Source organism: Herbiconiux sp. 11R-BC (assembly GCF_049472555.1).
GTDB lineage: Bacteria > Actinomycetota > Actinomycetes > Actinomycetales > Microbacteriaceae > Herbiconiux.
The window spans coordinates 337,570-393,856 of record NZ_JBCEBO010000004.1; the positions used below are offsets into that span (position 1 = coordinate 337,570).

At 71.7% G+C, this 56,287-nt stretch carries 50 protein-coding genes (2 of these 50 running past the window's edge); 28 read left to right on the forward strand and 22 right to left on the reverse strand.

The window, feature by feature from the left end; genetic code table 11:
- The 3 genes in view from VD659_RS12475 to VD659_RS12485 are tightly spaced (at most 25 nt apart) and all read right to left on the reverse strand, a layout consistent with a single transcriptional unit that may run on beyond the window.
- Positions 1-619, reverse strand: the start of a protein-coding gene (locus VD659_RS12475) for a bifunctional salicylyl-CoA 5-hydroxylase/oxidoreductase (protein WP_423261387.1). Its footprint begins 1,664 nt before the window's first position; only the first 619 of its 2,283 coding nucleotides appear in the window; the start codon lies at positions 617-619; its stop codon lies beyond the left edge, outside the window.
- A gap of 14 nt (positions 620-633) precedes the next feature.
- The gene (locus tag VD659_RS12480; protein WP_423261388.1) at positions 634-876 is read right to left on the reverse strand and encodes a hypothetical protein; all 243 of its coding nucleotides are present in this window, start codon (positions 874-876) and stop codon (positions 634-636) included.
- A gap of 25 nt (positions 877-901) precedes the next feature.
- Positions 902-2,233, reverse strand: coding sequence for a phenylacetate--CoA ligase family protein (locus VD659_RS12485; RefSeq protein ID WP_423261389.1), 1,332 nt, complete (start codon positions 2,231-2,233; stop codon positions 902-904).
- A gap of 118 nt (positions 2,234-2,351) precedes the next feature.
- Between VD659_RS12485 and VD659_RS12490 the strand changes: the two genes are divergently transcribed.
- The 3 genes from VD659_RS12490 to VD659_RS12500 are packed head-to-tail and all read left to right on the forward strand — an operon-like array spanning position 2,352 to position 4,107.
- A complete protein-coding gene (locus tag VD659_RS12490) occupies positions 2,352-2,804 on the forward strand; it encodes a RidA family protein (RefSeq protein ID WP_423261390.1) in 453 nt (150 codons plus the stop codon).
- A complete protein-coding gene (locus tag VD659_RS12495; RefSeq protein WP_423261391.1) occupies positions 2,805-3,629 on the forward strand; it encodes a fumarylacetoacetate hydrolase family protein in 825 nt (274 codons plus the stop codon).
- 52 nt (positions 3,630-3,681) lie between these two features.
- Complete coding sequence (locus tag VD659_RS12500; protein ID WP_423261392.1) at positions 3,682-4,107, forward strand: cupin domain-containing protein; 426 nt, start codon at positions 3,682-3,684, stop codon at positions 4,105-4,107.
- Here the strand turns inward: VD659_RS12500 and VD659_RS12505 are convergent, their stop codons facing one another.
- The gene (locus VD659_RS12505) at positions 4,108-5,019 is read right to left on the reverse strand and encodes a PaaX family transcriptional regulator C-terminal domain-containing protein (RefSeq protein ID WP_423261393.1); all 912 of its coding nucleotides are present in this window, start codon (positions 5,017-5,019) and stop codon (positions 4,108-4,110) included.
- A gap of 672 nt (positions 5,020-5,691) precedes the next feature.
- Positions 5,692-7,236 (reverse strand): DUF222 domain-containing protein, encoded by a 1,545-nt coding sequence (locus VD659_RS12510; RefSeq protein WP_423261394.1) that lies wholly within the window; start codon positions 7,234-7,236, stop codon positions 5,692-5,694.
- A 255-nt stretch (positions 7,237-7,491) separates the two neighbouring features.
- On the opposite strand from VD659_RS12510, the gene fgd reads away from it, so the two are divergent.
- From fgd to VD659_RS12530, 4 genes are all read left to right on the forward strand, one after another.
- The gene (gene fgd, locus VD659_RS12515) at positions 7,492-8,511 is read left to right on the forward strand and encodes a glucose-6-phosphate dehydrogenase (coenzyme-F420) (protein ID WP_423261395.1); all 1,020 of its coding nucleotides are present in this window, start codon (positions 7,492-7,494) and stop codon (positions 8,509-8,511) included.
- A gap of 33 nt (positions 8,512-8,544) precedes the next feature.
- Positions 8,545-9,786, forward strand: a complete 1,242-nt coding sequence (locus VD659_RS12520) for a winged helix DNA-binding domain-containing protein (protein ID WP_423261396.1) — start codon at positions 8,545-8,547, stop codon at positions 9,784-9,786.
- A gap of 61 nt (positions 9,787-9,847) precedes the next feature.
- Positions 9,848-10,636, forward strand: coding sequence for a spermidine synthase (locus tag VD659_RS12525; RefSeq protein WP_423261397.1), 789 nt, complete (start codon positions 9,848-9,850; stop codon positions 10,634-10,636).
- A gap of 50 nt (positions 10,637-10,686) precedes the next feature.
- A complete protein-coding gene (locus VD659_RS12530; protein WP_423261398.1) occupies positions 10,687-11,397 on the forward strand; it encodes an SOS response-associated peptidase in 711 nt (236 codons plus the stop codon).
- Positions 11,398-11,438: 41 nt separating this feature from the next.
- On the opposite strand, the gene VD659_RS12535 is transcribed toward VD659_RS12530, so the two are convergent.
- Together VD659_RS12535 and VD659_RS12540 are read right to left on the reverse strand one after the other, a co-directional pair.
- Entirely contained in the window at positions 11,439-11,789 is a 351-nt protein-coding gene (locus VD659_RS12535; RefSeq protein WP_423261399.1) for a UBP-type zinc finger domain-containing protein, read from the reverse strand.
- Positions 11,790-11,823: 34 nt separating this feature from the next.
- Positions 11,824-12,858, reverse strand: coding sequence for a LacI family DNA-binding transcriptional regulator (locus tag VD659_RS12540; RefSeq protein WP_423261400.1), 1,035 nt, complete (start codon positions 12,856-12,858; stop codon positions 11,824-11,826).
- A gap of 277 nt (positions 12,859-13,135) precedes the next feature.
- On the opposite strand from VD659_RS12540, the gene VD659_RS12545 reads away from it, so the two are divergent.
- From VD659_RS12545 to VD659_RS12570, 6 genes are all read left to right on the forward strand, one after another.
- On the forward strand, positions 13,136-14,197 hold the full coding sequence (locus VD659_RS12545) for an ABC transporter substrate-binding protein (protein WP_137838335.1): 1,062 nt from the start codon (positions 13,136-13,138) through the stop codon (positions 14,195-14,197).
- Between the two features lie 159 nt (positions 14,198-14,356).
- The gene (locus tag VD659_RS12550) at positions 14,357-15,196 is read left to right on the forward strand and encodes an ABC transporter ATP-binding protein (RefSeq protein WP_423261401.1); all 840 of its coding nucleotides are present in this window, start codon (positions 14,357-14,359) and stop codon (positions 15,194-15,196) included.
- A gap of 2 nt (positions 15,197-15,198) precedes the next feature.
- A complete protein-coding gene (locus tag VD659_RS12555; protein ID WP_423261402.1) occupies positions 15,199-16,893 on the forward strand; it encodes an ABC transporter permease in 1,695 nt (564 codons plus the stop codon).
- 55 nt (positions 16,894-16,948) lie between these two features.
- Positions 16,949-17,647 (forward strand): DeoD-type purine-nucleoside phosphorylase, encoded by a 699-nt coding sequence (locus VD659_RS12560; protein ID WP_423261403.1) that lies wholly within the window; start codon positions 16,949-16,951, stop codon positions 17,645-17,647.
- Entirely contained in the window at positions 17,644-18,828 is a 1,185-nt protein-coding gene (locus tag VD659_RS12565; protein WP_423261404.1) for an adenosine deaminase family protein, read from the forward strand. The genes VD659_RS12560 and VD659_RS12565 overlap by 4 nt, the downstream gene beginning before the upstream one ends.
- A 109-nt stretch (positions 18,829-18,937) precedes the next feature.
- A complete protein-coding gene (locus tag VD659_RS12570) occupies positions 18,938-20,359 on the forward strand; it encodes a M24 family metallopeptidase (protein ID WP_423261405.1) in 1,422 nt (473 codons plus the stop codon).
- Here VD659_RS12570 and VD659_RS12575 read toward each other — a convergent pair.
- The 4 genes from VD659_RS12575 to VD659_RS12590 form a co-directional block, all read right to left on the reverse strand.
- Positions 20,356-21,801: an amidohydrolase gene (locus VD659_RS12575; RefSeq protein WP_423261406.1), complete on the reverse strand. Its 1,446-nt coding sequence runs from the start codon at positions 21,799-21,801 to the stop codon at positions 20,356-20,358. The two genes, VD659_RS12570 and VD659_RS12575, sit on opposite strands and share 4 nt — an antisense overlap.
- On the reverse strand, positions 21,798-22,553 hold the full coding sequence (locus VD659_RS12580) for a glutamine amidotransferase (RefSeq protein ID WP_423261407.1): 756 nt from the start codon (positions 22,551-22,553) through the stop codon (positions 21,798-21,800). The genes VD659_RS12575 and VD659_RS12580 overlap by 4 nt, the downstream gene beginning before the upstream one ends.
- An 84-nt stretch (positions 22,554-22,637) precedes the next feature.
- Positions 22,638-23,636 (reverse strand): LacI family DNA-binding transcriptional regulator, encoded by a 999-nt coding sequence (locus VD659_RS12585; RefSeq protein ID WP_423261408.1) that lies wholly within the window; start codon positions 23,634-23,636, stop codon positions 22,638-22,640.
- A gap of 130 nt (positions 23,637-23,766) precedes the next feature.
- A complete protein-coding gene (locus VD659_RS12590) occupies positions 23,767-24,792 on the reverse strand; it encodes a LacI family DNA-binding transcriptional regulator (RefSeq protein WP_423261409.1) in 1,026 nt (341 codons plus the stop codon).
- Between the two features lie 177 nt (positions 24,793-24,969).
- Between VD659_RS12590 and VD659_RS12595 the strand changes: the two genes are divergently transcribed.
- The 5 genes from VD659_RS12595 to VD659_RS12615 are packed head-to-tail and all read left to right on the forward strand — an operon-like array spanning position 24,970 to position 31,294.
- A complete protein-coding gene (locus VD659_RS12595) occupies positions 24,970-26,010 on the forward strand; it encodes a BMP family lipoprotein (protein ID WP_423261410.1) in 1,041 nt (346 codons plus the stop codon).
- A 31-nt stretch (positions 26,011-26,041) separates the two neighbouring features.
- Positions 26,042-27,610 carry an ABC transporter ATP-binding protein gene (locus tag VD659_RS12600; RefSeq protein ID WP_423261411.1) on the forward strand — a complete coding sequence of 523 codons (1,569 nt, stop codon included), beginning with the start codon at positions 26,042-26,044 and terminating at the stop codon, positions 27,608-27,610.
- Entirely contained in the window at positions 27,607-28,752 is a 1,146-nt protein-coding gene (locus VD659_RS12605) for an ABC transporter permease (RefSeq protein ID WP_423261412.1), read from the forward strand. Before VD659_RS12600 ends, VD659_RS12605 begins: the two co-directional genes overlap by 4 nt.
- Complete coding sequence (locus VD659_RS12610) at positions 28,749-30,038, forward strand: ABC transporter permease (protein WP_423261413.1); 1,290 nt, start codon at positions 28,749-28,751, stop codon at positions 30,036-30,038. The genes VD659_RS12605 and VD659_RS12610 overlap by 4 nt, the downstream gene beginning before the upstream one ends.
- 53 nt (positions 30,039-30,091) lie before the next feature.
- The gene (locus VD659_RS12615) at positions 30,092-31,294 is read left to right on the forward strand and encodes a metal-dependent hydrolase family protein (protein WP_423261414.1); all 1,203 of its coding nucleotides are present in this window, start codon (positions 30,092-30,094) and stop codon (positions 31,292-31,294) included.
- Between the two features lie 17 nt (positions 31,295-31,311).
- Here the strand turns inward: VD659_RS12615 and VD659_RS12620 are convergent, their stop codons facing one another.
- Positions 31,312-32,412 carry a hypothetical protein gene (locus VD659_RS12620; RefSeq protein WP_423261415.1) on the reverse strand — a complete coding sequence of 367 codons (1,101 nt, stop codon included), beginning with the start codon at positions 32,410-32,412 and terminating at the stop codon, positions 31,312-31,314.
- Positions 32,413-32,587: 175 nt separating this feature from the next.
- Here VD659_RS12620 and VD659_RS12625 point away from each other — a divergent pair, with 175 nt between their 5' ends.
- Complete coding sequence (locus VD659_RS12625; protein WP_423261416.1) at positions 32,588-33,433, forward strand: tryptophan-rich sensory protein; 846 nt, start codon at positions 32,588-32,590, stop codon at positions 33,431-33,433.
- Positions 33,430-35,121: an MFS transporter gene (locus tag VD659_RS12630; RefSeq protein WP_423261417.1), complete on the forward strand. Its 1,692-nt coding sequence runs from the start codon at positions 33,430-33,432 to the stop codon at positions 35,119-35,121. The genes VD659_RS12625 and VD659_RS12630 overlap by 4 nt, the downstream gene beginning before the upstream one ends.
- A 137-nt stretch (positions 35,122-35,258) precedes the next feature.
- On the opposite strand, the gene VD659_RS12635 is transcribed toward VD659_RS12630, so the two are convergent.
- Positions 35,259-36,884, reverse strand: coding sequence for a sensor histidine kinase (locus VD659_RS12635; RefSeq protein ID WP_423261418.1), 1,626 nt, complete (start codon positions 36,882-36,884; stop codon positions 35,259-35,261).
- Positions 36,881-37,594: a response regulator transcription factor gene (locus VD659_RS12640; RefSeq protein WP_423261449.1), complete on the reverse strand. Its 714-nt coding sequence runs from the start codon at positions 37,592-37,594 to the stop codon at positions 36,881-36,883. The genes VD659_RS12635 and VD659_RS12640 overlap by 4 nt, the downstream gene beginning before the upstream one ends.
- Before the next feature lie 185 nt (positions 37,595-37,779).
- On the opposite strand from VD659_RS12640, the gene VD659_RS12645 reads away from it, so the two are divergent.
- Positions 37,780-38,607: a GNAT family N-acetyltransferase gene (locus VD659_RS12645; RefSeq protein ID WP_423261419.1), complete on the forward strand. Its 828-nt coding sequence runs from the start codon at positions 37,780-37,782 to the stop codon at positions 38,605-38,607.
- A gap of 105 nt (positions 38,608-38,712) precedes the next feature.
- Here VD659_RS12645 and VD659_RS12650 read toward each other — a convergent pair whose 3' ends face one another.
- Positions 38,713-39,363, reverse strand: a complete 651-nt coding sequence (locus VD659_RS12650; protein WP_423261420.1) for an MBL fold metallo-hydrolase — start codon at positions 39,361-39,363, stop codon at positions 38,713-38,715.
- 53 nt (positions 39,364-39,416) lie between these two features.
- Between VD659_RS12650 and VD659_RS12655 the strand changes: the two genes are divergently transcribed.
- Positions 39,417-39,980 carry a DUF1697 domain-containing protein gene (locus VD659_RS12655; RefSeq protein ID WP_423261422.1) on the forward strand — a complete coding sequence of 188 codons (564 nt, stop codon included), beginning with the start codon at positions 39,417-39,419 and terminating at the stop codon, positions 39,978-39,980.
- Here the strand turns inward: VD659_RS12655 and VD659_RS12660 are convergent.
- Positions 39,977-40,534 (reverse strand): CGNR zinc finger domain-containing protein, encoded by a 558-nt coding sequence (locus VD659_RS12660; protein WP_423261423.1) that lies wholly within the window; start codon positions 40,532-40,534, stop codon positions 39,977-39,979. The genes VD659_RS12655 and VD659_RS12660 overlap by 4 nt on opposite strands.
- A gap of 127 nt (positions 40,535-40,661) precedes the next feature.
- Here VD659_RS12660 and VD659_RS12665 point away from each other — a divergent pair, with 127 nt between their 5' ends.
- Together VD659_RS12665 and VD659_RS12670 are read left to right on the forward strand one after the other, a co-directional pair.
- On the forward strand, positions 40,662-41,711 hold the full coding sequence (locus VD659_RS12665; RefSeq protein WP_423261424.1) for an EamA family transporter: 1,050 nt from the start codon (positions 40,662-40,664) through the stop codon (positions 41,709-41,711).
- 335 nt (positions 41,712-42,046) lie between these two features.
- A complete protein-coding gene (locus VD659_RS12670) occupies positions 42,047-42,403 on the forward strand; it encodes a gamma-glutamylcyclotransferase family protein (RefSeq protein ID WP_423261425.1) in 357 nt (118 codons plus the stop codon).
- A gap of 155 nt (positions 42,404-42,558) precedes the next feature.
- Here the strand turns inward: VD659_RS12670 and VD659_RS12675 are convergent, their stop codons facing one another.
- Both VD659_RS12675 and VD659_RS12680 read right to left on the reverse strand, forming a co-directional pair.
- A complete protein-coding gene (locus tag VD659_RS12675) occupies positions 42,559-43,650 on the reverse strand; it encodes a hypothetical protein (protein ID WP_423261426.1) in 1,092 nt (363 codons plus the stop codon).
- A 254-nt stretch (positions 43,651-43,904) separates the two neighbouring features.
- Positions 43,905-44,549: a helix-turn-helix domain-containing protein gene (locus tag VD659_RS12680; RefSeq protein WP_423261427.1), complete on the reverse strand. Its 645-nt coding sequence runs from the start codon at positions 44,547-44,549 to the stop codon at positions 43,905-43,907.
- 57 nt (positions 44,550-44,606) lie between these two features.
- Between VD659_RS12680 and VD659_RS12685 the strand changes: the two genes are divergently transcribed.
- Entirely contained in the window at positions 44,607-45,581 is a 975-nt protein-coding gene (locus tag VD659_RS12685) for an NAD(P)/FAD-dependent oxidoreductase (RefSeq protein ID WP_423261428.1), read from the forward strand.
- A 94-nt stretch (positions 45,582-45,675) separates the two neighbouring features.
- On the opposite strand, the gene VD659_RS12690 is transcribed toward VD659_RS12685, so the two are convergent.
- A complete protein-coding gene (locus tag VD659_RS12690) occupies positions 45,676-46,497 on the reverse strand; it encodes an SDR family oxidoreductase (protein ID WP_137838291.1) in 822 nt (273 codons plus the stop codon).
- A gap of 120 nt (positions 46,498-46,617) precedes the next feature.
- Here VD659_RS12690 and VD659_RS12695 point away from each other — a divergent pair, with 120 nt between their 5' ends.
- Positions 46,618-47,859 carry a multidrug effflux MFS transporter gene (locus VD659_RS12695; protein ID WP_423261429.1) on the forward strand — a complete coding sequence of 414 codons (1,242 nt, stop codon included), beginning with the start codon at positions 46,618-46,620 and terminating at the stop codon, positions 47,857-47,859.
- A 197-nt stretch (positions 47,860-48,056) separates the two neighbouring features.
- Positions 48,057-50,114, forward strand: a complete 2,058-nt coding sequence (locus VD659_RS12700) for a hypothetical protein (protein ID WP_423261430.1) — start codon at positions 48,057-48,059, stop codon at positions 50,112-50,114.
- A 49-nt stretch (positions 50,115-50,163) separates the two neighbouring features.
- Here VD659_RS12700 and VD659_RS12705 read toward each other — a convergent pair whose 3' ends face one another.
- Together VD659_RS12705 and VD659_RS12710 are read right to left on the reverse strand one after the other, a co-directional pair.
- Positions 50,164-51,369, reverse strand: a complete 1,206-nt coding sequence (locus VD659_RS12705) for a GDSL-type esterase/lipase family protein (protein WP_423261431.1) — start codon at positions 51,367-51,369, stop codon at positions 50,164-50,166.
- Complete coding sequence (locus tag VD659_RS12710; RefSeq protein WP_423261432.1) at positions 51,354-53,891, reverse strand: family 78 glycoside hydrolase catalytic domain; 2,538 nt, start codon at positions 53,889-53,891, stop codon at positions 51,354-51,356. Before VD659_RS12710 ends, VD659_RS12705 begins: the two co-directional genes overlap by 16 nt.
- Positions 53,892-54,012: 121 nt before the next feature.
- On the opposite strand from VD659_RS12710, the gene VD659_RS12715 reads away from it, so the two are divergent.
- The gene (locus tag VD659_RS12715; RefSeq protein WP_423261433.1) at positions 54,013-55,191 is read left to right on the forward strand and encodes a serine hydrolase domain-containing protein; all 1,179 of its coding nucleotides are present in this window, start codon (positions 54,013-54,015) and stop codon (positions 55,189-55,191) included.
- 79 nt (positions 55,192-55,270) lie between these two features.
- Here the strand turns inward: VD659_RS12715 and VD659_RS12720 are convergent, their stop codons facing one another.
- On the reverse strand, positions 55,271-56,287 hold the final stretch of the coding sequence (locus tag VD659_RS12720; RefSeq protein ID WP_423261434.1) for a GH92 family glycosyl hydrolase. 2,172 nt of this gene lie beyond the right edge of the window; only the last 1,017 of its 3,189 coding nucleotides appear in the window; the start codon falls outside the window, past its right edge; it ends in the stop codon at positions 55,271-55,273.

Genomic DNA, 56,287 nt, shown 5'->3' on the forward strand with positions numbered 1-56,287 from the left:
CGGGGTCGGTCTCCACCAGGAAGGTCGAGTGGGTGTCGTCGTAGGGGTAGATGTGCGCCCAGAACATGCCGTAAGGCGTGTCGACGAAGACGAAGGTGAAGCAGTCGACCGGGCGGTCGGTGCCGAACCAGGCGTACTTGAACGGCCGCACCTCCACGGTGGTGCCGAGCGTGTCGGCGAGGGCGCCGCGCACGGCGCTGTTGACGCCGTCGCCGGCGATCACGACGTCGTAGGCGGCCTTCAGCTCCTCGAGCGGCGGCGCCAGGGTCTGGTGCCGCAGATCGACGCCCAGTTCGCGGGCCCGGTCGCTCAGGATGAGCAGCAGCTGCTTGCGCGCGAGCGCGGCGAAGGAGTGCCCGTCGCTGCGCTCCTGGAAGCCCAGGAAGTCGACATCCATCGCCGACCACTTGCGCCAGAGCGCCTCGATGCGCTCATAGGAGACGGGATCGGCCGTGGCCAGGTTGTCGAGGGTCTCCTGCGAGAACACCACTCCGAAACCGAAGGTGTCGTCGGCGGCGTTGCGCTCGAAGACGGTGACCTCGTGGCCCGGATCGGCGAGTGCGAGGAGGATGGCGGAGTAGAGGCCTCCGGGGCCGCCGCCGATGCATGCGATTCTCATGGCTGGAACGGGGCTCAGATTCCTTGATCGAGGAGGTGCTCGAAGTCGAGCGCCAATCCGGTGACGACGATGGAGACGCTCGCGAGGGCGTCGCGCAGGTTGGCGGCGGCGGAGGGCGGCAAGTCCTCGGCCACGAGCTCCTTCAGCTGCTCGTAGACGGCGAGGATCTTCCGCTCGTCGGCGGTGAACTCGTTGTGCAGGAGGTCGGTGGGGAAAGCAGGTGCGCTGGATGCGGCGGCTGCGCTGGATGCGGTCATGGCGGGCTCCTTGCTCGTCGGGCGATCAGGCGGTGCGGAGGTCGGTGAGTCGCTTCGCCTTGAGCTCGAAGCGCGGAAGGGAGTCGGCGGGGGCGCGCTCGATGAGGAAGCGCAGACCCTCGTGACCGTCGGCGAGCTCCTTGCCGAGCGCCGCCTCGAGGCTCGCCCAGTCGGCATCCGTCACCGTGGCGGCGGGCTCGACGATCAGGGTGATCTCGTCGCGGATGCCTTCCCGGCTGATGCGCAGCTGGAACTCCTCGATCACCGGGAAGTTGCGCACGATGCCCTCCACGGCCCGCGGGTAGACGTTGGTGCCGCGCACGAGTTTCATGTCGTCGACGCGGCCGATGATGCCACCCTCGTAGAGGTCCCAGGTGCGGCCGTTCGACGCGAAGGTCGACGGCACCTTCACCACGAGGTCGGCCGTGCGGTAGCGGATGAGCGGCACGATGCTGCGGCCGAACGAGGTGCACACGCGCTCTCCGGCCTCGCCGTAGGGCAGCTCGGCGCCCGTCTCGGGGTAGACGACCTGCTCGATGAAGTGGTCCTCGATGATGTGGCAGCCGCCCGGCTGGTCGGCGGGCTCGAACATGAAGATGGTGGAGACCTCGGTCATGCCCGCGGTGTCGTAGGTCTTGGCTCCCCAGAGCGACTCGATCAGGGCTTTCGTCTCGGGGATGGAGCCCGCCGGTTCGCCCGAGAGCACCACGGTGTGCACAGGGCTGTTCTTGAGGTCGAAGCCGAGAGCTTCGGCCTCCTGCGCCAGGCGCAGCGCGTAGGTGGGGGTGGAGGCGACCACGGTGCATCCGAAGTCCATGATCTGCTTCACGCGCGCCGCGGTGGTCTGGGCACCGCCCGGGATGGTGAGGGCGCCGATCTTCTCGAGGCCGTTGTGCAGCCCCCAGAAGCCGATGAACGAGCCGTAGCCGAAGGCCACGTAGGCGATGTCGGCCGGGCGCACGCCCATGCCCCAGAGGGCGTACGACCACATCTCGCTCGACCACTTCCAGTCGCGGCGGGTGTCGAGCGCGCGCAGCGGGGTCTTGCCCGAGGTGCCGCTCGTGGTGTGCAGGCGGATGGCGGACTCGGCGCCGGCCACCGGCAGCTCGCCGAACGGCGGTACGGCCTCCTGCGAGGCCATCCACTCGTCGCGGGTGAGGAACGGGATGCGGTCGATGTCGGCCCAGCTCTTCAGCTGCTCAGGGGCGAAGCCGGCGCGGGCGAAGGAGGCCTTGTAGAACGGGCTGCGGGCGTCGGCCCAGGCCACGAGGCGCTGGAGCTTCGTCAACTGCAGGGCACGGAGCTGCTCGCGGTCGAGCAATTCGGTCTTGGGGTTCCAAAAGTCCGAGGTGGCCATCGGGTTCGTCCTCCGTGTCATGGGTTCGTGGTCCGAGCTAACCACAGTGTGACGATCGTAAAATTTCAGAAATGTTACAGCTTGGTAAATCGGGCCGATCGCTCGCTATCGTGAGCGCATGTCCCACTACAACGTGAACCCCTCCTCCCTCGCCGCGCCCTCGGGTTTCGCACACGGCACCGTGGCCGGCGGCACCGTCTACCTCGGCGGCCAGACCGCGATGGACGGCACCGGCGCCATCGTCGCGGGCGGCATCGTCGAGCAGTTCACGCAGGCCTTCTCGAACGTGCTCGTGACCCTCGCCGAAGCGGGCGGCACGCCGGGCGACCTCGTGTCGGTCACCATCTACCTCACCGACGTCGAGGACTACCAGCGCCACGGCCGGGAGATCGGGCGCATCTGGCGCGAGATGGCGGGAACCCACTACCCGGCGATGGCGGGCATCGGCGTGACGCGGCTGTGGCAGGCGGAAGCGCTGATCGAGATCCAGGGGGTCGCCGTGATCGGCACGGATGCGGCGGGCGCCGCCGCTGCGGCCGGGGCGCCGGCCGGCGAGGGGAGCGTCGCGTAGATGCGGCTCGCCACCGTCGTCACGGCCGACGGACGCTCCGCGGCGGCCCGGGAGGACGCATCCGGTTTCCTCCTGCTCGACGCACCCGACGTGGGCGCTCTGCTTCGCCGGCCCGACTGGCGTGAATTCGCGGCGGAGGCCGACGGAACCCCGCTCGCTCCGGCCGAGGTCACACTCGCCCCCGTGGTGACCGAGCCGCGCAAGATCCTCTGCGCGGGGCTGAACTACCGCGACCACATCCTCGAGATGGGGCGGCCGCTGCCCGATTTTCCGACGCTGTTCACCAAGTTCGCCGACACCCTCACGGGCGCGCACGACGACATCCCGCTGCCGGCCGTGTCCGATCGCGTCGACTGGGAGGCCGAGCTCGCCGTGATCGTGGGCAGCGAGCTCGTGCGGGCCGACGAGTCCGAGGCCGCGGATGCCGTGGCCGGCTACACGGTGGCGAACGACGTGTCGATGCGCGACTGGCAGAACCGCACCAGCCAGTGGCAGCAGGGCAAGGCCTTCGACCGTACGACGCCGCTCGGGCCGGTGATGGTGACGGCGGATGCGTTCGATCCGGCCGACGGGGCGCGCATCCGCACGCGGGTGAACGGCAGAACCATGCAGGACGACACCCTTGCCGATCTCGTGTTCACCGTGCCGGCGCTGCTGGCCTACATCTCGACCTTCACCCGGCTGCAACCCGGGGACCTCGTGCTCACCGGCACCCCGGGCGGCGTCGGCGCCGGCCGCACCCCGCCGGTCTTCCTCGGGCCGGGCGACCTGCTCGAGACCGAGATCGACGGCATCGGGACGCTGCGCAATCGTCTCGTTTCCTGAACGACCGTCATTCCATCCTGAACAAGAACACCGACCAGAAAGCAGAGCAGCCATGGCCGCAGAAGATGTTCCCGTCGTCACCCGCGCGGGAGAGGAAGACCGGCAGACCGGGCAGTCGGGCGGGGCGGTGCGCATCTCGGGGGTGAGCATCCAGCACACGCCCGCGACGAAGCTCTGGTTCGGTCAGGTGACGAACCGGCCGGGGTACCGCTCTTTTCCGCACCATCACGGCGAGGCCGAGACCGGGGGCTACGTGCTGCGCGGGCACGGCCGGATCTACTTCGGCGAGGGCTACCGGCAGTTCCTCGACATGACCGCGGGCGACTGGGTGTTCGTGCCGCCGTTCATGCCGCACGTGGAGGCGAACATGTCGACCACCGAGGAGCTCGTGTGGCTCACTGCGCGCACGCCGGAGAACATCGTGGTGAACCTCGACGACGTCGACGACTCGACGCTCGAGGGCTTCGTGCGGGTCTGATCAGCCGGCGAGCGCGGCGGGGGCTGCGAGTGCGGATGCAGCGGGCGCGGCGGATGCTGCGGCATCCTGTTGCGGCCAGAAGGCGGCAGCGTGGGCGAGGGCGCGCCCTTCGAGCATGGCCACGAGCCGCTCGAAGAGTGCGCCGGCGGCCGGGGCGGGCCAGTCGGGCGGCAGCACCGCCCGCGGGAGCCCCGGGTCGCGGAAGGGGAGCTTGCGCCAGTGGTCGATGGCGGTGACGTACTGCACGAAGGCCTGCTCGCCGTCGACCACGCCGGACGCCTCGAGGGCATCGGCCTGGGCGCTGTGCAGAGTGAGGAAGTCGCGGTAGCGGCGGTCGATCTCGTCGAGATCCCAGCCGGTGCGGAGCAGGGTCGACATCTCCTGGCCGCCGGCGTGGGCGCCCACGAAGATCGCGGACTGCTCCGTGAGGTCGAGTTCGGCGATGGCCTGCGTGGCGGCCTGGAGCATCCGGGCCGGGGCGATCCACACGCCGGAGCCGATGTTGCCGAAGCCGAGTCCGGCGAGGTGCGAGCGGAGCTTGTGGCGTTGCGAGCGGGCGGACTCGGGCACGGAGAAGTTCACCACGCACCAGCCGTCGTCGAGATTGGCGGGCTGGCGCGCGTGCCACACGATCTCGTCGCCGGCGGCGAGCGCCTCGAGCGCGACGGGGCTCAGCAGGTAGCCCTTGACCCGAGCGCGGGCTTCGGGAACGAGCCAGCCGCGCTGCTTCAGCCGGAAGATGGCGGTGCGCACGCTGGACTCGTCCAGGCCGCACTGGCCCATCAGTTCGACGACGCCGGCAATGGGCATCCAATTGCCCATCTTGCGCACGATCGACCCCAGAAAGCCCACGAGGATCGTTCGCGAGCGCGTGGCCTTGGCGCTCCTCTTAGGGTCTTCTGCGTCGGTCATCCTGACAATCATGCCAGTTCGGCTCGCGGCGGCATGTCGGGGCTGTGACGTTCGTCACGCGGGCGCACACTCCGGTGGCGTGGGCGGGGCGGCCGGCTGCGGCAGAGCGGCGGAGGCACCGGGAGGGCGGGCACCAGGAGGCGGAAGCCTGAAGGGCGGCCATGGCTCACCGTGAGCGCGGCGCGAGGTGGCAACTCCGCGAGGCCGGGCGCGGCAATGCAGAAAGGGCAGGCCCGGTGACACCGGGAGACAGGCTCGGCGACTCCGAGAACGCTGGCTCGGCAAGGGGCACTGTCGGCAAGACAAAGATGGCGGGCTCGGCACCACCGTGCGGCGCGCGCCACCCACCGGGGGTGTCGATGCGGGAGCGAGGGCGGGGCGGGGCGCGGCAACCACGGCAACGCGGGGAGGCGGGCTCGGCAGCATCGTGCGACGCGCGCCACCCACCGGGGGTGTGGATCCGGGAGCGAGGGCAGGGCGCGGTGCGGCAACCCGCTGGGCTGGGCACAGCGGCACCGGGAGGCAGGCTCAGCAGCATCGAAAGGGCGAGCTGGGCCGCACCGCGAGGGGGGAGGGAGTGCGCGGCCCACAGGGGGCGTGAGGCGCGAGCGAGCGCAGGGCGCGGCGCGAGGCGGCAGCGCCGGGAGGGAGGGCGCGGCTTTCGTCGTGGTGTCAGAAGGGTGGGGGTGCGTCGGGTGGGAGGGGGGTTCGAGGCGGGAGGCGCGGGGGCGGTGGGGCGTCGAGGTCGGGTGGGCGCACGCGTGCCGTGGCTCCGGTGGGGCGGGTGAGGTAGCGGGTTCCGCGGGGGCTGGTCCAGAGGAGGTCGCGGGTGTCGGCGGTGGGCGCTTCGGCTCGCCAGCCGCCTTCGTGTTTGAGGTGGTGGTGTCGCGGGCAGAGGTGTGCCAGGTTGCCGGGCGTGGTTTCGCCGCCTTCGGCCCAGGCCCGGGTGTGGTCGAGCTCGCACCGGGAGGCGCGACGACCGCAGCCGGGGAAGCGGCAGGTCTCGTCGTCGATCATGAGCATCGTGCGGAGCTCTGGGCTGGGGCGGTAGCGGCGGCGGGTGACGGACACGATCGTGCCCACCGGAGGTGGGGCGGCGAGGGCGGCGGGCACGGGCGTGCGAACGCTGGGCTCCGGCGAGCTCAGGGCGGGTTCGGCGGGGGCTGCTGGGGCTGGAGCGATGAGCGCTCGGAGGAAGGTGGGGGCGGTCGCGGCGATGGCGCGGGCGGCCTGAGGGTCGATGAGGCCGTAGCCGTGGAGTTCGGCGGGGTCGTCGGCGCAGCCGGCGATGGTGGTGGCGGGGACCGTGACGATCACTGTGGGAACGACGCGAGGGCGCTCGCCACGACCGAGAATGATGTCGGTCAGCACGTCGCAACGCCGTTGCGCGTGCGTGCGGGTGTCGGCGCCGTCGTCGGTGCCGGAGCCCGCGGTGCCGGTGCCGGTGCCAGTGCCGGTGCCGGTGCCGGTGCCGGTGCCGCCGATGGTGGTGCCGGTGTCGTCAGTGGCGGTGCGGAGGGACCGGGCGACGCGGTCGATGAGGTCGTCGATGGCGAGGGCGTCGGTTGCGGGGAGCAGGTGGTGGAGGGTGGCCATGCCGTCCAGGCCCGCTTCGAACCAGACCGCGCGTTCGCGCCGGGCCGTGGCCGCGCGCACGGTCAGCGATTCCGGATGCACCTGCTCGCGCAGGCGGCGTGCCCGGTCGTCGAAGCGGGCGGACGGGAGCTCGCGGGCAAGAGGGAGCGCGGCCTGTTCGAATCCGGAACGCTGAGCGACCGGGAGCGTGACGGCGTGGGCGACCATGATGCGGGCGTGCTGGTAGGAGATGTCGCCGGCCGTCAGCGCGTCGAGGGTGGCGGGGAGACTCTCTAGGAGATGCTCGGCCTCGGTGACCAGGCGGGTGACGGTGGACTCGGAGCGCCGGGTCGCGCATCCGATCTCCGCGGCGAGACGACGACGCGCCCACGCCCGGCCCGGCGCGGTGGCCGCCGTGCCGTCGGCCCGGGCCAGGAGATCGGCCAGCGAGGCCGCCTCGGCCAGGGCTCGCGTGCGGGCAGCCTCGGCGGCCGCGATCCGCTGCTCGGCCACCGCGACCTCGCGGACGACCTCGTCATACCGCGCCGAGAGGGACGGGAGGGCGCGCGGCTCGGCTCGCCTTCGGGCAGGGGGCAGCGACTCGGCGGGGGCCGAGGGGAAGAACGCTGCCGTGCTTGTCATGAGGATAAGTCAACACCGCACCACCGACATCGGGTGATGCGGGGGCGGCGCAGGGGTCGGCACCGAACCGAGGCCCCGGGATCCGGGCAGCCACCGATTCCGCACCGCCGCCGAACCCGCCCACGTCCCAACCGCATCGGCATCACCGCACCCACCGCGTCACCGCACCCACCGCACCCACCGCACCACGGCAGCGTCGGCCCACAGGGATACCATCGGATCATCCCCATTCCGACCCCGCGAAGGACGCCAGCAATGCCACTACGACTCGGATACAAAGCCAGCGCCGAGCAGTTCGACCCGCGTGAGCTCGTGGAGATCGCGGTCGCGGCCGAGGCGCACGGCATGGAGAGCGTCGCGGTGAGCGACCACTTCCAGCCGTGGCGGCACGAGGGCGGCCACGCGCCCTTCTCCCTGACCTGGATGGCGGCGGTCGGCGAGCGCACCTCGACCATCCGCATCGGCACGAGCGTCATGACGCCCACCTTCCGCTACAACCCGGCCGTGCTGGCGCAGGCCTTCGCCTCGATGGCCGTGATGTACCCCGACCGGATCTTCCTCGGCGCGGGCACCGGCGAGGCGCTCAACGAGATCGCCACCGGGTTCCGCGGCGCCGGCGAGCAGACCTGGCCCGAGTTCAAGGAGCGTTTCGCCCGGCTGCGCGAGGCCATCGCGCTGATGCGCCGGCTCTGGACCGAAGACCGCGTCAACTTCGAGGGCGAGTACTACTCCACGCACGACGCCTCGATCTACGACCGCCCGGCCAACCCGGTGCCCGTCTACATCGCCGCCGGCGGTCCCGTGGTGGCCCGCTACGCGGGTCGCGCGGGCGACGGCTTCATCTGCACGTCGGGCAAGGGCATGGAGCTCTACACCGAGAGCCTCATCCCGGCCGTGAAGGAGGGCGCCGAGAAGGCCGAGCGCTCCTTCGACGACATCGACCGGATGATCGAGATCAAGCTCTCCTACGACACCGACTACGACACCGCCCTCGAGAACACCCGCTTCTGGGCCCCGCTCGCGCTCTCGAAGGAGCAGAAGCACGACATCACCGACCCCGTCGAGATGGAGAAGGCGGCGGATGCGCTGCCGATCGAGCAGATCGCCTCGCGCTGGATCGTGGGCTCCGACCCCGACGCTGTGGTGGCCGAGGTGAAGAAGTACACCGACACCGGGCTCAACCACCTGGTGTTCCACGCACCGGGCGCCGACCAGCGCCGCTTCCTCGAGCTGTTCGAGCGCGACCTCGCACCGCGGCTGCGCGCGCTCGCCTGAGCCGAGGTCGTGGGGGGCGGGCATACTGAGCGCATGGCAGGCACGGCTCGCGAAGTGCTCCGGCTCCGGCTGGAGTCGCAGTGGATCGCGCGCGTCCCGTCGAGTGCCGCCGCAGCCCGCCCCGGCGCGGCCGGCATCACGGCCGTCGCCGCGCACCTGCTGGCCACCCAGGCGCAGGACTTCGCACAGGGGGTGTGGGCACTCGGCGTGCGTTCGCCCGGGGCGACGCGCGACGACGTGACCGCCGCACTCGACTCGGCCCAGGTGGTGCGGTCGTGGCCCATGCGAGGCACCCTGCACTTCTGCACCCCCGATGACCTGCGCTGGATGCTCGCCCTCACCGCCGAGCGAACCGTCAGGAGTGCGGCGGCCCGGCACCGCGATCTGCACCTCGACGACGACACCTTCGCGCGCGCCGCCGACATCGCTGCCGGCGAGCTACGAGGGGGCGGGGCCCTCTCGCGCGAGGAGTTCCTGGCGGCCCTCACGGCCGGCGGGGTCGACCCGGCCGGACAGCGCGGCATGCACATCATCTGGCGGCTCGCGCACGACGGCCTGCTCTGCTGGGGGCCGACCAGCGGCACGCAGCAGGCCCTCGTGCTGCTCGACGAGTGGGCGCCGGCCAGGCGCGAGCCGAGTCGCGACGAGGCGCTCGGCGAGTTCGTCCTGCGCTACTTCGGCGGGCACGGACCGGCCACGCTCGACGACTTCTGCTGGTGGTCGAAGTCGACCGTGGCCGATGCCAAGCGCGGATTCGAGCGGGTGCGCGACCGCCTCGACGAACTCGTGATCGACGGCACGAGCTACTGGATGCGCGCCGACGACGGGTGGACCGAGGAGACCGCCGACGCCACGGGCACGGCCGGCATCGCGAGCGAGGCAGGGACCACGAGCGAAGTCGGCAGCACGGGCACGCACCGTGGGCGCGGCGCGGGAGCGAGCCCGATCCGCGGCGGCGTGCACGCCCTACCCGGGTTCGACGAGTACCTTCTCGGCTACCGCGAGCGCTCGCACGCCCTGCCCGCCGAGCACGCCGATCGCATCGTTCCCGGCGGCAACGGGATCTTCTTGCCGATGCTCGTCTCGAAGGGTCGCATCGTGGGCACCTGGCGGCGCTCGGTGAGCACGAAGGCCGTGACGCTGACCCCCGAGTTCTTCGAGGCGCCCACCGCTGCCGAGCTGCGCGGAGTCGAGCGAGCCTTCGCCCGCTACGGCCAGTTCCTCGGCCTGCCGGTGAAGGCGACGCCAACGACCGCCACGGGGGAGGCTCCGTGAGCGCCGCCCTGCGCATCCACCCCTTGCGGGCACCCCGCGAGGCACCCCGCGAGGCAGCCTGATGGCCCGCATCGCGACGACCGTGCTGCATCCGAGCGGCGACGTCGCCGAGATCACCGCGCTCAGCGCCCTGCCCGGGTCGTTCGTGCTCTCGATCGGCGACGTCGCGCAGTCGCACGTGTGGCTGAACGATCCCGCCTCGCTCTTCTACGACTACGTGCGCCGCATCGGCACCGCCATCGACTGCCTCCGCCTGCCCGGCCAGCCCGTCACCGCCGTGCACCTCGGTGCCGGAGCGCTCACCCTCCCCCGCTACGTGCAGGCGACGCGCCCCGACTCCGAGCAGCACGTCGTCGAGCTCGAGGAGAACCTCGTGGCCTTCGTGACCGACCGCCTTCCGCTACCGGCGGGCACCTCGCTGGCCGTGCATCCGGGCGACGCCGCCGAGCGCGTGGAGGCCCTCGCGCCATTCCTCGGCGGGCAGGCCGACCTCGTGGTGAGCGACCTCTACCGCGGCATCACCACGCCCCCGCACCTCACGACCACCGCGTTCTTCCGCGCCGCAGCCCGGCTGCTCGCGCCCGAGGGAGTGCTCGTGATCAACGTGGCCGACGACCCGGGAACCCCAGCACTGCGGGCCCAGCTGGCACAGCTCGCACCCGTGTTCGACCACGTGCTCGTCACCGGCCCCAGCACCGTGCTGCAGGATGCCGAAGCCGGCAACGCCGTGATCGTCGCGTCGTGCACGCCGCGGGTTCTCGAGTGGGCGCCGTCCCTGCGCGCGGCGGGGCCGCATCCGGGGCTCGTGCTGTCGTCGGCCGAGGGCTCGGTTCTCGCCCGACTCGGCTGAGTAGATTCGATGCAGGGCGAGACAGGACAGCCGAGCGAGAGGACGACCCCATGTGCGGACGGTTCACGATGAGTGCGGAGACCGACGAGCTCATCACCGAGTTCATCGCGCGCGGCGGCAAGCTCGAAGACTGGCGGCCGTCGTACAACGTGGCGCCCACCGAGCTCTCACCGATCGTGCGCGAGCGCGTGATCGACGGCGAGCTCGTGCGCGAGATCGACGCCGCGAGCTGGGGGCTCAAGCCCGCCTGGGCGAAGCCGGGCGGCCCCGCGCCCATCAACGCGCGGCTCGAGAGCGTGGCCTCGAACGGGATGTTCCGCAACGCCTTCGCCCAGCGCCGGTGCCTTGTGCCGATGAACGGCTACTTCGAGTGGGAGGCCACGGCGAACGGAAAGCAGCCGCACTACATCCACGCCCCCGAGAGCATCCTGGCGGCCGCGGGGCTCTACGAGCTCAAGAAGGCCGGCGAGGAGTGGACGCTGAACTTCACCATCATCACGCGCGAGGCCGCCGACGCCTCGGGCGAGGTGCACGACCGCATGCCCGTCTTCCTCACCCCCGACACCTGGGAGAGCTGGATGGAGCCCGGGAAGATCGAGGCCCCCGGAGCCAAGGACGAACTCGTGGCCATGCTCGACCGCTCCTCGCTCGCCGTCGCACGCACCATCACCACCTACCCGGTGTCGAAGCGGGTCAACAACGTGCGCGACACCTCGGTGGCCAAAGACGACCCGACCCTGATCGAGCCGCTCGCGAGCTGAGGGAGCTGCGCGAGCTGAGGGAGCGGCGCTACCGCTCGGCCCTACTCCGCGCCGAGGAGGCGCTGCCAGTCCGCCGGCAGGCGGTCGGCGGGGCCGGGCGCACCCTGGGCTGCCGGGTGGCTCGTCGGCGCGGCCAGCACCGGGCCGTCGAGCGCCTGCTGCGTGCCGTAGTCCCAGAACCAGTCCTCGCCGGGCTCGAAGCTCTGCATCACGCGGTGCCCCGTCTCCTCGAAGTGGCGGGTGGCGTGCTTGTTGAGCGAGTCGTCGCAGCAGCCCACGTGCCCGCAGAGCGCACAGCGCCGCAGATGCACCCACCAGCTGCCCTCGTCGTCGCACTCGACGCATCCGGTGCCGCTCGGGGGAACAGAGGTGTCGATGAAGGGGCCCGTCATGCGGCCACCCTACCCCGCAGGGGCGGCGGACCGATCAGACCACTGTCGCAAACCGCGGGGCGGGCCCGGTGGTGCCGCGCACGATGAGCTCCACCGGCAGCGACACCGACTCGAGCCCCGCCATGCTGCCCGCCTCGAGCCCTGCGATCAGCAGCTGCGCCGAGCGGCGGCCGATCTCGAGCATGTCCTGCCGCACGGTGGTGAGCCCGGGGGTGACGACCGAGGCCATGTCGACGTCGTCGAAGCCCACCACCGACACGTCTTCGGGCACCCGCAGGCCCTCCTCGCGCAAGCGCCGCATGGCGCCGATCGCCATGATGTCGTTGCACGCGAACAGCGCCGTGAACTTCGTCTCGTGCGCGAGCAGGTCAGAGACGAGGTCGTAGCCCGACTGCATCTCGAAGTCGCCGTGCAGGGCGAGCGCGTTCGGAAAGGACTCCCGGATGCCCGCCACCCGCTGCACGGTGGAGTGCAGCCCCGCGAACCCCGCGATGATCACCGCGCGGGTGTGCCCGAGCTCGCGCAGATGCCGGCCGAGCTCCTGCGCACCGCTGAGGTTGGTGGAGGTCACCGAGGGCACGCCCGGCAGCTCGGCGATGTCCTCGTCGGCGAGCACGATCGGCGAGGCCGAGGCCGAGATCTTCATCAGCTCGTCGGTGGGCGAGATCTCGCGGCTCGCCGTGTAGACGAGCCCCTCGATCGAGCGGGTGCGCAGCAGGTTGAAGTAACGCTTCTCTCGGCGCGGATCCGAGTTCGACGTGCTGCAGATGATGAGGCCGTAGTCGGCCTCGTTCGCCATCTCCTCCACACCCCGCGCGATGCGCCCGAAGTACCAGTGCGAGATGTCGGGAACGGCCAGGCCGATCATGCGGCTGCGGCCGGATTTGAGGCGCCGGGCCCCCGCATCCGGAACGTAGCCGAACTCCTCGATGATGCGCCGGATGCGCAGGGCCGTCTCGGGGTTGACGGGCCGCTTCCCCGAGAGGGTGTGCGACACCGTGGTCACGCTCACGCCGGCGGCCGCAGCGATCTGCTGCATCGTCCACGGCTTGGGGATGGCGTCGGTCACCGCCTCAGAGTAACCGAGCCGAACCGGGCGCCGAGCCAATGAGACGAAATTGTGCAAATCGTGTTGCACGCCGCCATTGCAACGATCAGGTTTCGCTCGTCTCTCGTTTACACGGAGGTAACAAGGCGAAATCGGCACGAAACAGTCGGCCCGTAGTGTCGACCGCACACACGTGCAAAACGGTTTGCAATCCCGACCCGATCCTGCATGCCCGATGCACCCCGAGAAGCACCACAGATCCCTCCTGCAATTCCCCTGACGCCAAGGAGATACACCGATGACCTTCCGCCTCTCCCGACGCGGCGCCCTGCGCGCCGCCGCCACCGCGACGGCCGCCGCCGCAGCCCTCGCACTGCTCGCGGGCTGCTCGACCACGTCGAGCGACACCTCCGCGTCGACCAGTGCGGCACCGACACCGCTCACCTACCAGACCTCGTGGATCCCGCTCGTGCAGTTCGGCGGTTCCTACGTGGCGGAGAAGGAGGGCTACTACGCCCAGAACGGCGTGAGCGTCGACATCCTCCCCGGCGGCCCGAACGTCGACTCGATGGCCGCCGTCGCCTCCGGCCAGGCCGACATCGGAACGGCGAACGCCGACACCGTGGCCCAGGCCAACCAGAACGGCGCCGACCTCGTGATCGTGGCCGCGGGCTTCCAGAAGAACCCGCTCGCCATCCTCTCCACCGCCGACAAGCCGATCAAGACGCCCGCCGACATGGTGGGCAAGAAGATCGGCGTGCCGACCGGCGACCAGGCGGCTCAGGATGCCGTGCTCAAGGCCAACAACGTCGACGCCTCCCAGGTCACCAGCGTTCCCGTCGGCTTCGACGTGGCTCCGCTCGTCTCCGGCGAGGTCGACGGCCTCTGGGTGTTCTACTCCGAGCAGCCCATCGCCTACGAGGAGGCCACCGGCAAGGCCGGCGTCACGATGCTCACCGCCGACTACGGACTCGACGTCTACGCGCAGGTCTACGTCGTGAAGCGCTCGACCCTGGAGGACGCCGCCAAGAAGACCGCCATCGAGGGCTTCCTCAAGGGCGAGATCATGGGCTGGCAGAACTACGTGGCCGACCCGACCGAGGCGGTCGACCTCACGGTCAACGAGTACGCGAAGGACGGCGGCCTCACCATCGAGGAGCAGACCAAGCAGGCCAAGCTCCAGATGGACCTCCTGGTGACCGACGAGACCAAGGCCAACGGCCTCCTCACGATGTCGCAGGACGGTATCGCGAAGAACATCAAGACCATCGCCGCCCTCGGCATCACGGGCGCCGACGAGTCCCTGTTCGACACCTCCCTGCTGACCGACATCTACGCCGGCGGCAACACCATCAAATAACCCCACCCGCCCTCCCCGGCACCGCTGATCGCGGTCTGCTGGTTCGGATTCTCCCTGAGGCGCCTTTGAGCTCCGCTCAACCGAAGCCGCAGGGAGAATCCGAACCAGCAGGCCGCGATCAGCCCCCCGAACTACGATCCAGAACCACCGGAGGCCCCCGTGAACGGCTCAGGTTTCACCCTCACCAACCTGACGAAGGTCTACTCGACCAAGAAACGCGACGTGCTCGCCCTCGACGACGTCTCGCTGGCGGTGCCCGAGGGATCGTTCACGGCACTGCTCGGCCCCTCCGGCTGCGGCAAGTCCACCATCCTGCGCATCCTCGCCGACCTCGAGTCGTACTCGGCCGGCGAGGTCACCATCCACGGCGAGAGCCCCGCCGACATCCGCAAGGCGCACCGTCTCGGCCTCGCCCTGCAAGACCCCTCGCTGCTGCCCTGGCGCAGCGTGCGCGACAACATCCGCCTCCCCGGCCAAGTCATGCGCACCCCCATCGACAAGAAGCGCATCGACGACCTCATCACCCTGGTGGGCCTGGACGGCTTCGCGGATGCGCGCCCCGCGCAGCTCTCCGGCGGCATGCGCCAGCGGGTCGCGATCGCCCGCGCCATCGTGACGCAGCCCGAGATCCTGCTGCTCGACGAGCCCTTCGGCGCTCTCGACGAGATCACCCGGCAGCGCATGAACGAGGAGCTGCAGAAGCTCTGGTCGGCCACCTCGGCCACCGCCCTGCTGGTGACCCATTCCATCTCGGAGGCCGCCTTCCTCGCCGACCGCGTGGTCGTGATGTCGCCGCGCCCCGGCCGCATCGTGGGCGAGATCACCCTCAACTTCCCGCGCCCCCGCCGGCGCGAGCTGCTCTCCACTCCCGAGTTCCACGCCGTCTGCGACCAGCTGAGCGCCATGCTGCACGGCGGGCACGACGACCCCGACGACCTCGTGTCCGACGGTGAGCTCGCCGCGGCGGGCGCTCCGGCCTCGGCGAACCCGGAGGCCTGAGGATGTCGGCGACCACCGCGTCCGGGTCGACCCGCGGCCCCTCCGGCCCTCCGGCGGGCGGGCGCGACGACATCCGCGCCGCCGCCATCGCCACCGAGCGTGCGCGCTCACGCCGGGAGAACCGCCGGGGCGCCGTCAACGGCTGGGTGACGACCCTCGTCGTCAGCCTCGCGCTCATCGTGCTCTGGGAGATCGCGGCAGACCTCTGGCTCACGAAGCTGGGCGTGCTGGCCTCGCCTTCGTCGATCATCCAGAGCCTGGTCTCGCAGCCCGATCTCTACTGGGGTGCGCTCACCACGACAGCCTGGGTCGCCATCCGCGGCTGGTTCTGGGGCAACCTCGCCGCCATCGCGGTCGCCATCCTCTTCGTGCAGGTGCCGATCTTCGAGTCCCTCTTCCTGCGCCTCGCGCTCGCCCTGTTCTGCCTGCCGCTGGTGGCCCTGAACCCGATCCTGCAGCTCACCTTCGACCCCGACACCGCCAAGGTCGTGCTCGCCGCCCTCTCGGTGTTCTTCACCACCCTGATCGGCACCATGCTCGGTCTCCGCTCCGCCGACGGCGGCCCGCTCACCATGGTCACCGCCTGGGGCGGACGCTCGCTCAGCTCGCTGCGCTTCGTGCGCCTGCCCTCGGGCCTGCCCTCGATGCTCACCGGCCTGCAGATCGGCGCCGCGGCGGCCGTGCTCGGCGCGATCTTCGGCGAGTTCCTCGGGGCGAAGGCCGGCCTCGGCGTGCTCCTGATCAACGGGCTGATGTCGCTCGACCTCGCCCGGGTCTGGTCAGTCGCACTCCTGACCACCGTCATGGCCGCGGTGCCCTACGGCATCTTCGGCCTGCTGAGACGCTGGCTGACCCCGTGGTCGGCGTCGATCTCGAACGCGCAGCAGGCCAACGCGCCCAAGCGCGGCTCGGTCGCGAGCCGCGCGGCGAGCGCCGTGGCCTGGACGGTCGGCTCGATCGCCATCATCCTGCTGGCCTGGTGGGGCTTCCTGATCGTGTTCCACATGTCGTCGTACGTCGGCAAGAACCCGGTCGACGTGTTCACCTACCTCTTCACCGCGCCCGCCGCCGAGGCGAATCGCGCGGTGATGGTCGAGGCGCTCGGGGTGACGCTGGTGCACGCCGGCGTGGGGTACATCGCGGGACTCCTGATCGGCATCGCGGCCGCCGTGGCCTTCGTGACCTTCCCGGTGGCCGAGCGCGTGCTCACCCCTCTCGCCGTGGCGCTGCGCTCCGTGCCGATCATCGTGCTCATCCCCGTGCTGATCCTCGCCCTCGGGCGCGGACTCGGCGGCGTGGTCGCCATCACGGCCATCGTGACCTTCTTCCCCACCCTCGCGAACACGCAGGGCGGCCTGAAGCGGGTGCCGCTGGACGCCTTCACGCTCATGCGCAGCTACGACTCCTCGACCTGGTCGACGCTCTGGCGCCTGCAACTGCCCTACACGCTGCCCGCCATCTTCGCCTCGGCGCGCATCGCCGCCCCCACGGCGTTCCTCGCCGCGACGCTGGCCGAGTGGCTCGCCACCGGCGACGGGCTCGGGCAGGTGATCGTGGGCTCGCGCGCCCACTCGGACTACACGGGGCTGTGGGCGGGCGCCGCCGTGCTCACCGCCGTGTCGCTCATCTTCTACAGTCTCGTCAGCTGGGCGGAGCGGGCGGTGCTCGCGCGCTACGCGCCCTCGCAGCTCGGCTGACCCCGCGCATCCGTTTCGCTTCTCCTCTCGTTCCTCCCATCGAAAGGCCCTCATCATGGCAACACCTCACATCGGCGCCGAGCCCGGAGACTTCGCCGAAGACGTTCTGATGCCCGGCGATCCGCGCCGCGCGAAGCTCATCGCCGAGACCTTCTTCGAATCGCCCACACTCGTCACCGAGGTGCGCGGCATCCTCGGGTACACCGGCACCTTCAACGGCAAGCCCGTCTCGGTGCTGGCCTCCGGCATGGGAACGCCCTCGATGGCCATCTACGCCACCGAGCTCGCGCGCTTCTTCGGCGTGAAGCGCATCGTGCGCGTGGGCACCATCGGCGGCATCGCGCCCTTCCTGCAGCTGGGCGACGTCATCGCGGCCTCGGCCGCCCACACCAACTCGGCCATGACGAGCCAGTGGGTACCCGGCGTCACGCTGAGCCACGCGCCCGACTTCACGCTGCTGCGCAAGGCCGTGGAATACGGCGAGAGCACTGGCAAGACCATCCACGTCGGGCCGCTGTTCACCACCGACAGCTTCTACAACCCCGACACCGAGCTGGTGCCCGGACTGCTGAAGTACGGCACGATCGGCATCGACATGGAGGCCGCCGCGCTCTACGCCACGGCCCGCAAGGAGGGCTTCGACGCCCTCATGGTGGGCACGGTGAGCGACCTGCCGGGCGCCGAGATGACCGCCGCCGAGCGGGAGGCCACTTTCGAGACCATGGTGTCGTTCGGCCTGGCGGCGTTCCAGTGAGCGGCGGGGTTCCGCTTCCGTCGTTCGAGGGTTCGCCGCGCTGGTCGCAGCCCGCCGAGCCGTATGCGCGCTTCCCCAAGGTCACGCTGCACGACCACCTCGACGGATCGCTCCGCCCCGAGACCCTCGTCGAGCTCGCGGATGCGCACGGCGTGACCCTGCCCTACAGCGACCCCGAGACGATGGCGAGCTGGTTCACCGGCGAGGTCGCCGTGCCCACCATCCAGCACTGGGACGAGAAGTTCGGCCTCACCACGCGCGTGATGCAGGACGAGGAGTCGATCGTGCGGGTGGCTCGCGAGTGGGTGCTCGAGGCCGCCGCCGACGGCGTGCTCTACGGCGAGACCCGCTGGGCGCCCGAGAAGCACACGCTGGGCGGCCTGCCCCTGCGCGTGGCCGTCGAGGCCGTGGCCGCGGGGCTCGCCGAGGGCGAGGCGGCGGTCGCCGCTGCGGGAGGGAGCATCCGCGCCCGCCAGCTGATCTGCGGCATGCGCACCTCCACGCTGAGCTACGAGATCGCGCGCCTCACCGTCGACACCTACGGGGAGTGGGGCGGGAGCGTGGCCGGGTTCGACCTGGCCGGCGGCGAAGACGGGTTCCCGATGCGCCACCACCTCGAAGCCACCACCCTGCTGCAGAACGAGGGCATCCCCTACACGATCCACACGGGCGAGGGCGACGGCGAGCACTCGGTCTGGGAGACCGTGCACCTCGCGCACGCGCTGCGCCTGGGGCACGGCGTGCGCATCATCGAAGACGTCTTCCTCGACGGCCGGCCGCTCGGCGTGAAGACCGCGGTGCGGGCGGTCGAGACCGCGCGAGCCGCCGGGCCGGCCGTGCTCGAGCTCGGGCGCACGGCGCAATGGGTGGTGGACCGGCGCATCCCGCTCGAGGTCTGCGTCACCTCGAACGCGGGCGGCGTGGTCGACGGCATCGAGAACCACCCGATCGACCTGCTGCGCGAACTCGGCTTCACGGTGACCGTGAACCCCGACAACCGGGTGATGTCGAAGACCTCGATCAGCGCGGAGATGCGCAAGATCGAGGCCGAGTTCGGCTGGGGCCCGCAGGAGTTCGCCGAGGCCGAGCTCGCGGCCGTCGAGGCGAGCTTCCAGTCGCGCCAGGAGCGCGACGCCCTGCGCGACACCGTCATCGACCTCCTCGACGACTTCGAGCGCTGACCTACCCGCCCCCTCCCCCCTCTCATCGACCGGTCACACATGGCCCGTATCCGCCTCCGATAGGGGGACGATTGCGACGGGTCGGTACCGCTAGAACAGGAAACGTCCCATGAGCATCCCTCCCCTGAACGCCGCCGCGCGCGAATTCGGGCTCGCGCCCGTGACGCTGCCCTCCTACACCGTGCCGGTGGAGGAGCCCCGCGTGCCCCCCGCCGTCTACGAGGCGCGCGTCGCCGCCGCGCTGGAGCGCGCATCCGCCGCCGGGCTCGACGCCCTGCTCGTGTACGGCGACCGCGAGCACTTCGCGAACATCGCCTACCTCACGGGCTTCGACCCGCGCTGGGAGGAGATGCTGCTCATCCTGGTGCCCGGCCGCACCCCGGTGCTGCTCGCCGGCAACGAGAGCATGGCCTACGCGGATGCCGTGCAGATCGAGGTGGAGGTGGTGCGGTTCGCGAAGTTCAGCCTCGTGGGGCAGCCCGACCCCGAGCAGCTGAGCCTCGCCGACGCCTTCGGCATCGCCGGGTTCTCGGCCGGGGCGACACCGCGGCTCGGCACCGTCGGCTGGAAGTTCTGGGAGACTCCGGGCTACGAGCAGTGGATCGAGCTGCCCGCGTTCATCGTCGACGAGCTGCGCGCCGCCGGTTTCACGCTCAGCAACGCCAACGCACTGTTCACCGGGTACACCGCAGCCGGGCCGGGCCTGCGCCTCGTGAACGAGGTCGACCAGATCGCGGCCTTCGAGTTCGCCGCCTGCCACAGCTCGGAGTCGCTGCGGCGCATGATCACGGCCGTGACGCCCGGGCAGACCGAGCTCGAGGCATCCCGGCTCTACGAGGCCACACTGCTGCCCTTCTCCTACCACCCCACCCTGCTGAGCGGGGAGCGCGCCGGCTACGGCGTCGCGAGCCCGAGCGGCCGGATGCTGGCCGTCGGCGACCCGATGAGCGCCGGCTTCGGCCACTGGGGCAGCAACTCGGCGCGCGGCGGGTTCCTCGTGGAGTCGGCCTCGCAGCTGCCCGCCGGGGCGGAGGACTACGTGGCGGCGCTCGTGGCGCCGTACTTCGCGGCGGCGGTGGCCTGGTACGAGACCATCCGCGTGGGCGTGACCGCCGGCGAGCTCTACGCGGCCGTGCACGCGGTGCTCGACGACCCGTTCTACGGGGTCTACCTCAACCCCGGGCACCACATCCACCTGGACGAGTGGCCCTCGTCGCCAGTCGCTCCCGGCTCGCCGGTGGAGTTCGTGTCGGGCATGGCGCTGCAGCTGGACATCATCCCCGCCACGGGCACCGTCTACGGCTCGTCGAACGTCGAGGACGGCATCGTGCTCGCGGACGCGGAGCTGCGGGCCTCGCTGGCCGAGGCCTACCCCGAGGCGTGGGAGCGCATCCTGGCCCGCCGCGCCTTCCTGGCCTCGCTCGGCATCACCCTCGACGAGTCGGTGCTGCCGATGTCGAACATCGCCGGCTGGCTGCCGCCCTACTGGCTGGCCCCCCACCTGGCGATGCGCCGCCTGGGCGCGTCCTAGGGGGCGTACTCCTGGATGGAGCCTCGGGAGCGGTCGGTGAGCTCGGGGATGCGGCGGGTCAGCTCCTCGGCGGCCGACTGCGTGTCGATCGTGAGCAGGCGGCCGTGCTCCACGAGCATCCGGCCGGCGACGAAGACCGTGGTGACGTCGCTCGACTTGACGCTCAGCACGAGAGCCGTGGCGAGGTCGTGCATGGGCTGCAGGTGCGGCTTCTGCGTGTCGATCAGCACGATGTCGGCCTGGTAGCCCGGCCGCAGCGCGCCGAGCGAGTCGCCGAGGCCGAAGGTCGCCGCGCTCTGCCGGGTGGCCAGATCGAGGGCGTGGGCGGAGGTGAGCCAGGTGGCGTCGAGCAGGGCGTCCTTCTGCTTGAGCGACATCATGCGCAGGCTCTCGAGCACGTCGAGGGTGTTGTGCGAGGCCGGTCCGTCGGTGCCGAGGCCCACGGTGATGCCGGCGTCGTGCAGCAGGCGCACCGGCGTCGTGGTGTGCGCGTGCTTCATGTACACCATGGGGCACGAGGCCACGGCGACCCGGTCGGCGAAGGGCACGAGCCACTCGAGATCGCTCTCGACGATGCCGGCGCCGTGCGCGATGATGGCGCCCGTCTCGAGGATGCCGGTGTCGTGCAGCACCTGCACCGGGGTCTTGCCGTGCTTCTCCAGGCTCGACTCGGTCTGGCCCAGGCTCTCCGCGGCGTGGATGTGCGTGCGCACCCCCAGACGCCGGGCGTGCTCGGCGGTCGTGGCCAGATCGGCGTCGTTCACCGTGTAGGTGGCGTGCGGGCCCATGGCCGTGGTGATGCGCCCGCCGGCCGCACCGTTCCAGCGCTCGGCGAAGGCGGCCGAACGCTCGATCCCCTCGGCGCCCTGCGACGAGAAGAAGGTCGAGGCGAGCATCGCCCGGCTGCCGGCCGCCTCCACCACCTCGGCGATGCGGTCGGTGGCGAAGTAGTGGTCGGCGAAGTTCGTGACGCCGGCCAGCAGCATCTCGCCGACGGCGAGCTGCGCACCGAGCATGACGTCGCGGTCGGTGAGGTTCACCTCCATCGGCCAGATGTGCTTGTTGAACCACTCGCTCGTCGGCACGTCCTCGGCCGAGCCGCGGAACATCGTCATCGGCGAATGCGTGTGCCCGTTCATCAACCCCGGGATGGCCACCTGGCCGCGCGCCTGGACCACCGCGGCCTGCGCGAGCACCGCCGGCTCCACCTCGGCGCTCGGCCGAACCCAGGCGATCACACCGTCGCGGATGCCGATGGCATGGTCGGCGAGGAAGGTCGCGGTGCCGCGCGCCGCGGTGTCTTCGCGCGGCAGCTGCGGGTAGCCGGGCGCCGGGCGGGTGGTGCTGGTGAGCACGGTGGCACCGGTGATGACGGTGTCGACGAGCTCGGGGCCGTCGGCCACGGTCACGGCGTCGGGGCTGAGCGCATCCGGGCCGCTCATGCGAGCTCCTCCCCGGCGAGCCAGCGCACGGTTCGATCGAAGAGCGGGGCGTAGCCCTCCCACTCCAGGAAGCCGGGGGGCGCCCAGTGCGGGGCGATGTCGGAGGTGAACGCAGCAGTGCGGCCCGCACCGTAGGAGTCGACGACGAGCAGCGGATGCCCGGCGCAGCGCGCGAGCTCGGTGGCACCCGCGCGCACGGTCACCTCGTTGAGCCCCAGCAGCGCGGGCCACTCGGCGTCGAGGCCGGCGGTGATCGGATGCGCGGCCACGACGGCGGGCGCGGCGCCCGAACCGAGCTCGACCCGGTCGTCGCGGTCGAGGATGCCCACCGGCAGCGCGTCGGCCAGCACCGTGCGCGCCCAGCGGGCCTTCGCGTCGATGCCGGAGAAGGTCATGTAGCCGCCCACCATCGCGAGGCCGCCGCCCTGTTCGGCGAAGGCGCGCAGGGCTTCGATGCGGTCGGGGCCGGCCTCGGAGCGGGTGAAGGTGGCCGGTGCGAGCTGGAAGGTGTTGGCGCCCACGTCGGAGATCACGATGACGTCGGCGATCTCGCGCAGGCCCTCGGCGGTCGCCGGCAGCGCGCTCGTGATCTCGTGGCACGGCACGTGGGTGACCTCGTGGCCGGCCGCGCGGAGGGCCGCGACGAACTCCGTGCCGCCCGCCGTGTACTCGGAGGTGGTGAAGGAGTCGAAGCCCTTCTGATGGATGGAGTGGACGAACCAGGATTCGCCGAGGAGTAGCACGCGAGTCACGGGCGGTCCTTTCAGATCGGAGCGGGTGGTGGGGAAGTGGAGATGCTGGTGGTGGGGAAGCGGGGATGCGGGCGGCGCCGGCGCTCAGGCGCGGGGCGGCGCCGTGCTCTCCCGCACGATGAGCTCGACCGGTCGCGGCGGCGGCGACAGCGGGGCGGCGCCCCCGATCAGCTCGATCAGGGTGCGGGTGGCCAGGCTGCCGATCTCGTCGATCGGCTGGTGCACGGTGGTCAACGGCGGCTGCACCCGCCGGGCGAAGGCGACGTCGTCGAATCCGGCCACCGACACCCGGCCGGGAACCGGGAGCCCGGCGGCGAGCAGCGCGTCGATGGCGCCGAGGGCCGAGAGGTCGTTGACCGCGAAGATCGCGGTGGGCGGCGCCGCTCGGCTCGCGAGGTGCTCCGCCGTGGCGCGCGCGGCGGTCTCCTCGGTGAAGTCGCCGGCAACCACCGCCGCGTGGGGGAAGACCTTGCGGAAGCCCGCCATCCGGTCCTCGACCGAGCGCAGGCCGGGAGGCCCGCTGATGATGCTGACGTCGCGGTGCCCGAGCGCGCGCAGGTGCTCGCCCACGAGCCGGCCGCCCATGCGGTGGTCGGCGGCGATCAAGGGGATGCGGTCGAAACCCGCCACCCACTCGTCGGCCAGCACCACGGGGAAGGACTGCGCGAGCTCGGCCAGCTGCGGATCGCGGCCGGCGTCGCCCGCCACATAGATGAGCCCGTCGATCGAGCGGGAGCGCAGCAGGTCGAAGTAGCGCGCGTGACGCTCGGAGGCGCGGCTCGAGCTGCTGAGCACCACGCCGTAGCCGCTCTCGTCGGCCGCCTGCTCGACACCGACGGCGAGACTGCCGAAGAACGGGTCGGAGACGTCGGGGACCACGAGCCCGATCATGAGCGTGCGGCCGGCCTGCAGCATCCGCGCGGCCGAGCTGGGAACGTAGCCGAGCTCCTCGATGGCGGCCTGGATGCGCGAGGCCGTCTCGGGGCTCACCGGCCGTTTCGCCGAGAGGGCGTGCGACACCGTGGTCATGCTCACCCCGGCCATGCGGGCGACGTCCTTGATCGTCGACCGTCTCTCGCCCATGCCAGCAGGTTAGCGAGTGCGCAATCGTTTTGCACGCGCAGGAGCAGGAGGAAACACAACGTTAACGTTCCGCGCCGTTCCGGGCCGCAAATGGTTTTGCGCGGCTCGGCCGACCAGGTGCTCGCCGCTCTCAGGGAAGCGTCGAGGCACCCGGCACGAGCTGGGGCGCCAGAGTGACCCGGCGCGCGATGCGATCGTGCCCCGGCTCCCGCGCGTCGAGGAGCAGGCGCACCGCCTCGCGGCCCATCGCGGGCCACGGATGCCGGAGCGTGGTGACCGAGTGGTCTTCTGCTCCGGGCGCCAGATCGAGCAGGCTCGCGATCTGCACGCGAGCCGGAACCGCGACCCCGTGCATCCGCAGCACCGCGAGGACTCCGGATGCGACGTCGTCGTTGGCGCAGACGATCGCGTCGACCGGCAGGCCACCGGGCGCATCGCCCGCGCCCCCCTCCGCCACCAGCCACTCGCCGGCGCGGATGCCGCCCTCGAGCACCGCCGCCGTGAACGGCGCCACGGCGATCTCGAGTCCGGCCGCCGAAGCGGCGAGGGCCAGCGCGCGGATGCGCCGCGAATCGGCCGCCACCTCCTGATCGAGCCCGACGACCAGGATGCTCCGCACCCGCCGTTCGGCGAGGTGCGCCACGAGCAGGTCGGTGGCGCGGTCCTCGTCGAGGCCGACCGAGTCGGTGCGGTCGGTCTCCACGAACCGCCCGACCTGCACCACGGGTACCGCGCCGGCCGCCGCGATCGACTCGCGGCTCGCCTCGAGCGAGGGCGGGCAGATGATGATGCCGTCGACCCGGCGGCCGATGAGCGAGCCGACGTTGTCGACGTCGTGCTGCGCATCCGCCTCGGAGTAGCGCAGCACGAGCGAGATGCGGTGCTGCTCGAGACCCTCGCTGACCGACTCGATCAACGCGGAGAGGAAGCCTGTGGTGTAGCGCGGGAGCACCAGCCCGACGGTCTCGGTGCGCTGCAGGCGCAGGGCGCTCGCCACGGCGTTCGGGTGGTACCCGAGCGCACGGCTGGCCTCCTGCACCCGCCGCACGCGGTCACCCGAGACCGGCCGCGAGCCGGTCAGCGCGCGGGATGCGGTGGCCACCGAGACCCCGGCGGCCCTGGCCACGTCGGCCAGCGTCGGCTGTTCGTCATCCATGCTCCGAGAGTAGTGATTTCGGGCAAAGGATGTAATGGATTACACGGGGTTTCATCGGCTTAAACACAATCGAAACACTCCGGCAACCCAATAGAAACGGCCCGAGCGAACACTGGGGACAAATCGCATCGCGTATTCTTGCCACCATCCCTGCAATCGATTACATCAGGAGACCAGATGTCCCTCAAGCGAAACCTGCTCGCCATCGGCGGCCTCGCGCTCGCCTCGACGCTCGCCCTCACGGGCTGCGCGGGCAAGACGGCCACCACCCAGCCGAGCGCCGACCCCGACACCCCGAAGGTCGCCATGCTCTACGGCACCACGGGCGACTTCTCGTTCATGGACAGCGCCTACAAGGGCTTCACCGATGCCCAGGCCACCATGGCCTTCACCCCGCTCGACTTCTCGAGCCCCAACACCGACGACTACCAGGACCGCCTCGACCTCGCCATCGCGCAGGGCGCGGGCCTCGCCATCGGCATCGGCTTCCAGTACGCCACCCCGATGGAGCAGACCACCGACCACCCGAACAACCAGTTCGTGGCCGTCGACATCGACAAGGGCACCGTCATCCCGAACGTCACCACCATCTCCTTCGCCGCCGAGCAGTCGTCGTACCTCGTCGGCGTCGCGGCGGCCCTCACCTCGAAGTCGGGTCACATCGGCTTCGTCGGCGGCGTCGACCAGCCCTCCATCCAGAACTTCTTCGTGGGCTACGAGGCCGGTGCGAAGTCGGTCAACCCGGCGATCGTCGTCGACAAGACCTACCTCTCGCCGCTCGGCGACTTCACCGGCTTCTCCGACCCCACGAAGGGCAAGGAGGCCGCCGCCTCGATGTACGCCGGTGGCGCCGACGTGATCTACGCGGCCGCCGGCGGCTCGGGACAGGGCGTCTACGAGCAGGCCGCCGCCTCGAGCACCTCGAGCCAGAAGAACTGGGCCATCGGGGTCGACGGCGACGTCTACAACCAGGTCGACGCCACGATCAAGCCCTACATCCTCACCTCGGCCATCAAGAACGTGAACGTGGCCGTCGAGGACTCGATCAAGTCCTTCCTCGACGGATCGCTCGCGACCGGCGAGCAGGACTTCACCCTCGCGAACGACGGCGTGGGCTACTCCACCACGGGCGGTTTCCTCGACGCCTACTCCGCGCAGCTGGAGAAGGCGAAGGCCGACATCATCTCCGGCGCGATCACCGTGCCGACCGCCCTCTAGGCCGGAAGAGGCCGGGAGCAGAGGAGTACTCGTGGAGCAGGAAGTCCTGGTGCGCCTGACGGGCATCGTCAAGAGGTTCGGCGCCTTCACCGCCAACGACCGCATCGATCTCGCCGTGAAGGCGGGAACCGTGCACGCGGTCGTGGGAGAGAACGGTGCGGGCAAGTCGACCCTCATGAAGATCCTGGCAGGGGAAGAGCATCCCGACGAGGGGACCATCGAGATCGCGGGCACGACGCACGCGTTCCGGTCGCCGCGGGACGCCCAGCATGCCGGAATCGGCATCGTGCACCAGCACTTCCTGCTCGCGGATGCGCTGCGGGTCTGGGAGAACGTGGTGCTGGCCGACGAGCCCGGCAGCGCCTTCCGGCTCGACAGCGGCGCAGCCCGGCGCCAGGTCGCAGAACTCGCGGAGGCCAACGGCTTCCCGGTCGACGTGGATGCCGTGGTGCGCGAGCTCGGCGTGGGCGGCCGGCAGCGTGTCGAGATCCTGAAGGTGCTCTACCGCGACGCGCGCATCATCATCCTCGACGAGCCGACCGCCGTGCTCGTGCCGAGCGAGGCGCAATCGCTGTTCGCCGCGATGCGCCGCTTCACCGAGGCGGGCGCGGCTGTGATCTTCATCTCGCACAAGCTCGACGAGGTGCTCGACTTCGCCGACGAGATCACCGTCATCCGTGCCGGTGCGGTCGTCGGCTTCACCACGCCGGCCGAGACCTCGGCGTCGGAACTCGCCGCCCTCATGGTGAAGGTGGCCATGCCCGCGGTCGAGCCGCGGGCGACGCCCCCGGGAACGGATGTGGTGCTCGGCGCCTCGCACATCACCGTCGGCGAGGCGGGCGAGGTGCCCGCGCTCGACGACGTCTCCCTCGAGGTGCACTCGGGCGAGATCGTGGGCATCGCCGGGGTCGAGGGCAACGGCCAGTCGGAACTCCTGATGGCCCTGCTCGGTCGGGCCAGGAGCACGGGCACCGTGGAGCTCGGCGGGGCGGACATCACCGCGCTCTCCACCGAAGACCGCCGGGCCCGGGGCATGGCCTACATCCCCGAGGACCGGCACCGCGACGGCCTCGTGCTGTCGATGGCGCTGCGCGAGAACGCCGCGCTCGGCTACCACGCCCGCCCGCCCGTCAAGCGCGGGCCCTGGTTCAGCCGCTCCGGCGCCGCCGGCCTCGCCAAGGGCATCATCTCGCGCTTCGACGTGCGCGGCGGCGACAGCGCCACCCTCGCCTCCGCGCTCTCCGGCGGCAACCAGCAGAAGTTCATCGTGGGCCGCGAACTCGGCTCCGAGCCCCGGGTGCTCATCGCCGCGCATCCCACCCGCGGTGTCGACATCGGCGCGCAGTCCGCCGTCTGGTCGGAGCTCACCGCCGCCCGCGACCGCGGCCTCGGTACCCTGCTCATCTCGGCCGACCTCGACGAGCTGCTCGCCCTGAGCGACCGTCTGCTCGTGTTCTACCGCGGCCGCATCGTGGGCGAGCTCGACCCGCGCACGGTGGACGCCCCGGTGCTCGGCGAGTACATGACCGGCGTCCGGCACGCGGTCGTGGATGCGGATGCGCCGCTCCCGACAGACGACCCCGAAGGAGGTGCGGCATGATCCGCCGTGTCGCCGTGACCCTCGCGGGGCCCGTGGTCTCCGTGCTGCTCGCACTGCTCGTGACCACCCTCTTCCTCACCTTCGGCGGCTACTCCGCGTCGTCGGCCTACGAGACGATGTGGAACTACGGCATCGAGCCGGCCTCGCTCGTCTCCACCGTGAACAACGCCGTGCCGCTCTACCTGGCCGGCGTGGCCGCCGCCTTCGCCCTCCGCATGGGCCTGTTCAACATCGGCGTCGACGGCCAGTACCGCGTGGCCGCGCTGGCCGGCGCGGTCGTGGCCGCCCAGCTGCCGCTGCCGCTGTACCTCCGGCTGCCGATCACGCTCCTCGTGTGCTGCCTCGTCGGCGCGCTCTGGGCCCTGGTTCCGGCCCTGCTGAAGGTCTACCGCGGCGTGAGCGAGGTCATCACCTCGATCCTCATGAACGCCATCGCGACGACCGTGGTGGCCATCCTGCTCGCCCACGTCTTCCGCGACGGCGGCGGCCAGAATACCGGCACCGCGATCATCGACGAGAGCGGCGCGATGCCCGTGCTCATCGATCTCGGCATCGGCAACCGCACCTCCGTCTCGGGCTTCCTCGTGGTGGCGATCGTGGTGGGCATCCTGTTCTACCTGCTCCAGTACCGCACGGTGTTCGGCTTCACCCTGCAGGTGGCCGCCCGCTCTCCCGAGGCCGCCGAGTCGGCCGGCATCAAGGTGAACCGCCGCATCATCTGGGCCATGCTCGGCTCCGGCGCCATCGCCGGCCTCATCGGCATGCCGCACGTGCTCGGGGTGGCCTTCCGCTTCGACGGCACGCTGCCCACCGACCTCATGTTCACCGGTCTCGCCGCAGCCCTGCTCGGCCGTTCGCATCCGATCGGCATGGCGTTCGGCGCGCTCATCCTCGCCTTCGTCGAGCGCAGCTCGCAGGTGCTCGGGCTCGTGCACCTGCCCACCGAGGTCGGCTCGGTGTTCATGGCCGTCATCCTGCTCAGCTCGGCGGTGGGCTACTGGCTCACCGAGCGCGCCGACCAGCGGATCGCGCTGATGAGCGCCCTGCGCAAGCGCCGCCGCTCCGCCGGGGCGGCCGGAGGCACTCCGCCGGCACCGCCCGCTCCCCCGTCAGCGACCACCGGAATGGAGGCGGCCCGATGACCGACACCGTCGAATCCGCCGCGCCCTCGGCACCCGCCGCCGCGCCGCGCACCCTCGCCCCGAGCCCGCGGCGCCTCCGCGCCGGTCTGCGCTGGGCACTGCTCGGCCTCGGCCTCGTCATCGTCGCCCAGTACGTGGCGGATGCGCCGGGCATCTCGGCCTCGTCCACCTGGGGGTCCGCGCTGCGGCTCACCGTGCCCATCGCCGTCGTCGCCATCGGCGGGCTCTACTCCGAGCGCGCGGGCATCATCAACGTCGGCCTCGAGGGCATGATGATCGGCGGCACCTGGGTGGCCGGCGTCTTCGGGTGGATGTGGGGGCCCTGGGCCGCGCTCGCCGGCGGCGTCGTCGGCGGGCTCGTGTTCGGCATCGTGATGGCCGTGCTGTGCATCGAGATGGGCCTGAACCAGCTCGTGGTCGGCGTGGCCATCAACGTCATCGCTGCGGCGCTCGCCCGCTTCATGTCGGACATCGTGTTCAACGGCGTCGACGGCGGCACCATCGCGCGCTCGCCGCGCATCGACGGGTCGTTGCCCGTCATCAGCGTGCCGTTCCTCTCGGGCGGGCTCGGCACCCCCGATCTCACCCGCACCATGGAGGGCTCCGGCCTTCCGGTGATCTCGCAGATCGGCGGCATCGTGGGCGGACTCACGCACGACGTCTCGCTCGCCGCCGTGATCGGCCTGCTGCTCATTCCCGCGACGGCATATGTGCTCTGGCGCACCAAGTTCGGCCTGCGCTGGCGGGCAGCGGGCGAGCAGCCCGCCGCGCTGCAGGCGCTCGGCGGCCGCGTGCACCGCACCCGCTACATCGCGGTGCTCGTGGGCTCGGGCCTGGCCGGCTTCGCGGGCGGCTACCTCGCCCTGATGTCGCAGGCCTACGTCGAGAACCAGACCGCCGGGCGCGGCTTCATCGGTCTCGCGACCCTCATCTTCGGCAACTGGATGCCCTCGGGCGTCTTCCTGGGGTCGTCGCTGTTCGGCTTCAGCGACGCCGTCGGGCTCGGCCGGCCGGAGACGTTCCGGGCGCTGCTGTTCATCCTCGCCGTGGTCTTCGTGATCGTGGGCGCGCTGCGGATCTGGCGGGGGCGTCGCAGATCCGGCATCGCCCCGCTGGCGCTGGGCGGCGTGCTCGTGCTCGTGTTCCTGTTCGTGCCGCTGCCCACCGAGCTCGCCACCGCCGCACCCTACCTCGTGACACTCGCCGTGCTCGTGGTGGCCGGAACCACCATGCGGCCACCGGCCGCACTCGGCGCGCTCTTCCCGCGCAAGAACTCGCGCAGCTGAGCACCGCGCACCTCCCCTATCCGTCTTCCGACGTCGTGAACGAGAGCACCACCATGAACCGAATCAATACCGTCGCGCTCTGGGACGGCGACACCGACCGCGGCCCGAGCACCCTCGAGTGGGCCACCGGCCCCGCCGGCGGCGTCATCACCGCCGTGCAGTCGGCGGCGTCCGGGGAGCCGGAGTACTCCGTCATCCCGGGTCTCATCGACACCCACGTGCACCTCATCGGCCACGCCGGCACCGGGCACGCCGACTTCCTCAGCTGGCCGCTCACCACCCGGCCCGAGGAGCAGACCCTGCACGGGCTGGCGCACGCGACGGCCGCCCTGCGCGCCGGCGTCACCACGCTGCGCGATCTCTCGGCCGACGACATCCAGTTCTCCCTGCGCCGCGCCATCGACGAGGGCGTGGTCGCCGGGCCTCGCGTTCTCGCCCACGGCATGGTGAGCATGACGGCCGGCCACGGCGACCTCTTCACACCGGCGGCGGTCACGCAGCGCAAGCCGGTCGCCGACGGGCCCGACGAGTGCCGTCGCCTCGTGCGGCACTGGGCGCGCGCCGGCGCCGACGGCATCAAGATCGCCACGAGCGGCGGAGTGCTCTCGGTGGGCGACAAGAGCGCCTGGCGCAACTACACCGCGGCCGAGATCGACGCGATCGTCGACGAGGCGCACGCGCTCGGGATGCCCGTCGCCGCTCATGCGCACACCGAGGCCGGCATCGATGCGGCGCTCGAGCACGGCGTCGACTCCATCGAGCACGGCACGCTCATCTCGCCCGCCCAGGCCGTGCGCGTGGCGGCGGCCGGCATGACCGTCGCGCCGACGCTGCTGATCAACGACCGCATCGCGGCCGGGCGAGCCGGTGTGTCGGGCGAGCAGGCCGAGAAGGCCCTCGACCTGGTGCACCGTCGCGACGCCCTCTTCCGGGCCGCCGCCGACGCCGGGGTCGACTTCGTGCTCGGCACGGATGCGAACGGCCATCACGTGCAATTCGGCGACCAGATGGAGGAGGTGCGGCTGATGGCCTCGACCTTCGGCTGGTCGCCGTCGCGCGCGCTCGAGTCGGCCACCACCCGGGCGGCCCGGGCCATCGGGCGCGAGACGCAGCTGGGCCGCCTGCTCCCCGGCTTCGCGGCCGACTTCGTGGTGCTGCGCGGCCGGCCCTGGCTCGACATCGCCGCCCTCGACACCGCGAACATCGTCGCGGTCGTCTCGCGCGGCGAGGTGGTGGCGGGAGCCCTGCCCTCGTAGCCGTCGCCGCGAACGGCTCAGGCCGGGATGCGGCCCGTGCCGTATTTGAGGCGGCGCGCGACGACGAAGGCCACCGTCGACAGCACGAGCCACGTGCCGAGCACGAGGTAGGGCTCGGGATGCGGGTAGCCCGGGAAATAGGTGAGGTCGCGCAGTGCGCTGACGGTGGAGCCGGTCGGCAGCCAGCGCCCCATGAACTCGTAGAACGGCGGCAGCAGCTGCGGTGCGACGGCACCGCCCGATGAGGGGTTGCTGATGAGGATGAAGAGGATCCAGGTGGGCATGAGCGCCCACTTCCCTCCGATCACCACGCGGAAGAAGCTGTAGACGGATCCGGCCACGAACACGGCGACCGTGAGCAGCGCCCACACGGGCAGCACGGGGAAGCTCTCGAAACCGAGGATGGGCCCGGCCGTCAGCGACACGATCAGGGCGACGAGGGCTGCGCGCACGACATCCCAGGCCAGTTCGCCTCCGAGCGTCAGACGGGCCGCGTTGACGCGGGTCTGGATGGCGCCGACGAAGCCGATGATCGTGCAGGCGAGCGCGATGTAGAACAGCACGAGCCCGTTCGGGTCGCTCGGGTTGAGCGGGTTCACGTCGGTGACGGTGACGGTGACGCCGAACTTCGCCCCGAGCTCGGTGGCGTCCGCCGCGATGAGCTTGGCGACCGAGGCTCCCGAGGCACTCGAGATGATGAGCTCGCCGCTCGTGCTGCCGGCACCGCCCGACACGAAGGCGCCATAGATCTGCTGCTCGTTCAGGGCCTGGGTCGCCGCAGCGACGGAAGGGTACTCGGACACCAGGAAGGTGGTGCCGGTGAGGGACTGGAGGTCCTTCTCGAGCTGCTCGGGCGTGACCGTCTGCGAGATGACGCCGACCGGGATGTCGTGCGGCTGCGGGTTGCCCATCGCGAGGCTGTAGGAGGTCACGAACAGCGCGGCGAAGAGCGACATCAGCAGCGAGATCACGAGCGCGGGCCGGTTCGGGCCATTCACGGCCCGCTTGGCGGCCGAGAGGCCGCGCTGCACACCCGACGGGGTGGCGTCGGGTGCGGCGTCGGGTGCGGCGTCGGGTGCGGCGTCGGGTGCGGCCGGAGCGGACTCGGGAGTCGACATGGTTTCACGCTAGCCCCCGGGGCCGCGGCATCTCGACTTCCTCGCGATCCGATCCGAACGGAACCGATGCGATCAGATCAGATCAGATCAGATGCGATGCGATGCGATGCGACTAGTCTGCAAAGTAACTAAGCTGGTTAGCGAACTCATCCGTCGATTGCTCCGAGGAGAACCCGTGGCCCACAGCTCGCCTCCCCCGCTCCCCGCCGACCGCGTGCGGCAGATCGTCGTCGCGGTCTGCGCCGTCCTCGCCGTCGTCGGCTCCTTCGTGGGTTCGGGTGCAGCCGGCGGCACGCCGATCCAGGATGCCGCGGGCGGCGCCCTCGGCGCCGACGCCACCCTGATCGCACCGGCCGGTCCGGCATTCGCCATCTGGAGCGTCATCTACGCGGGGCTGCTGGCCTACGCCGTCTGGCAGCTGCTGCCCGCGCAGGCGGCCGCTCCGCGCCAGCGCACGCTGGGCTACCCGGTCGCGGTCACCCTGCTCCTCAACGCGGCCTGGATCCTCAGCGTGCAGGCCGGCCTGCTCGCCCTCAGCGTGGTGGTGATCGTCCTCCTTCTGGTCTCCCTCCTCGTCGCCTTCGTTCTCGTGGTGCGCACCCGCCGGCATCCGCAGCGCATCGTCGAGTCCGTGGTGCTCGACGGCACCGTCGGCCTCTACCTCGGCTGGGTCTGCGTGGCCACGGCGGCCAACGTCACCGCCGCCCTCGTCGCCGCCGGTTTCGATGGCTTCGGCTGGTCTCCGGACGCCTGGGGGGTCGCGATCGTGATCGTCGCCGGGCTGGCGGGGCTGGCCCTGGCCGCGTTCGGCAGTGGGCGGCTCGGCCCGGCCGCCTCGCTCGGCTGGGGCCTCGTGTGGCTCGCCGTCTCGCGCATCACCGGGTCGCTCGAGTCGCCGGCCGTCGCATCCGCCGCCCTCGCGACGGCGAGCGCCGTGGTGGTGGCGACCGTCGTCATCCGGGTGGCGCACGATCGGCGCGAGAGCACCCGCGCCTTCGCCGTTCGGGAGGCGCGCGCATGACCGCCGCAGACACGCCGCACGGCAGCGGGCGCGGCGACGGCACCGGCAGCGGCGGCGCGAACCCCCGCACCCGCTGGTTCGGCCTCGTCTTCATCAGCATCGCGGTCGCGCTCATCATCGTCGATTCCACCATCGTGAACGTGGCGATCCCGTCGATCATCGACGATCTGGGGATAACCTCCACCCAGGTGCAATGGGTGCAGGAGTCGTACACCCTGGTCTTCGCCGCCCTGCTGCTCGTGTTCGGAACGCTCGCCGATCGCTACGGGCGGCGGCGCATGCTGGTGCTCGGCGTGGCCGTGTTCGCCTTCGCGAGCATCCTGGCCGCCCTCGCCCCGTCGGGGGAGCTGCTGATCGGGGCCCGGGTCATCCAGGGCGTCGGCGGCGCGATGGTGCTCCCCACCACCCTCTCGATCATCAACGCGACCTTCCGCGGCCGCGAGCGCGCCATCGCCTTCGCCGTGTGGGGCTCGACGATCGGCGGCATGACCGCGGTCGGCCCGCTGCTCGGCGGCTGGCTCACCACCTACTTCTCCTGGCGCTGGGCGTTCGGCATCAACATCCCGCTCGGCGTGATCGTCATCGTCGGCGTGCTGCTGTTCGTGCGGGAGTCGCGCGAGCAGGGCGCCGCCGCGGGCGCCCGCCGGGTCGACGTGGTGGGCGCCGTGCTCTCCGTGATCACGAGCGCCACCCTCGTCTTCGGCCTGATCGAGGGCCGCACCTACGGGTGGTGGCTCACCAACCACGCGCCCGTGATCGGCGACTGGACCTGGCCGTTCGACCTCTCCCCCATCCCGCTCTCCTTCGCGGTCACGATCCTGGCCGGCACGGCCTTCGTGCTCTGGGGCCGGGCCCGGATGCGCGCCGGCAAGAGCACCATGCTCGCGTTCGACCTGTTCCGCATCCCGAGCTTCCGCAACGGCAACCTCGCCGCCATGATCGTGTCGCTCGGCGAGTTCGGCATCATCCTCTCGCTGCCGCTCTGGCTGCAGAACGTGCTCGGCTTCGACGCCCTGCAGACGGGGTTCATCCTGGTGGCGCTGGCCCTGGGCTCCTTCGTGGCCTCGGGCTTCGCGGGCGCCTTCGGCAACCGCATCTCGGCCGTGTTCATCGTGCGGGTGGGTCTCGCCGCCGAGATCGTGGGGGTGGCGGGGCTCGGCTTCGTGATCGCCCCAGACACCGCGTGGGGCCTGCTCATCCCGTTCCTGTTCGTCTACGGCTTCGGCGTGGGGCTCGCCACCGCGCAGCTCACCGGCGTGGTGCTCAAGGACGTGCCCCTCGAGCAGAGCGGGCAGGGCTCTGGCACGCAGAGCACGGCCCGGCAGATCGGCTCGGCGCTCGGCATCGCCATCCTGGGCACGGTGCTCTTCACCACCGCCTCGGCCCAGCTCGACTCCCGGCTCGGCGACCAGGGGGTTCCGGATGCGCAGCGCGAGCAGATCGTGACCCAGGTCGTCGACAGCTCGGGCGCCGCCATCGCGGGGCTCGCGAACGACCCCTCGATGACCGCGGTGGTGACGGATGCGAAGGCCGCCTTCTCCGACGGCACCCGCTACTCCGCGTTCGCGGCGGCGGGCTTCCTCGCCGTGGGCTTCCTGGCCACCCTCTCGCTCGGCGGCGGCACTGCGGGGCGCCCCCGCTCGCGCGACTCCCAAAAACAAGAAGTCCCTGGCCGACACGCCGACTGACGTCGTCCAAGGTACGGCGGGTCGTTTCGAGACTCCTTGTTTTTGGGACGGGGGCGGGGAGAGGAGAACGGATCGGCCGGGGGGGAGAGAGGAGAACGGATCGGCCGGGGGGGGGGGGGAGGGAGATGGCGGGGGGATCAGTGGAGGATGGCGGCGGCGGGCGGGGAGTCGCCGGTCGGAGAGGTTGTGTCCGCCGGGGCGGAGATCACTCGGGCCAGGCGCACCGTGAAGGTGGTGCCGGCGGGCGAGGAGTCGACGGAGATCGTTCCGCCGTGGTTGTCGACGATGGAGGAGACGATGGCGAGCCCGAGGCCCGAGCTGCCCGCGCGCCGGGAGCGCGAGGAGTCGCCGCGGGCGAAACGCTCGAAGAGCTCCGGCACGAGTTCGGCGGCGATGCCCGGTCCGTCGTCGGTCACGAAGAGCTCGACGACTCCCCCGGGGGCTCCGGGCCCAGGAGTCCCGGCTGCAGTCCGTGGACCGTCGGCAGCGGCACCGGCGCCGACCGCGCCCGCTCCCGCTCCCGCGAAGCGCACCCCCGCCGTCACGCTCGTGCCGGCGGGCGTGTGCACGGCCGCGTTCGAGAGCAGGTTCAGCACGAGCTGGTGCATCCGCTCCCGACCACCGGTGACGAGGGCGGGCGCATCGGGTACGTCCGCCATCCACCGGTGATCGGGCCAGGAGGCGTTCGCGTCGCTCACGGCGTTGAGGGCGATATCGGCCAGATCCATCTCGTCGAGATGCAGGTCCTGTCCTTCGTCGAGCCGTGCGAGCAGCAGCAGATCGCTCACGAGGGAGTTCATGCGCTTCGCCTCCGACTCGATGCGCGCCAGCGAGTACTCGGTCACCTCGGGCAGGGAGGCCGCATCCTGTCTCGTCAGCTCGGCGTAGCCCTGGATGGCGGCGAGCGGGGTGCGCAGCTCGTGACTGGCGTCGGTGACGAAGCGGCGCATCCGCGTGTCCGTCGCCGCGCGCACGGCGAGCGCGTCGTCGACGTGGGCGAGCAGCCGGTTGAGGGCCTCTCCCACCTGGCCCACCTCGGTGCGCGGGTCGGTGTCGGCCTCGGCCACGCGCGGGGTGATGGCGACCTCGCCGCGGTCCAGCGGCATCGAGGTCACGGCCACGGCCGTCTCGGCCACGCGCGCGAGCGGCCGCAGGGCGAGCCGCACCACCACGATCGCGCCGATCACGATGATGAGCAGGCCCAGGATGGCGAGCACCGAGATCACGAGCGTCTCCTGCCTGACGGCCGCCTCCGCGGTCGCCATCGACACCCCGGCGATCAGGACGTTGCCCTGGCTGTCGGTCTCCGACGCCAGGCGGTAGTTGCCGAGGCTGGGCAGGTCGAGGCTCTGGTGGGTCTCGTCGGTGAGCGAGGCGGCCTCGAGCCGGGCGACGACCTCGGAGCTCAGCGCCACCGCATCCGACTCGGAGAAGCGCGCGGAGTCGGTGACCACGCCGTTCTGCTCGATCGCGATGATGGTGCCGGGCCCGTGGCCGGTGTAGTCGACGAAGGGCTTGCCGGCGCCCGGTCCGGTGCTCGCGCCCCCGTAGCCGGAGGTGCCGTTGCGCAGCTTCTCGACCGAGTGCCGCAGCGCCGACATCGACCCTGAGAGCTGCGTGTCGACCACCGTCGTGACGGAGGCGTTCAGCGTCACGACGCTGACGATCCCCACGGTCACGAGAACGGCGGCCACCACGAAGGCGATGCCGAGCACCAGCCGGCGCCGCAGGGTCATCCGCCGCCGCACACGGGGAGTGCTCATCCGGGACCTTCGGCCGGCCGCAGCACGTAGCCCACGCCGCGCACGGTGTGGATCATCGACGCGCGCCCGGTGTCGATCTTCTTGCGCAAGTAGGAGACGTAGAGATCGACGATGGAGGCCTTGCCCGCGAAGTCGTAGTTCCACACCCGGTCGAGGATCTGCGCGCGCGTCAGCACCCGCCGCGGGTTGCGCATGAAGTAGCGCAGCAGCTCGAACTCGGTGGTGGTGAGCGCGATGCTCTCGCCCGCCCGGGAGACCTCGTAGCTCGACTCGTCGAGCACCAGCTCGCCCACCACGATGCGCGACTCCTCGTCGGAGCTCGTCATCATCGAGCGCCGGAGCAGCCCGCGCAGCCGGGCGACGAGCTCCTCGAGGCTGAACGGCTTCGTCATGTAGTCGTCGCCGCCGGCGGTGAGCCCCACGATGCGGTCGTCGACCGAGTCGCGCGCGGTGAGGAAGAGCGTGGGCGAGCTCTGGTCCTCCTCGCGCAGCATCCGGAGCAGGCGGATGCCGTCGGTGTCGGGCAGCATGATGTCGAGCACCACGACGTCGGGCCGCTGCTCCCGGTAGAGCTGCAGGGCGGTGGCGCCGTCGTGGGCGACGTCGACCGCCCAGCCCTCGTAGGAGAGCGCGAGACTCACCAGGCTCGTAAGCACCACTTCGTCGTCGACGAGGAGCACGCGGATGGCCGAGCCGTCGGCCCGGTACATGCGCGGCAGCTTCGCCAGCACGGCGCGACGCCGACCGGAGCTGAGGAGTTCCTCGGAGATCGGTGCATCGGCCACGCTCTCATTCTCGGGCGCGGGCTGCCGTTCGGACGCCTCGAATCCGGTATTCATAGACGGCTCAAATGTTTCCACACCGTGCGCAAGCGGCCTCGGCCTACCGTCAGGCCATGACTCAGATCAGGGCGGTCTCATCCGGCACGTCATGGCAGCCGACCCGGCGACTTCAGGCCCAGCGCCCCGGCGCCGCGCAGCCGCATCCGGCACCGCGCCGGGTGCGCGATGCGCTGGCACCGCGCCGGGTGCGCGATGCGCTGGCCTCGGCGGGGATCCGGCGCCCGCGGATGCTGCGCGGCGAGCGCATGGAGCTCCCGGTCGACGCCCCGACGCTCGCGACCGAACGCCTGCTGCTGCGGCGGCACTCCCTGCGCGACGCCGACGACTGGTTCGCCCTCGAATCCTCCCCCGCCGTCACCGAATTCCTGCCCTGGCCCGAGCGCGACCGCCGGCAGTCCGACCGGCACCTGCGCGACCGCACCCGGCACACGCGGCTGTGGCAGCAGAACGACTTCCTCGCCCTCGCCGTCGAGCGGCACGGCCGCGTGATCGGCGACGTCTCGCTGCACCTGCGCGAAGTGCCGGCCGAGCGCCGCTCGGTGGAGATCGGCTGGGTGCTGCACCCCGGCCACTCCGGCCGCGGCTACGCCACCGAGGCCGCCCGGGCGCTGCTCGGCTTCGCCTTCGAGGTGGTGGGCGCGCGGCGGGTGACGGCCGTGACGGATGCGCGGAACATCCGCTCCCTCGCCCTCGCCGAACGACTCGGGTTCACGCCGGTGCGGCCGGCCGGCCTCGCGGAGGAGTTCGCGCCGTCGACGTCGCCGTCGCTTTCGCTGTCCTGGTCACCGTCGATGTCGCTGTCCCTCTCCCTCTCGCGGGAGGAGGCGGAGCGACACGACCCCGTGAGCGCCCTGCGTCGGGCGCTGCACCAGCAGAGATAGGGGCGCACCCGCCGGTCCGCGCATCGGTTGCGAGCCGGTTCCGGGGCCGGGTCCGGTTCCGGTTCCGGGGCCGGACCCGGGCCAGTTCCGGACCGACCCGCGCCGTCAGGCGACGGCGGCCCGCGTGACGCGCACCGGGGCGTCGTGGCCGGCGCAGATCCACTCGATGCCCTCGGCGGAGATGCGCTCGTCGAGAGCGACCTGGGTCGAAGCGGCCACCGCTCTGTCGCTGATCAGGGGGCCGAAGAATTCGCGCAGGGTGCCGTCATCCGACACCCGCACGGCGTCGCCCACGAACAGCACGGGCCCCCATTGGAAGGCGAGATGCCCCGGCGTGTGGCCGGGCGCGGGCACGACGGCAAGGCCCGGGAAGATCTCGGCGGCGCCCTCGAGCTCGCGCAGCTCGCCGGGCAGCTTCGGCTTCATCAGCATGCCCAGGAACCGGCGGAGCCCGGTGGGCGGGGCGTCGTCGCCACGCAGGATGCGGGCATCCGCCGCACTCACCCACACCGGCACCCCGAGCTCGCGGGCGAGGGCGGCGGCGGCCCCGGCGTGGTCGGGGTCGTAGTGGGTGAGCACGATGTCGGTGACGGGTCCGGTCATCGTCTCGCCGCCGTGCAGCTCGAGCGCGACGGCGCGGGCGCCGCCGGCGAGGCCGGGGTCGATGACGGCCGCGTGGCCGTCGCCCACGACGACGTAGCCGTTCGCGCCCTTCGAATGGTCGAGCTGGAAGCAGCGGTCGGCGATCTTGCGCACGAGTCCCCCTTGTGTCGTTCCCCATTGAAGCACGCGGGCAATAGCGTGGGCGCATGACTCGCTATGCAGCACTCCTGCGGGGAGTGAACGTCAACGGCATCACCATCACGAGCGCCGAACTCAAGGCGCTCTTCACCGAGCTCGGCTTCACCGGCGTGAAGACGGTGCTGGCCTCGGGCAACGTGCTCTTCGAGACGGGGCCGGATGCGACGGGCCCGGATGCGGGCGCGCCGGATGCTCCAGGCCACGCCGTTCTGAAGCGCACCATCGAGCAGGCCCTCCGCGAGCGCTTCGGCTACGACGCCTGGATCGTGCTCGTCGAGCACGCCGATCTCGCCGCGATCGCCGCCGGCTACCCCTTCGACGAGACCGAGGAGCTGCAGCCCTACGTGGTGTTCACCTCGGAGGCCGCCGTGGCCGAGGAGATCGTCGCCCACGCCGCCGAGCCCGACGCCACGAGCCACGGCGAACGCGCGCTCCCCGGCGCCGGCGTCGTCTACTGGGAGCTGCCGAAGGGCTCGAGCACCCACACCGCGCTCGCGAAATACCTGGCCAAGGCGCGCTTCAAGGCCACCACGACCACCCGCAACCTGCGCACGCTGCGCAAGCTGCTCTAGCCGGCGGCGCCCTGGCGCGCGCGGTAGGCGATCACGTTCATGCGGTTGCCGCAGTTGCCCACGTCGCAGTAGCGCTTGGAGCGGTTGCGCGAGAGGTCGACGAGCACGGCGGCGCAGTCGTCGGCCGCGCACTCGCGCAGGCGGTCGAACTCGTCGGTGCGGATGACGTCGACGAACGCCATCGCCAACTCCACGCGCATGCGGGTGGCGAGGGGGGCATCCGCCGCGGTGGCGTGCAGGTGCCAGTCCCAGTCGCCGTGCCGCTCGAGCTGCGGCAGGGCGTTCGCCTCGCGCAGGATGCTGTTCACCAGCGCGACGGCCGTGTCACGGTCGACCTCCCAGAAACGGCGGAACTCGGGGCGGAGCGCCCGCACGGCCTCGAGCTCGGCCTCGTCGTGGTCGCGACGGCCGGAGTAGCCGCTGTCGTCGAGCAGGCGCTGGAGCACGTCGATGTCGGTGAGCTCGTCGTCACGGGAGTTCGACGCGCCCTCGCTCGTGTTGATGAGCGTGGTGGCGAACGCGAGGGTCGCCTCGGTGTCATAGGCAAAGACCATGTTGACTCCTGACATCGCCGGTCGGTAGTGTCACCAGTGTAATCGTGTTGACTCCTGACAGAGTCGAACACGGCAGCACGCCCCACGCCCTCCGCACTCCGCACTCCGCACGCCGAGAGAAGCCGCCATGTCCGTCACCGCCCGCCGCCCGGCCGCCGCCGTCGCCGCCGCGCGCCCCGGCGGCTCGTCGGCATCCGGGCTCGTTCTGGCCGTCGCCTCGGCGGTGGCCTTCGGCACGAGCGGGCCGTTCGTGAAACCGCTGCTCGACGCCGGCTGGTCGCCGGCCGCCGCCGTCGCCGTGCGCGCGGGCGCGGCGGCGATCGTGCTGCTGGTTCCGACCCTCTTCGCGCTCCGGGGCCGCTTCGGCAGCCTGCTGCGCTCGTGGCGGCTCATCCTGGCCTACGGCCTCGTCGCCGTCATCGGAGCCCAGGTCTTCTATTTCGCCGCCATCGGCCGGCTGCCGGTGGGCGTCGCGCTGCTGATCGAGTACACCGCGCCCATCCTGCTCGTGCTGCTCGCCTGGGCGCGCACCCGCGTCTCCCCGCCGGTGCTCACGATCGTGGGCGCGGTGCTCAGCATCATCGGGCTCGCCTTCGTCATCAACCCCTCCGGCGTCGAGGGGCTCGACGCGCTCGGCATCGTGTTCGCGCTGCTCGCGGCGCTCTGTCTGGCCGGCTACTACCTGCTCGCGGCCGCCCCGATGGGCGATCTACCCCCCGTGGCCCTCGTGAGTTCGGGGCTGCTCGTCGGCAGCATCGGCCTCGGCATCATCGGCGCGATCGGCCTCGTGCCCTTCACGGTGTCGTTCGCCCCGGTGCCCCTCCTCGGCTCCGACGCCGTGCCGTGGTTCGTGCCGATGGGCGTGGTGGTGCTCGTGGCCACCGCCTTCGCCTACCTCGCGGGGCTGCTCGGCGCCGGCCGGCTCGGCTCGCGCGTGGCCTCGTTCGTGGGGCTCATCGAGGTGCTGTTCGCGGTTCTGCTGTCGTGGCTGATGCTCGGCGAGGTGCCCACCTGGCTGCAGGCGGTGGGCGGGGCGTTCATCATCGCGGGCGTGGTGTTCGTGAAGCTCGAACGGCCCACGGATGCGCCGGAGCCGTTCACCCCCGACCCCGCGGGGCCCGCTCCCGCGGTGGCACCCACCGTGACGTCCGCACCCACGCCAACCTCGGGGTCGTAGCGGCCTCGGCGTCCGCCCCGGTATCCGGCGCACGCGCGAGCGACGGCGCGCATCCACGTCCGCACGACCGGCAGCGCGCATGCGGGTCGGCGTCCGGCACTGCGCGCCGGGCAGCATGTATCCGGCAGCGCACGTCCGGCAGCACGCGCCCGGCAGCATGTATCCGGCAGCACGCGCCCGGCAGCGTGTGTCCGGCACCGCACATCCGGCAGCACGCATCCACGTCCGCACAACCGGGAGCCCGCATGCGGGTCGGCGTCCGGCACCGCGCGCCCGGCAGCACGCGCCCGGCAGCGCGCATCCGGCAGAACGCATCCGGATTCTAGAATCGCTCCATGACGACGGATGCGGTGCTCCTGTTCTCGTACGGAACGCTCCGCCAGCCCGAGGTGCAGCTGGCCACGTTCGGGCGGTTGCTCGAGGGACGCGAGACCGCCGTGGTCGGCTACCGGCTCGAGTGGCTCACCATCACCGACCCGGCGGTGATCGCCACGAGCGGGAGCGACCGGCATCCGCTGCTCGTGCCCGCCGGGCCGGGCTCGCTGGAGGCGCGCGTGAGCGGCACCGTGTTCCGGGTCACTCCCGCCGAGCTGCTGGCCGCCGACGACTACGAGGTCGACGACTACACGCGGGTGCTCGTCCCCCTCGACACCGGCGAGGAGGCCTGGGTCTACGTGTTCGCCGGAACCTGACCCCCGCGGCCTTCCCACCCCGCATCCCGCACTACCCCGAACCGACGGAGCGCGGCGCGGATCGCGGCGCCAGCATCCGTCGTTTCCGGAAACCGGCCCGGAACTCCGTCGTTCCGGGGGCTGCACGAGCCCCCCCCGGGGGGGGCGGGCTGGCGTCAGCGGGGGCGGCGCTCGACGATGGTGGTGACGACGTCGACCAGCTGCGGATCGGCCGGCGCCGAGCCGAAGCCGAAGCGCACGGGCGGGTCGAGCGGCGCGAACCCTCCCAGCTCGCCGCCGTCGAAGCACCCCGCGGCCCAGACGATTCGCCGCGCGGCGGTGGCTCCGTAGTACTCCCGCCGACCCGCGCCAGCGCTGCCGGCCGTGCGCAGCCCCGGCCCGACGACTCGCGCGATCGGGTCGATCGCCGTCGCCCACGCCGGGCTCGTGGCCAGCCCGCGCGGCACCGCCCGGAGCATCCGCCCGAGCCCCGAGAGCCGCCCGACCCGGATGCGCACCCGCAGCCAGTCCGCCGTCTCGCCCTGCGGGGCGGCATCGCTCGCGGCCATGCTCAAGGCGAACCCCGAATCGGCCGCAGTCGCACCCGCACCTGCACCCGCAGCCGCACTCGCAGTCGCAGTCGCCGCAGTCGCACGCGCACCCGCACTCGCAGTCGCAGTCGCCGCAGTCGCACGCGCACCCGCACTCGCACTCGCACCCGACGCGACCCCCGAACCCACCGCAGCCACAACCCGGCCCGACCCGAACCCCGAACCCACCGCAGCCACACCCCGGCCCGACCCGACCCCCGAACCCACCGCGGCCACCCCCGCACCCGACGCGAACCCCGAACCCGCCGCAGCGACGACGGTCTCCGGGCCCTCGATTGCCGCATCGGCGGTCGAGCCGCTTCCCGCGAGAGCGGGAGGGCGTGCCGGTCCGGCCCAGACCGCGAGGCCGCCGGCCACCCGGCGGTGACCGACGGTGCCGACGCGCACCTCGTCGAAGGCGTAGGTGGCCGACACGAACGCGGCCACCTCCTCGCTCGGGGCGAGCAGGATGCGGTGGCCGCGCGCATCCTCCACCATCACGTCGGCGAAGGCGCCGAGTGGCGACTCCTCCCACATCCCGACCACCACGCGAACCCCGGAGGTGCTGCCGAACCCCGCGATACGACCGCGGAACCGCCACCGCCGCGCATCCGACGCCCCGCCGCCCTCGCCGGCGCTACCGGCCCGACGCGCTCCGCCACCCTCACTCACCGTCATCCCCCGAACCTACGCCTCACCACCCCCACCGCCCCACACCTCCACCCGCACCTCCACCCCGCCCCCGAAACGACGGAGTGCGGCGCGAACGACGGACGCAGCATCCGTCGTTCGGGGCAACGCGCCCGGAACTCCGTCGACCCAGGCGCCACCGGCCCCGCGAAGCGGTCCGGGGACGACGGAGTGCGGCGCGAGAGACGGACGCAGCATCCGTCGTTCTGGGCAGCGCGCCCGGAACTCCGTCGGCTCAGGAGTCAGCGGCCCGCGCGGCGGTCGGGCTCGGTCTGGGCGCGCACGTGGATGCGCTCGCCGTCGCGACTGAAGATGCACATGAGCTCGACCGGGTCGCCGTCGGCGCTGCCGAGCCAGTGCGGCACGCGGGTGGCGAACTCGGCCGCCTCGCCGGGCTTCATCACGATGTCGTGCTCGCCGAGCATCAGCCGCAGCCGGCCCTCCAGCACGTAGACCCACTCGAAGCCGTCGTGGGTGCGCAGCACGGGCTCCTCGGCCGACCCCGAAGCCGAATCCGAACCCGCGCCGGAGCCCGCCCCCGACGGCTCCCGGCCCGGCAGCGTCATGCGCACGGTCTGCATCGGGGAGGTGTCCTTCGACAGGTGCTGCACCACCACACCCGGGCGCCCCGGTGACGGGCGCGACGACGCCCGCCGCACCCGCGGGTCGGGCACCGCGTCGGACACCAGCTCGTCGATCGTGATCTCCAGCGTCGCCGTCACCGGGATCAGCAGTTCCAGGTTCGGCTGCCGCTTGCCGCTCTCGAGCCGCGAGAGCGTGCTCGCCGAGATGCCCGTGGCCGCCGCGAGCTCCACGAGGGTGGCGCCCCGAGCAGTTCGCGCCGCGCGGAGGCGTGCGCCGATGCGCTCGGCCGCCGTCTCGTTCATCGTGCCATTTCAGCACATCGCTTTGCGGTTGTGAAGCCACGAACCGAGGCTGGAGACATGAACGCGAACCCAGAACTGCTCGATGTCATCGTGGTCGGCGGCGGCTCCGCCGGCCTCAACGCCGCCCTCGTGCTCGCCCGCGCCCGCCGCCGCGTCGTGGTGATCGACGTCGGCCTCCCCCGCAACCGCTTCGCCGCCCACATGCACGGCTACCTCACCCGCGACGGCCTCTCGCCGCTCGAGCTCCTCGAGCTCGGCCGCGCCGAGGTGCGCGGCTACGGCGCCGAGATCGTCGAAGGCCGGGCCACGGATGCGCGGGGCACGGCGGGCGGCTTCACCGTCACCCTCGAAGACGGGCGCGAATACCGCGGCCGCCGCCTGCTCGTCGCGACGGGACTGCGCGACGAACTGCCCGCCATCCCGGGGCTGGCGGAACAGTGGGGCCGCGGCGCGGTCGCCTGCCCGTACTGCGACGGCTGGGAGGCGCGCGACCAGCGCATCGGCGTGCTCGCGGTGGGCCCGATGAGCGTGCACCAAGCCGGCCTCGTGCGCCAGTGGTCCAACGACGTGACCCTCATCGGCCGCCAGACCGGCGCGCTCGACCCGGAGGTGCGGGCCGGGTTCGAGGCGCGCGGCACGCGCATCCGGCCCCAGGAGGTGACGGCCGTGCTCTCGGACGAGGCGGGCGGACTCCTCGGCGTCGCCCTCGACGACGGCACGACCCTCGAGTTCGACCGGCTCTTCGTGAGCGGCCGCATGGTGGCGAACGACGAGCTGCTGCGACAGCTCGGCGCGGCCACCGCAGAGACCGGCGGGCCGGCCGGCGCCTGGACGGCCGCCGACCCCACCGGCCTCACGAGCGTTCCCGGCGTGTGGGTGGCCGGAAACTCCGCCAACGCGGGCGCCCTCGTGATCGTGGCCGCGGCATCCGGAGCCACCGCGGCCACCGCCATCAACGCCGACCTCGTGGCCGACGACACGCGCCTGGCACTCGCGGCCGTCGCGACCGTCGCGACCGTCGCGACCGTCTAGCGGATGCGTGAATCTCGAGCACCGACGCCCTCTACGGCCTCGGTGCTCGAATTCCCGTCATTCGTCGTCGCACGACACCCAGCAGCCGGCGCACTCAGCCCTGCGCGAGCACCGACACGTCGTTCCACTTCTCCCAGGTGGCGATGCGGCTCGCGTAGTCGGCCTTCGCGATGCCGAGCGGCGCGGTGCCGAAGAACACGCGCAGCGGCGGCTCCTCGGCGTCGACGATCTGCAGGATGGCCGCCGCCGAGGCCGCCGGGTCGCCCGGGTTCGCCGTGCGCGAGGCCCGCATCGCCGCGACCTGCGCGTGCACCTCGGCGTAGTCCTCGAGCGGCTCGGAGGTCGACGACGACGAGCCGCTCCAGTCGGTGCTGAAGCCGCCCGGCTCCACGAGCGTCACCTTCACGCCGAAGCCCGCCACCTCCTGGGCGAGCGCCTGCGAGAAGCCCTCGAGCGCCCACTTCGAGGCGTGGTAGATGCCCACGAGCGGGAACGCCGAGATGCCGCCGATCGACGACACCTGGATGATGTGCCCCGAGCCCTGCTCGCGCAGGAACGGCAGCGCCGCCTGCGTGATCCACAGCGCACCGAACACATTGGTCTCGAGCTGAGCGCGCGCCTCGGCCTCGGTGATCTCCTCGATGAAGCCGAAGTGGCCGTAGCCGGCGTTGTTCACCACGACGTCGAGCCGGCCGAAGTAGTTGTAGGCCTCGGTCACCGCGGCGAAGTCGGCTTCGCGGTCGGTGACGTCGAGCTGGAGGGGGAGGATGCGGTCGCCGAAGCGGTCGACGAGGTCGGCGAGCGAGGCCGTGTCGCGCGCGGTTGCCGCGACGCTGTCGCCGCGCTCGAGGGCGGCGAGCGCCCATTCGCGGCCGAAGCCGCGGGAAGTACCGGTGATGAACCAGACCTTTGCCATGAGGAGTCCTTCGATTCGGATGCGGGTCGCTCCGTGCGATCCTCGTCAGACGCTACTCTCGCCACCGGCCCGGCGCCTCTAGACTGGCGTCGAATCGGGCCGGGGCCGAGGGGGTGGAGAATGACGTCGTCGACGACGGGATCGCGCCTGCCCGACCGCCGCATCCTGTTCGCGGTGCTGCTCGGCGTCATCCCGCTCAGCCAGTTCCCGATCGACGTCTACACCCCGGCCATCCCCGCGATGGTGCGCGAGTTCGGCACCACGGCGACGCTCGTGCAGAACTCGGTGTCGGCGTACGTGCTCGGCATGAGCATCGGGCTCATCCCGGTCGGCGTCGTCGCCGACGCGCGGGGCCGCAAGCCGACCCTGCTCGTGTGCCTCGCCCTGCTGGCCGCCGCGAGCATCGGCATCGCGCTCACGACCGACATCACCCTCCTGCTCGTGCTGCGCTTCGTGCAGGGGCTGGGCGGATGCGCGTGCATGGTGATCGTGTACGCCATCGCCGCCGACACGGTGCGCGGGCGCGAACTGACGGCTCTCTCGGGCTGGCTCGGCGCATCCTGGGGTCTCGCGCCGGTGATCGCCCCGGCGATCGGCGGCGTACTCGTGCAGTTCGTGTCGTGGCGGGGGATCTTCGTGCTCGTCGCCGCGCTCGCGGCCCTGGCGGCCCTCGCCGTATGGCGGCTGCTGCCCGAGACCCTGGCGCCGGAGAAGGCGTCGCCGGTGCGCCTGCTCGCCGTCGCACGCGTTCTGCGCGCCGCCCTCCGGCGCCCGCTCTTCGTGGGCCTCACGCTCGTGTTCGCCGCGTTCGCGAGCGCACAGCTGCTGTTCGGCGTCGTCGCGCCTCTGCTCTACGAGACGACCCTGGGCCTGCCTCCCGCGGCCTACGGCGTGATCGCCCTGCTCGTGGGTGCGGCGAACCTCGGCGGGGAGCTCGCCACGGGGTCGCTCGCCACCCGGATCTCCTCGCGAGCGCTCGGATTCTCGGCGCTCGCCTCGTTCTCCGCGGGCGCGGTCGTGATCGCTGCGAGCGGGCTGTTCATCGGCCCCGATCTCGTGCTGATCACCGTGGGCGGGATGCTCGTGATGCTGGGGTGCGGCGCCCTCTGCCCACTGGCGTACGGGCTCGCGCTCGGGCTGTTCGAGCGCAACCTGGGCCTCATCGGGGGCCTGACGAGCGCCGCCTGCTACCTCGTGGTCGCCGTCACCATGGGCGCCGCCGCCGGCCTTCCCGACGACACGCAGACCCCTCTGGGCTTGATCTACCTCGGTGTCGGCGTGGTCGGGACCGTGCTCCTCGCGGCCTGCCTCCCCCGCGCGCGCACCCGTTCGGCCCAGCGGGATCGTCGAGCTCTCGGCTGATCGAGACCGCCGAGTCGCGCATCCGAGGCTTCAGCAAATGCGCTTCAGCATTCTCTGCTTGGCGCCTCTATCACTAGATCCCTTGACGTGAGGCCCAATCTGCACCACGGTAGTGCTCGAATGATTAAGCGCTTTGGCATGCGCTGATCCCACGAGCCGCCGGGCCGCGACGATGCGCCCCGCGGAAAGGAGATGCAATGAAGCACAGTCCTCAGAACCGTCGGAGACGATGGCTCGCGATGCTCGGCACGGCGGCACTTCTGGCCGCCGCCCCCGTCGCCCTGGTGTCGGCGCCCGCCTCGGCGGCCTCCACCACCTACTACGTCGACGCGAGCGCCGGCAGCGACTCCGGCGCCGGAACCAGCACCACCACGGCCTGGAAGACCCTCGCCAAGGTGAGCGCCACGACCTTCGGAGCCGGCGACAGAATCCTGTTCAAGAGCGGTCAGTCCTGGAGCGGCCAGCTGCACCCCCTCGGCTCGGGCAGTTCGGGCAACCCCATCACCATCGGTTCCTACGGCACCGGCGCCAAGCCCGTCATCGACGGCGGCGCGCTCACCGGCGGATTCGGCACCGGTGCGGCGGTGTACCTGAACAACCAGAGCTGGTGGACCATCTCGGGCCTGGATGTGAAGAACGACTCGGGCACCGACAACTTCGGCCAGCTCGACTCCTCCACCTGGGGACTGCACCGCGACGGCATCCTCGTGAACAACGCCGGCGGCAACACCCTGCAGGGCATCACCATCTCGGGCAACACCGTGCACGACGTGAACGGATGCTTCAACTGCCAGGGCTACGACGGCCACCTCAACGGCGGCATCGCGGTGATCGCGCAGAACACCAACGACAGCTACGCCGGCGTGAGCATCGTCGACAACACCGTGTCGAACGTGGGTCGGGGCGGCATCGTGTTCTGGGACAACTCGTACTACTCCACCGACCAGACCGTGCTCACCCAGTCGAAGCTGAGCACGGGCGTCGCCGTGGAGCGCAACACCGTCACCGACATCGACAGCGACGGCATCCTGGTGTTCGGCACCGATGGAGCGATGCTGCAGCGCAATCTCGTGGGCGACGCCGGGCAGCGCACCATCACCGGCTCCACCACCGCGGCCTCCGCGGGCCTCTGGCCGACCCGCGCGATGAACACGACCGTGCAGTACAACGAGGTCTACGGCACGCAGACGCACGACACCGACGGCCAGGGCTTCGACGTCGACCTGCTGAGCGTCAACACCGTGGTGCAGTACAACTACAGCCACGACAACGAGGGCGGCTTCCTGCTCATGATGGGCGGCTACTCCTCAGGCCTCGTGGTGCGCGAGAACCTCAGCGTGAACGACGCCTTCGGCGGCGTGAAGGGCGTCTTCACCTTCTCGTACGGCGTGCCGACGAACACCGACATCTACGACAACACGATCTACATCGGTTCGGGCCTGACCTCGAAGCCGCTGTTCTGCGACGGCTGCGACGCGTCGACCACGGGCGCCTGGAGCTTCCGCAACAACATCGTGGAGAACCACGGCTCCGGCGCCTACACCTACCCCGCCGCGAACGCCGTGATCGACTACAACCTGTTCTACGGCAACCACCCCGCGAGCGAGCCGGCCGACGCCCACAAGCTGACGACCGACCCGCAGCTCGTGTCGCCCGGCTCGGCCCCCACCGGCCTGACCGCCGTCACCGGCTACAAGATCGCCTCGACCTCGCCCGCCAAGGGCTCGGGAGTCGTGATCTCGGGCAACGGGGGCAAGGACTACTGGGGCAACCCGCGTTCGGCGACGGCGGCGCCGAGCCGGGGCTTCCATGAGGTCAACACGTTCGCCGCGGCGACCTCGCTCACCGACAACGCCAACGACTGGGCGTCGAGCTCGGCCCACACCTCGAACATGACGATCGACACCACCGGGCCGTTCAGCAACATGGGCGGCGACACCTCGCGGTTCTCGCGCAGCAACGGTTCGGCGGGCTCGGTGACCTGGAACCTCGCCGGCGCCCGCACCTTCAGCGCGACCGTCTACGAGTTCAGCGCGAACACCACGCAACTGGTGTTCGCCTCCTCGCCCGACGGAGTGACCTGGACCACGGTGACCACCTCGTTCACCACCCCGGTGGCGACCACCAACGGCTGGGCGCAGACCACGGCCACGCCGTCGGCGAACCTGCCGGCGGGCACGAACTACGTGCGGGCCACCATCTCGGCACCCACTTCCTGGGCGATCGAGATCGGTGCCATCACCATCACCACCTAGCAGCGGCCGGGGTGCGGACGCGCGCGAGCCGTCCGCATCCCGAACCGCCTCAGCTCTGCCACGGGTCGAGCGGGCCGCCCGCTCCGAAGGCGTGGACGGCGAAGCGCTCGCCCATCCGGCGGAGCGCCGCGGCATCCGGATGCAGTCCGTCGCCGAGCGACCCCGTCTCCTCGGGTGGGAGCAGCAGCCAGCCATCGAGGTAGTGCAGGTTCGGGTCGTCGGAGCGGGCCGCGAGCACCGCGGCGAGCACGTCGCGCACGACCCCCAGGCTGAGCGCACCCTCGGCGAGCGCCGCCGGGTCGCCGCCCGAGCGGGTGGTGCCGGCCACCGGGTCGGTGATGGTGGGCCCGGGCAGCTCCTCGACCGCGGGGCAGGGGATCGGGCCGATGAGGAGCAGGGGCGTCTCGGGATGCCCCTCGCGCACGGTGTCGATGAAGCCGTGCAGCAGCGGTTCGAAGCTGCGCCGGCGCATGAGATCGGCGTTCACGAGGTTGATGCCGATCTCGGCGCTGAGCAGATCGGCCGGGAGGTCGCGCATGGTGCGCGCGACGAACGGGTCGCCGGTGGCGTTGCCGCTGAAGCCGAGGTTCTGCACGCGGAGGCCGGCCAGCTCACCGGGGTGGCCCGGGTGGCCGGATGCCCCGCGCGCCCTGCCCGCGAGCGAGGCCGCGAGCACCGGCCAGGTCTGCGTGGGCGAGAACGCCTCACCGCCCTGACTGATCGAGGAGCCGTGGTGCACCCAGCGGGGCCGGGCGTCGACAGCCGGGACGAGCGGGGCGTCGGATCGCAGCTCGAGCAGCTCGGTGGCACAGCCGTGCGGCAGCCAGAGCTCGACCGCCTTCGGCGCATCGCCGAGCCCCGAGAACGCCACCGTCACCGGCGGCGCGGGCCGCAGCGGCTCGTAGTCCTCCGGCCTCACGAGGGCCGCGCTCTCGACTCCCACCACGCGCTGGGCCACGAGCACGCCGTCCACGACGAGATCGAACCTCGCCGGGTCGGGCGGCACGACTCCCGGGTCGATCATCAGGAGCGACACCTCGAGTTCGAGGGCGTTCGCGCTGGTGGAGAACGCCAGCCGCACGCCGGAGGTCATCCGCAGCACGAAGTCGAAGGCGGGGCTGGGGATCTGGCGACGGGTCCAGGCCGGAAGACGGCGGGGCCGCACTCCGCCGCCCGCCCTCGGCTCGAGCTCGAGCGCGCCCACCACCTCCACCGCGGGCGAAGGGAAGCGCTCGGCGATCATGCGATCACCCACGAGTGGCTCCCGGCGCCCACGGCGAGCTCGCGGCCGTCAGGCAGCCGCACCTCGGCCCGGGTGTTCATCGGCACACGGCAGAAGACGGTCGTGCGCCCGTCGGGGCCGCGTTCCCAACCCGACACGGCGGTGCCGTACGGTGTGCGCAGTTCGGCGGCGGCCCGGCGCAAGCGCGCGGTGGGCCGCGGGGCGATCCGCAGCGCGGCGTAGCCCGGCTCGAGCGGGGCGAGCCCGGCGAGGCAGCGATGCAGCCAGTCGACGACGGCGCCGAGCGCGTAGTGGTTGAACGAGGTCATCTCGCCGGGGTTGATCGAGCCGTCGGGCAGCATGCTGTCCCAGCGCTCCCACACGGAGGTGGCCCCGCGGGTCACCGGGTAGAGCCAGGAAGGGCACTCGGTCTGCAGCAGCAGTTCCACGGCGGTGTCGAGGTGCCCGGTGGCGGTGAGGGCGTCGAGGATGATCGGCGTGCCCACGAAGCCCGTCGCGATGCGGTGCCCGGCCACAGCCACGAGTTCGGCGAGGCGATCACCCAGGCCCGAGCGCGCCTCGGCCGGCCCCAGCTCGAAGGCGAGGGCGAGCGCATAGGCCGTCGGGGCGTCCGAACTCAGCCGGCCGTCGGCGAGCACGTGCCGCTCGCCGAACGCCCGGCGGGCACTCCGGGCCGCATCGGCATAGTGCACCGCCTCGGCCGAGCGGCCGAGCGTGCGGGCCGCCGACGCCACCAGGTCGAGCGAGCGGATGAAGTAGGCACCCGAGACGAAGTCGGCACTGGTCGCCGCCTGCTCGGGGTGGTCGGGCGGAGCCGCGGGGTCGAGCCAGTCGCCGAACTGGAACCCGCCCTCGATCAGCATCGGGACGCCCGCCCGGTCGAGCAGGTGATCGGCCCAGCGGGTCATGCTCGGGAACTGCCTCTCGAGCAGGCTCCGGTCGCCGAAGCGCTCGTGCAGCACGGTGGGCACCACCGTGGCCGCGTCGCCCCAGGCGGCGACGGGCTCCACCGCCCAGTCGAGCACCCACGGCACCACCACGGGCACGACGCCGCCGTTGGCCTGCTGCTCGAGGTCGAGATCGCGCAGCCACGACGCCAAGAAGGCGTCGCAGTCGTAGAGGAAGGATGCCGAGGGCGCGAACACCTGCACGTCACCCGTCCAGCCCAGCCGCTCGTCGCGCTGCGGGCAGTCGGTCGGCAGTGCCAGCGCGTTGCCGCGCAGGCTCCACACCACGTTCTCGTGCAGTCGTTCGAGCAGCGGTTCGGACGAGCTGAAGCGGCCGGTGCGCTCGAGCTCGCTGTGGATCACGACGGCCCGGTAGTCGAGCGGATCGAGTCCGGGTGCGCCGTCGACCTGCACGTAGCGGAAGCCGTGGAAGGTGAACTCGGGTTCCCAGAGCTCTGGCCCCTCGCCCCCGTGGGTGTAGCGGTCGAGGGCGGCGGCCCGCCGCAGGGGGCGGAGGCCGAGCTCGCCGTTCTCGAGCACCTCGGCGTGGCGGAGCGTGATGGTGTCCCCCGGCTCACCGCGCGACACGAGCCGCACCCGGCCCACGAGGTTCTGGCCGAAGTCGAGCACGGTGGCGCCGCCCGGGGTCGTGATGACCTCGCGAACGGGAACCGTCTCGATGCGCCGCACCACCGGGCTCGTGCGCGCCTCGGGCACGAGCCCGTCGACGACTCGTGCCGGCGCCCAGCTGCCGCCGCCGGCCCGGCGGGCGTCGTGGCTCTCCCCCGCGTAGATGCCGCTCGCGGTGATCGGGCCGTCGACCGAGCACTCCCAGCCCGGGCCCGTCGTGACCGTGCTGACGCTCCCGTCGTCGTGCTCGACGACCAGCTGCAGGGCCGCGGCCGGGACGGTGCCGTAGACCGGGGCGTGCTGCTCGCCGAAGCCGTACGACTCGGTGAACCAGGCGCCCGCGAGGCCGATCTCGATGGTGGCGGAGACGGGTCCCGCGCCCTCGGCGGAGAGCAGGGCCGTCACGTCCGCGGTGTCGTGCACCAGGCGGAAGGGGTAGGAGGTCCAGCCCGGAGCGAGCACGCCGTCCCCCACCCGGGTTCCGTCGATGTCGACGGTGATCGCCCCCAGCGCCGTGCTGTACAGCGTCGCCCGCTCGACCGGACGCTCGAAGGCGACGCGCGCCCGGAACCGGGCGGGGCCGGTGTGCGCCCCCGCCGAGAGGAAGGAGGCCCGCCATTCGCCCTCGGCCAGGAAGGCCGCGGTCACGGGCTGCGGGTCGCTCCAGTCGGAGACCGACCCGTCCTCCCCGCGCACCCGCACCGAGAGCTCGACCCGTTCGCGCGGCCGGAGCGGCGGGAACGGCCAGGCGACGTCGACCGACGCCCGCCCGGCGAGCCGGACGCCTCGCTCCAGACCCGAGTCGGTCGAGACCAGCCTGAGCTCGGCCGACTCCTGCCGCCAGTCCTCGACGTCGCCGCCGGTCATCCAGCCGAGCGCGGGGGCGGCGTCGGGCGACCACGCGGAGAGCGGATCGCGGCCGATCCGCACGCGGTCGACGCGCGGTCGCTGGGTCATGGGCTGTCTCCTTCGGCAGTCGCGCACAGGGCCTCTCCGCGACGCGGCCCCCGCATCCGGGGTCCCACTGTCGCCGAGCAAGTGATAAAGCGCTTTGGCAATTTCGTTCTAGACTATAGCCATGATTGACGGAGTGGTTGATACGGCATGGTCAGGCGTCGCGGATGCGTTCCGCGAGAACATCGAATCCGGGCTCGACGACGGCGCGAGCCTCGCGATCTCGGTGCACGGGCGGCCGGTGATCGACCTGTGGGGCGGCGCCGATCCGCTCTCCGGGGCACCGTGGCGCGAAGACTCGGTGACCATCGGGTTCTCGGTGAGCAAGGGCGTGTCGTCGATCGCCCTGCTCCAGCTCGTGGAGCGCGGGCTCGTGGACCTGGATGCGCCGGTGGCGCGCTACTGGCCCGAGTATGCGGCCGCCGGCAAGGAGACGGCGACCGTCCGCGAGATCCTCACCCACCGTGCGGGCCTGCCCGCCTTCGAACTCGACCCCATCGAGCAGGTGCTCGACTGGGAGCTCACGACCGCGACCCTCGCGTCGCAGCCCCGGCAGTACGACACCTCGAGGTATTTCGTCTACCACGCGCTGAGCTTCGGGTTCCTGGTGGGCGAGATCGTTCAGCGTGTGAGCGGTCTGCCCTTCGGGCAGTATCTGCACGAGAACATCACGGGTCCGCTCGGCATCGACCTCTGGATCGGTCAGCCTGCCTCGATCGAGGGCCGTTACCTGCCCTCGATCACGGGCGACGCCTCGGCGGAGGCGCCCGTGCTGCCCGACGACGGCGTCTGCCGCGCGGCGGCGCGCGCCGGCTCGCAACTGCTGCCGATGTTCCGGCAGATCGACGGGCGGCCAGGCACCGAGGCCTTCAACCGCCCGGAATTCCGCGCCGCCGTGCTGCCCGCGGGCAACGCGGTGACGAACGGTCGCGCGCTCGCCCGGCTCTACGCCGCGTGCCTGGGCGACGTCGACGGCGTGCGGCTGCTCGGCCCCGCGATCGTGGCCGAGGCCGCGATCGATCAGGCAGGCGGCATCCGCAAGCCCGACTGCACCGCAGCCGACCCGTGGGATGCCGGAGTGCAGCAGCTGTGGGGGCTCGGGTTCGAGATCTCGAACTACGAGATCCCGATGCTCGGCGAGGGCTCGTTCGGGCACTCCGGCATGGGCGGCCGCCTCGGCTTCGCCCACCTCGGCTCGGGGGTGTCGTTCGGCTACGTGAGCCAGCGCATGCTCTACCCCGAGCCGCCGGCGCTCGACCCGCGCACGGTTCGCCTTCTCGACGCGGTGCGCGCAGTCCTCTGATCACGCCGCGAGGGCGACGGCACGCGACACCCCACGGTCGCGCGCCGCCGCCCGGTTCGGGAGCGGCCTCGAGCAGGGCTCAGGCTCGGGGGCGCAGCGCCTCGAACTGCCGCAGCACCAGCGGGGCGAGAGCCCGCAGCCGCACGAGCCGCGCGCTGCGCGGGCTCGCGATCTCGAACGGGCGCAGCTGACCGGGCCAGAGCCAGATCTCGCCGGCCCGCTCATCGAGCACGGCCCAGTGCACCCCGTCGTCGCTCGACTCCAGCGCCCACGCCCCGATGCCGGGCGCGTCGCCCGTGAGCGTGTACAGCACGGCAGGCGAGCCGGGGGCGAGCTCGAACACCGCGGCCTCGCCGGGGGCGAGCTCCACCGAGGCGGCCGCCAGGTCGTCGGCCAGGGCCGGCCGGTCACTGCCGACCACCGCATCCTGCAGCCGGGCGAAGCCCTCCTGCCGCATCACCCCGCCGAGCGAGGCGGGCTCCGCATCGGGCCCGGAGCCCCAGAGCGAGGGCTCGGGACCGAGCGTGAACTCGATCACGGCCCCGGCCGCGATGCGCTCGTGCGGCAGGGCGAGGCTCGGCCACGGCTCGCCGTCGACGAGCACCGACTGCACGTAAGGGCTGCCGGGCGCCTGGCCGTGGGCGATCACCTCGATCACGCCTCCGCGCGGGGCGTCGACCGACATGCGCGGGAACAACGGCGAGCCGAGGACGTACTCCCCCGAGCCGGGAACCAGCGGGTAGAGCCCGAGCGCGGCGAAGAACCACCAGGCCGACATCTCGCCGTTGTCCTCGTCGCCGGGGTAGCCCTGCCCGATCTCGGAGCCTGTGAACAGCCGGGCGAGCGCCTCGCGCACGATCGCCTGCAGGCGCCAGGGCGCGCCCGCGAACGCGTACATGAACGGGATGTGGTGGGCGGGCTGGTTCGACAGCCCCCACATGCCCAGGCGCAGGTCGCGCGCCTCGGTCATCTCGTGGATGACCGTCGGGTATTCGCCGCGGAACGCCTCGCGGGCGGTCTCCGGCGTGGCGAAGAAGCCGTCGAGGTGCGCCCGGAGCGCGTCGCGCCCGCCGTGCAGGGCGGCGAGGCCGGCGCC

What these genes read in the sequence shown, in the direction of transcription:
- VD659_RS12480 (WP_423261388.1), bottom strand. Translation starts at nt 876, where the DNA reads ATGACCGCATCCAGCGCAGCCGCCGCATCCAGCGCACCTGCTTTCCCC.
- VD659_RS12485 (WP_423261389.1), bottom strand. Translation starts at nt 2,233, where the DNA reads ATGGCCACCTCGGACTTTTGGAACCCCAAGACCGAATTGCTCGACCGC.
- VD659_RS12490 (WP_423261390.1), top strand. Translation starts at nt 2,352, where the DNA reads ATGTCCCACTACAACGTGAACCCCTCCTCCCTCGCCGCGCCCTCGGGT.
- VD659_RS12495 (WP_423261391.1), top strand. Translation starts at nt 2,805, where the DNA reads ATGCGGCTCGCCACCGTCGTCACGGCCGACGGACGCTCCGCGGCGGCC.
- VD659_RS12500 (WP_423261392.1), top strand. Translation starts at nt 3,682, where the DNA reads ATGGCCGCAGAAGATGTTCCCGTCGTCACCCGCGCGGGAGAGGAAGAC.
- VD659_RS12505 (WP_423261393.1), bottom strand. Translation starts at nt 5,019, where the DNA reads ATGACCGACGCAGAAGACCCTAAGAGGAGCGCCAAGGCCACGCGCTCG.
- VD659_RS12510 (WP_423261394.1), bottom strand. Translation starts at nt 7,236, where the DNA reads ATGACAAGCACGGCAGCGTTCTTCCCCTCGGCCCCCGCCGAGTCGCTG.
- fgd (WP_423261395.1), top strand. Translation starts at nt 7,492, where the DNA reads ATGCCACTACGACTCGGATACAAAGCCAGCGCCGAGCAGTTCGACCCG.
- VD659_RS12520 (WP_423261396.1), top strand. Translation starts at nt 8,545, where the DNA reads ATGGCAGGCACGGCTCGCGAAGTGCTCCGGCTCCGGCTGGAGTCGCAG.
- VD659_RS12525 (WP_423261397.1), top strand. Translation starts at nt 9,848, where the DNA reads ATGGCCCGCATCGCGACGACCGTGCTGCATCCGAGCGGCGACGTCGCC.
- VD659_RS12530 (WP_423261398.1), top strand. Translation starts at nt 10,687, where the DNA reads ATGTGCGGACGGTTCACGATGAGTGCGGAGACCGACGAGCTCATCACC.
- VD659_RS12535 (WP_423261399.1), bottom strand. Translation starts at nt 11,789, where the DNA reads ATGACGGGCCCCTTCATCGACACCTCTGTTCCCCCGAGCGGCACCGGA.
- VD659_RS12545 (WP_137838335.1), top strand. Translation starts at nt 13,136, where the DNA reads ATGACCTTCCGCCTCTCCCGACGCGGCGCCCTGCGCGCCGCCGCCACC.
- VD659_RS12555 (WP_423261402.1), top strand. Translation starts at nt 15,199, where the DNA reads ATGTCGGCGACCACCGCGTCCGGGTCGACCCGCGGCCCCTCCGGCCCT.
- VD659_RS12560 (WP_423261403.1), top strand. Translation starts at nt 16,949, where the DNA reads ATGGCAACACCTCACATCGGCGCCGAGCCCGGAGACTTCGCCGAAGAC.
- VD659_RS12570 (WP_423261405.1), top strand. Translation starts at nt 18,938, where the DNA reads ATGAGCATCCCTCCCCTGAACGCCGCCGCGCGCGAATTCGGGCTCGCG.
- VD659_RS12575 (WP_423261406.1), bottom strand. Translation starts at nt 21,801, where the DNA reads ATGAGCGGCCCGGATGCGCTCAGCCCCGACGCCGTGACCGTGGCCGAC.
- VD659_RS12585 (WP_423261408.1), bottom strand. Translation starts at nt 23,636, where the DNA reads ATGGGCGAGAGACGGTCGACGATCAAGGACGTCGCCCGCATGGCCGGG.
- VD659_RS12590 (WP_423261409.1), bottom strand. Translation starts at nt 24,792, where the DNA reads ATGGATGACGAACAGCCGACGCTGGCCGACGTGGCCAGGGCCGCCGGG.
- VD659_RS12595 (WP_423261410.1), top strand. Translation starts at nt 24,970, where the DNA reads ATGTCCCTCAAGCGAAACCTGCTCGCCATCGGCGGCCTCGCGCTCGCC.
- VD659_RS12605 (WP_423261412.1), top strand. Translation starts at nt 27,607, where the DNA reads ATGATCCGCCGTGTCGCCGTGACCCTCGCGGGGCCCGTGGTCTCCGTG.
- VD659_RS12610 (WP_423261413.1), top strand. Translation starts at nt 28,749, where the DNA reads ATGACCGACACCGTCGAATCCGCCGCGCCCTCGGCACCCGCCGCCGCG.
- VD659_RS12615 (WP_423261414.1), top strand. Translation starts at nt 30,092, where the DNA reads ATGAACCGAATCAATACCGTCGCGCTCTGGGACGGCGACACCGACCGC.
- VD659_RS12620 (WP_423261415.1), bottom strand. Translation starts at nt 32,412, where the DNA reads ATGTCGACTCCCGAGTCCGCTCCGGCCGCACCCGACGCCGCACCCGAC.
- VD659_RS12630 (WP_423261417.1), top strand. Translation starts at nt 33,430, where the DNA reads ATGACCGCCGCAGACACGCCGCACGGCAGCGGGCGCGGCGACGGCACC.
- VD659_RS12635 (WP_423261418.1), bottom strand. Translation starts at nt 36,884, where the DNA reads ATGAGCACTCCCCGTGTGCGGCGGCGGATGACCCTGCGGCGCCGGCTG.
- VD659_RS12640 (WP_423261449.1), bottom strand. Translation starts at nt 37,594, where the DNA reads ATGTACCGGGCCGACGGCTCGGCCATCCGCGTGCTCCTCGTCGACGAC.
- VD659_RS12645 (WP_423261419.1), top strand. Translation starts at nt 37,780, where the DNA reads ATGACTCAGATCAGGGCGGTCTCATCCGGCACGTCATGGCAGCCGACC.
- VD659_RS12655 (WP_423261422.1), top strand. Translation starts at nt 39,417, where the DNA reads ATGACTCGCTATGCAGCACTCCTGCGGGGAGTGAACGTCAACGGCATC.
- VD659_RS12660 (WP_423261423.1), bottom strand. Translation starts at nt 40,534, where the DNA reads ATGGTCTTTGCCTATGACACCGAGGCGACCCTCGCGTTCGCCACCACG.
- VD659_RS12665 (WP_423261424.1), top strand. Translation starts at nt 40,662, where the DNA reads ATGTCCGTCACCGCCCGCCGCCCGGCCGCCGCCGTCGCCGCCGCGCGC.
- VD659_RS12670 (WP_423261425.1), top strand. Translation starts at nt 42,047, where the DNA reads ATGACGACGGATGCGGTGCTCCTGTTCTCGTACGGAACGCTCCGCCAG.
- VD659_RS12675 (WP_423261426.1), bottom strand. Translation starts at nt 43,650, where the DNA reads ATGACGGTGAGTGAGGGTGGCGGAGCGCGTCGGGCCGGTAGCGCCGGC.
- VD659_RS12680 (WP_423261427.1), bottom strand. Translation starts at nt 44,549, where the DNA reads ATGAACGAGACGGCGGCCGAGCGCATCGGCGCACGCCTCCGCGCGGCG.
- VD659_RS12685 (WP_423261428.1), top strand. Translation starts at nt 44,607, where the DNA reads ATGAACGCGAACCCAGAACTGCTCGATGTCATCGTGGTCGGCGGCGGC.
- VD659_RS12690 (WP_137838291.1), bottom strand. Translation starts at nt 46,497, where the DNA reads ATGGCAAAGGTCTGGTTCATCACCGGTACTTCCCGCGGCTTCGGCCGC.
- VD659_RS12695 (WP_423261429.1), top strand. Translation starts at nt 46,618, where the DNA reads ATGACGTCGTCGACGACGGGATCGCGCCTGCCCGACCGCCGCATCCTG.
- VD659_RS12700 (WP_423261430.1), top strand. Translation starts at nt 48,057, where the DNA reads ATGAAGCACAGTCCTCAGAACCGTCGGAGACGATGGCTCGCGATGCTC.
- VD659_RS12710 (WP_423261432.1), bottom strand. Translation starts at nt 53,891, where the DNA reads ATGACCCAGCGACCGCGCGTCGACCGCGTGCGGATCGGCCGCGATCCG.
- VD659_RS12715 (WP_423261433.1), top strand. Translation starts at nt 54,013, where the DNA reads ATGATTGACGGAGTGGTTGATACGGCATGGTCAGGCGTCGCGGATGCG.